Genomic DNA, 55,542 nt, shown 5'->3' with positions numbered 1-55,542 from the left:
GCCTGAGGCGCAAGTTTGCAGCCCTAGAGATTCAGAAAACCCAATTATTTCAACTACGAGATTTTGCCTGTTTGAGCGGAAGGGCCATGAGAGGGCGAAAATCGGCCCTCACCGTCGACTTTTTCAACAGCCTGCTAGAGCAGGTCCTCGGCCAGGATGGACATGTTGAAGACGTACGACCCGTCGCCGTCCTCGTCCTCGAACACCACGCCGATGAACTCCTCGCCGACATAGACCTCGGCGGAATCCTTCTGCTTGGGTCGGGGCACCAGGGCGATCCGCGCATTGGCGAACGTCCCGCGCAGATGCCCTTCGATCTTGCGGATAGCTCTCTCGTCCACACCACGCTCCTTGAGGGCAAATCGCCGGCGCGGAACCTAACGGTTCGCGCCGGGCGGGGAAACCTCAGATGACGTAGTCGTACACAGCATCGGCCAGGGTGTGGTCCATGCTCTTGGCCGGCTCCTCGCAGGTGGGGCAGTTGACCAGCCGCGCCGGCACGCCGGCGGCCGTGCACCCGGCCGGCACTTCCTTCAGCACCACCGAGCCGGAGGCGATCTTGGCGTAGTCGCCGATGCGGATATTGCCCAGCACCTTGGCGCCCGCGCCCAGCAGCACGCCCTTGCCCACCTTGGGGTGGCGGTCGCCGCGCTCGGCGCCGGTGCCGCCCAGGGTGACGCCCTGCAGCATGGAGACGTCGTCGCCGATCACCGCGGTCTCGCCGATCACGATGCCGGTGCCGTGGTCGATGAACACCCCGCGCCCGATCCGGGTCGCCGGGTTGATGTCCACCTGGAACAGTTCGCTGGAGCGGCTCTGCAGATAGAAGGCCAGGGTCTCGCGGCCTTCGCTCCACAGCCAGTGCGCCACCCGGTGGGTCTGCAACGCCAGGAAGCCCTTGAAGAACAGGAACGGCTGGACATAGCCCTTGCAGGCCGGGTCACGCTCGAACACCGCCTTCAGGTCGTACTCGGCCTTCTCGACGATCGACGGGTCGCGCTCGTAGGATTCCTCGATGGTGTCGCGCAGGCTCATGCCGCGCAGCTCCTGGTCGCCCAGCTTGCGCGCCAGCTGGTAGCTCAGCGCATCGCCCAAGCTGTCGTGGTTGAGGATCACCGCAGCCAACAGGCTGGCGAGCGCCGACTCGTCGCGGGCCGAAGCCTCGGCCTCGTTGCGCAGAGCGGCCCAAACGGGCGGCGGCAGGCTGGTGTCGACCACCTCAAGGCGCTGGCTCATCAGTTCCTCCCGGCCCATAGGGGCGTTCTCCTACCCTATCATCGCAAGCGCGAGCGCCGGCGGCAACGTTCCCTGCTGGGCCATATGGTGAGCCTTCAGCAGCATCGCCACTGTCAGCACGTCTTCCAGGTGTCCGGCCATCGCCGCGTCGAACGCCTCGCGGAATGGAACCCGCACGATTTCCAGCGCCTCGGTGTCGTCGGCGTGGTGCAGGTCGCGGGCCGGCGACAGGCCCAGCGCCAGATAGCCGATCGCCCGCTCGTCGCTCACCGAATTGGACAGCTGCGCCCGCAGCATCTCGCGCCAGTCCGCCGCCTCCAGGCCGGTCTCCTCGGCCAATTCGCGCCGCGCGCTCTCCAGCGGATCGGCCTCCAGTGGCCCGCCGCCCTCAGGAATCTCCCAGCTGTACTCAGCCAGCGGGAACCGGTGCTGGCCGACCAGCACCGTCGTCCCGTCGTCGAACAGCGGCAGGATCGCCACCGCATAGTTCTTGTGGCCGACCAGCCCATAGGTCGCCGCAGCCCCGGTCGGCGCGGTCGCGGCGAACTCCGTCACCCGGATCCACGGATTGTCGTAGACGACCTTCGCGGGGCCTCTGAACCAAGGCTTCCCTTGCGACCGCAGCCAGGCCGGCTTGCCGCTCACCGGATCACCAAGCCAGGACCTGAAGGCCTGCGATGTCCTTCACGTCGTCGCCGTTCAGCGTGACCAGGGTCGCGTCCAGATCCAGAGCATGCGCGGCAATGACGCGATCGACGACTTTCCGACGCGAATACCCCGCCGACTCAACGATCGTGCGATATCGCTCAACAACGGTTACGTCCAAGGGCAGCGTCTCGAACGCCGTTAGGATCTGGTCAAGGCGCGCGCGCCTCAGCACCCGTCGGACCGGATCGCTTCTGTCGACCCCGCCTTCGAGCGCGATACGTGTCAGAAGCGAGAGGCAGATGGGTCCGTCGAGGGCTTCCAGCCGCTTGCGAACGTCCGGGTCACCGTCCCTGAGGGCGACCGCCGCGCTCGTATCGAGCAGAAAGATCAAGAGGTCAAAGGCCTGGACGGTCGGGCCAGAAATCGTCGCGCTTCTGGATTTCATCCGGAGCCGGCAATTCATCCAGCTTCTTCAGCATCTCCTGGACCGACGGCCGCGTTGGCCGGATCGTCAGGACGTCGCCCGTTCGCACGATCGTCACTTCCATGTCGCGACCGAAGGCGACGTCCTTGGGCAGGCGGACGGCCTCGCTGTTGCCACTGCGAAAGATGCGACTGGTGACCATGGGCATAGCGGACTCGAAGGCGTGATGACGCGTATATACACCATCCGCGTTTGGTTTTCAAGCCTGCGGCCGCTACACGCCACCTCGTGACCCCCTCCCTGCCGCCCGCCCCCGCCTTCGGCGCCGCCCTGCCCGTCGCTTCTTCGCCCGAGGTGCTGAAGTTCCTCGCCTTGCGACGTTCCGCATCGGCGGTGACGCTGACCGAGCCCGCGCCCGACGCCGGCCAGCTCCACGACCTCCTGCGCCTGGCCGCCCGCGTCCCGGACCACGGCAAGCTAGCGCCCTGGCGGTTCATCGTCCTGGAGGGCGCCGGCAAGGCCGCGTTTGCCGCGCGGCTGGAGGGGCTCTCACAGGACCGCGGCGACCCCACCCTGGCCGCCAAGCTGGCCAAGCTGAAGATCCCGCCCCTGGCCGTGGTGGTGGTGTCCTCACCCAAACCGGCCAGCATCCCGGAATGGGAACAGCTGCTGTCCGCCGGCGTGGTCTGCACCAACCTGCTCTACGCCGCCCAGGCCATGGGCTTCGGCGCCAACTGGATCACCGACTGGTACAGCTACGACGCCGACGCCGTCGCCATCCTGGGCCTGCAGGCCGGCGAGCGGGTCGCCGGCTTCGTCCTCATCGGCACGCCCCGCGAGCCGCCCCTCGAACGCGAACGGCCGGCGGTGGCGGGGTTGGTTACGTACTGGCCAGGGTGAGCCGCCGCCTTACAGCGCGCCGACCACCCGCGCCTTGATGGCCTCGTATTCCGCGTCGGTGATCAGCCCCTGCTGCAGCATGGCGCGGGCGCGGGCGAGGCGCTCGACCGGATCGTCCGCAGCCGATGCGCCGGCGAGCCTTGGCGCATCCGGGCCGCTGGCGTGGCTCACCTCGCCGCCCACGGCCTGCGGATAGACGCCGGTGGCGATCTGGACGCCGCCGGCCTGGGCGCGCATCTCCTCCATGGTGCGGACGCGGCGCTTCTCGCGCCAGGCCAGCTCCTGGGCCTGGCTCTCCCGGTAGAGCGCCTGGGCCGCCTCGATGGTCAGGCCCGACGCGCGCAGCGTCTCGACCGCGCCGTCGCCGGCGGCGGTGTCGGAGAGGTTGGTGTTGAACGTCAGGGTGACGCGGGCGGAGAACATGCCGACGGTGATCTCGACATCCTTGAGATCCTGCCAGCGGACATCGACGGGCTGATATCCGCCTAGCAGCGGGCGGGTCATGAAGATGAACCGTGTCGTGGTGGCCGCCGCGACGTCGCGGCGATGCAGCAACGCATAGACCCGGTGCTGCAGCGCGTGGGCGACCAGCGCCTCGCCGGGCACAAGCAAGGTCTGCAGCTGCGCTCGGGGTCCGCTGCCGACCGGCGGCGGCGATAGCAAGGGTGGCTGGGTTTCGGTCATCGGCTGGGTCCCCAATGACGCCAAGCTAGCGATCCGCACCGCAAGAGCAACGGATTGAGCCCGCGCCCCAGGACCAGAGAAACGACGGCCGCACGACGCGTCGCGCCACCCGGCCTGAGGTGACACGCCCGAGGAGATAATGGACAAGGTCAGCTATAGGCTAGCGCCTCAGTTTTGGGAAGCCTGAGCAGGCATCCACCGGTCGCCTTGAGGTCGTTTCGTTGCTCTCGAAGTCGGGCTTGACGCAACGGGTCAGGCCGTCTGCTGGGTCGCCCGGGTGTTTGCTTGGGCGCCTTTGGTCGTCGGCCCTCGGAGACTGCGGACGGTCTCAATCGTGCGGGTCGGTCTGCTCAACCGCGACCGCGGTAGGGCGCCACTCCCTGGTCGGGCAGCCACAGGCCCTCAGGGGCCGGGCCACTCTGCCAGAAGACGTCGATCGGGATCCCGCCGCGCGGGTACCAGTACCCGCCGATCCGCAGCCACTGGGGCGCGATCTCCGCCACCAGCCGCCGGCCGATCGCCACGGTGCAGTCCTCGTGGAAGGCCCCGTGGTTGCGGAACGCGCCCAGGTAGAGCTTCAGCGACTTGGACTCCACCAGCCAGCCGGCCGGGACGTAGTCGATCACCAGATGGGCGAAGTCCGGCTGGCCGGTCACCGGGCACAGCGAGGTGAATTCCGGCGCGGTCAGGCGCACCAGATAGGCCGCGTCCGGGTGCGGATTGGGCACGCGCTCCAGCACCGCCGCCTCGGGGCTCTCGAACCCCCGCGCCTCGCGGCCGAGTTGCGTGAGTTGGGTCTCTTCCATGCGGGCGGCTTTAGACGCTACTACGGCCGCCAACAACAAGCGGGAGGCGTCCAATGGCCGGTCAGTATGAGGACTTCGTGGTGGTGGTGACCGGAGCGTCGACCGGCCTGGGCCGCGCCGTGGCGGTCGAGGTGGCCGCCCAGGGCGCCAAGGCGGTGGTGATCAACTATGCCCGCAGCCAGGGCGAGGCGGAGGAGACCGCCCGGCTCTGCCAGGCGCACGGCGCCGAGACCGTGCTGGTCCAGGGCGACGTGTCCAAGGACGCCGACTGCCGCGCCATCGCCGCCGCCGCGGCGCCGTTCGGCCGGATCGACGCCCTGTTCAACAACGCCGGCACCACCAAGTTCGCCGGCCACGCCGACCTGGAGGCGGTCTCCGCCGAGGACTTCCTGGAACTCTATGGCGTCAACGTCATCGGCGCCTTCCAGGCGACGCGGGCCTGCCGAGCACTGCTGGAGGCCGGGCCACGGCCGGGGGCGGTGGTCAACACCAGTTCGATCGCCGGGGTCGCCGGCATCGGCTCGTCGGTGCCCTACGCCGCCTCCAAGGGCGCGCTCAACACCATGACCATATCGCTGGCCCGCGCCCTGGCGCCCAGGATCCGGGTCAACGCCATCTGCCCGGGGTTCATCGACACCGGCTGGTTCGGCAAGGGCCTGGGCGAGGCGGCCGCGGACCGGATCCGCGCCGGCGCCGCAACCAGCAGCCCGCTGAAGGTCGCCTCGACGCCGCAGGACATCGCCGTGGCCGCGGTCTTCCTGGCCTCGCCGGCGTCGCGCCACGTGACCGGCGAGACCCTGATGGTCGATGCCGGATCGCACCTGGGATTCGCCCCGCTGGTCGCCCGCTAGGCGGCCTGCGACCTCCGCCCGTGGCGCCCAATCGGTTGGCGCCGCCGGGCTCCCCCGCTCAATAATTCAGCAACCGTCACGGAGGACCGGTCCCCAAGGCGCCGTGCGTTGATCGGGAAGGCTGCTCCGCAACCATACCCGCGCACGCCCTGCCCCGCGGTTCGCGACCGTGGGATCAAGGGCCGAGGAACGAGGGGATAACAAAATGCACTTTCTCAAGACGATGTGCCTCGCCGGTACAGCGGCGATCGGACTAGGCCTTGCGGCCGCGCCGGTCGCACAGGCCGATCCGCTGGCGTCGCCGTCGATGACCGCGCCGCTGTCGGCGAACGCCACACCGTTCAGCTATGACGTCGGCAGCTTCGGCAAGATCTATGTGTCGGGCCAGCTCACCGGCCTGGGCTATGAACAGCGCCACCCGGTGATCGGCGACAAGAAGAGCCGCGCCGACCTGAGCAACGCCCAGATCGAGATCCAGAAGACCGACGGGGTCTTCCAGTTCTACGTCCAGGCGGGCACCTACTCCCTGCCCTCGCTCGGCACCGCCTACATCAAGCAGTCGGACACGCCGGACCTGACCTATCACTACGTGCCGACCGCCTATGTGAAGATCGTGCCCAGCGCCAACTTCAACATCGAGGGCGGCATCATTCCCACCCTGATCGGCGCGGAATACACCTTCACCTTCCAGAACATGAACATCGCCCGGGGCCTGCTCTGGAACCAGGAGCCGGCGATCAGCCGCGGCGTGCAGGCGAACATCACCAAGGGGCCCATCGCCGCGTCGTTCGCCCTGACCGACGGCTACTATTCCAGCCACTACGCCACGGGTTCGACCCTGATCACCTATACGATCAGCAAGACCGACACCGTCGCCTTCGCCGGCTCGGTGCCGTTCAGCAAGACCACCAAGTCGCGCTTCGCGACCCCGGTCACCCTGAACAACGGCGACATCTTCAACCTGTTCTGGACCCACACCGAGGGCGCCTGGATGGTTGAGCCCTACCTGCAGTACGGCCACGTGCCGAGCTACAGCAAGGCGGGTATCCTGACCTCCGGCAGCACCTACGGCGCCGCGGTGCTGGGCAAGTACACCTTCAACGACACCTTCAGCCTGGCGGCCCGCGCCGAATACGAAGGCTCGTCCGGCGGCACGAGCCTGCTCTACGGACAAAAGAGCAAGGCCTATTCGCTGACCCTCACCCCGACCTGGCAGCTGAAGACCTTCTTCGTCCGCGGAGAGTTCTCCTACACCGGGCTGACCAAAATCGCGCCCGGATCGGGCTTCGGCTCGGCCGGGACGCAGAAGAAGCAGACCCGCGCCATGATCGAAACCGGCGTCCTGTTCTGATCCTGCGGCCAAGGGCTCCCGCGCGGGCGAGCGCGGGGGTTCAGGGCCACGCCACTGAGCCTCGGGCCGGCGCCACCGTGCGCCGGCCTGTTGCTGTCCGGGGGCCGCGAGAACGCTTGCGCGTCGGGCGGTTAACCCGGACCTATCGTCTTTTACGCCAAGGTGACGCTCTACTCCCGACTGGGAGACGTCAGAGGGGATATTCCATGAGGATGCTCAAGCTTGCGCTGGCGGCCACGATCGGCGCGCTAGGCCTCGCCGGGGCCGCGCGGGCGGAGGAAACGAAGCCGTTCGCGGTCGCGTTCAACATCGGCGCGAACACCGACTACGTGTTCCGCGGCGTCAGCCAGACGAATGAGGACCCGTCGGTGTTCGGCGGCGTCGACGCGAGCATCGGCGGGCTGGGCTATGCCGGCGTCTGGCTGTCGAACGTCGATTTCGGCAACGGCACGGACGCCGAGTTCGACCTCTATGCCGGGATCAAGCCGACGCTGGGTCCGGTCAGCTTCGATGTGGGCGTGCTCTACTACGGCTACGTCGGCTCACCGAGCGGGTCGCACCAGGGCTATTTCGAAGCCAAGCTGCTGGCCTCCATGCCGCTGGGCCCGGCGACCGTGGGCGCGGCCTTCTTCTATTCGCCGGAGTTCTTCGGCAAGACCGGCGACGCCACCTACTACGAGTTGAACGGCGCGCTGCCGCTGGGCGGCAGCAAGTTCACGCTGTCGGGCGCGGTGGGCTATCAGCAGGTCAAGGGGCCGGCCGACTTCACCAACTGGAACCTCGGCGTCGGCTACGCGCTCAGCGATCACATCGGCCTCGATGTGCGCTACTTTGACACCGACGAGCACAACTTCGGCAGCATCTACGACAGTCGCGCGGTGGCCGGTATCAAGGTCACCTGGTGAAAATCCAGCATTAGTCTGGCTTTACCAGGAGAGCCGTCGCGGTCATGGGGCGGCTTTTCCATTGCGCGGTAGAGCGCATCTTCCTAGGTTCGGCCGCGCTCGCCGAACGTCAACTGACTATGTACGGGGCGCTTTTCCGCGGAACGACTCCGCCGGTCTAAGTTTTACTGGCCGCAGGATCGCCGCGGCCTATGGTTGGGAATCAGGACTTGAGCGGAGTGCGTCGTATGGAGCGGATGGCCGTTCGGGCCCAGACCGTGGTCTTCGACGTTCTCCTGGCCGCCGTGGCGTTCGCGCTGGCCTTCTTCGTCGCCCCCACCCAGCCCGAGCTGGGTTTCGGCGAGGCCGGCGCGCTCAATTTCGTGCAACTCGCCTCGCTCTACGCCGCCATCGCCGGCGTCTTCATGCTGATCTTCCGGCGGGAACTGTCGCCCTGGCGCTATGTCTCCATCCCCGACGCCCTGGTGCTGGCGCGGTGCGCGGTGCTCACGGTCGGGGTCTTCCTGCTGGCGGTGTTCGTGCTGGACCGGGCCAAGGGCCTGCCGCGCTCCACCCTGGTGATGGCGCCGCTGTTCCAGATGGTGGCCTGCATGGGCGTGCGGATCATGCGCCGCGCCCTGCACGAGCATGCCCTGGAGAGCTTCTCGCCGCTCAAGGCGCTCGGCGACCGGGTCACCCAGGCGCCGTCCCTGCTGCTGATCGGCCCGCCGTCCCTGGCCGACACCTATCTGCGCGACGTCGCCCGCAGCCATGACCGCAGCTATACCCCGGTCGGCATCGTCGGCACCGAGCGCCGCGACGTCGGCCAGCAGGTGCGCGGCGTCTGCATCATCGACGCCATCGACCGCCTGGACGAGGCGCTAGCGGACCTGCGCCGCTGGAACCGCTATCCGCGCGCCATCCTGTTCCTGGAGGAGCCCGGCAAGCTGAAGGGCCTGACCGCGGACCTGCTGGGCCAGCTCAAGAACGACGGCATCCGCCTGCTGCGCCTGCCCTCCATCGTCGAGCTCCCGCAGCACGACGGCCTGACCCTGATGCCGATGCGCGACATCAACATCGAGGAGCTGCTGGCCCGCGAGCCGATCGAGCTGGACCGCGGCGCCGTGGGCCGGCTGATCCAGGGCCGCCGGGTGCTGATCACCGGGGCGGGCGGCTCCATCGGCGCCGAGCTCTGCCGCCAGGTCGCCGCCTTCAACTGCGGCCAGCTGATCCTCCTCGACTATTCCGAGACCGCCCTGTTCGAGATCGAGCGCGAGATGCGCGAGCGCTTCCCGCACATCGGCCTCAAGGCCGTGCTGTGCGACGTGCGCAACGTCCAGCGCATCACCGCCGCCTTTGTCCGCGAGCGGCCCGACCTGGTCTTCCACGCCGCGGCGCTGAAGCATGTGTCCATGGTCGAGCGCCACCCGACCGAGGGCGTGCTGACCAACGTCATCGGCACCTGGAACGTGGCCGAGGCCTCCAAGGCCTGCGGCGCGGTGCAGATGGTGCTGATCTCCACCGACAAGGCCGTCGATCCCACCAACGTCATGGGCGCCACCAAGCGCATGGCCGAGGCGGTGATCCAGGCCCAACAGACCACCAACGACAACGGCACCCGCTTCTCCGCCGTGCGGTTCGGCAACGTCCTGGGCTCGTCCGGATCGGTGGTGCCGATCTTCAAGTCACAGATCGAGCGCGGCGGGCCGGTGACGGTGACCCATCCGGAGATGACCCGGTTCTTCATGACCATTCCGGAGGCCGCGCAGCTGGTGCTGCACGCCACCGCCACCTGTCATGAGGACGACCGCAAGGATTCGCGCCTGTTCCTGCTGGAGATGGGCGAGCCGGTCAGCATCATGGACCTGGCCCGCCAGATGATCGCGCTGAGCGGCGGCACGCCCGGCCGCGACATCGAGATCGAGATCACCGGCCTGCGCCCCGGCGAGAAACTGACCGAGGCCCTGCTGGACGAGACCGAGAGCTCGCTGCCCTGTGCGCCGAAGGTGCTGGAGGTGATCTCCAACTCCGCGCTGCGCGTCACCCCGGGCCATCTGTCGGACCTCGCCGCCATCGTCGAGACCGGCGAGGTCGAGGATGTCCGCCGCGCCCTGTTCGACCTGGTCGCCCAGGTCCGCGGCGAGAAGCCCGGCGCGGCGCCGACCTTGCGGGTCATCGCGGGCGGGTGAGGCCGCCGCACGCCTTCCTCTCCCGTAAACGGGAAAGGAGCAGCGTCCCTTACTCCGCCGCCACGACCCGTTCGTCGTCGGCGTCCGCCTGTTCCAGCCGCGCCACCAGGGCCCGGTATTCGTCCCAGAGCGCCTCCGGCAGGTGGTCGCCGAAGCCCTCGTAGAACTCGGGGATCAGGGCGGCTTCCTGGGTCCAGATGGCCGGATCGACGGTCAACAGCAGGTTCAGCGCGGGCTCGCCCAGGTCCAGGCCGGAGGTGTCCAGGCTGGCGCGGGTGGGCACCCGGCCGATCGGGGTGTCGATGGCCTCGGCCTTGCCGTCCAGGCGCTCGAAGATCCACTTCAGGACGCGGCTGTTCTCGCCGTATCCCGGCCAGACGAACTTGCCGCGCTCGTCCTTGCGGAACCAGTTCACGAAGTAGATACGCGGCAGCTTGGCGCCGACCGTCTCGCCCATCTTCAGCCAGTGGCCGAAATAGTCGCCCATGTTGTAGCCGCAGAACGGCAGCATGGCGAAGGGGTCGCGCCGCAGGGTCCCGATGGCGTTCTCGGCCGCCGCGGTGCCTTCCGACGCCACGTTGGAGGCCATGAACACGCCGTGCGCCCAGGTGCGGGCCTCGGTCACCAGCGGCACCGCCGAGGCGCGGCGGCCGCCGAACAGGATCGCCGAGATCGGCACGCCGGCCGGGTCTTCCCATTCCGGCGCGATCACCGGGGTCTGCGCGGCCGGGACGGTAAAGCGCGCGTTCGGGTGCGCGGCGGGGCTGTCCGAGCCCCGCGTCCACGGCTGGCCGCGCCAGTCGGTGAGCCGTTCCGGGGCTTCCGGCGTCAGGCCTTCCCACCAGACGTCACCGTCCTCGGTGAGCGCCACATTGGTGAAGATCGAATTGCCCCACAGCGCCTCGATGGCGTTCTTGTTGGTCTCGATCCCGGTTCCCGGCGCCACGCCGAAGAACCCGGCCTCGGGGTTGATCGCATAGAGCCGGCCGTCCTGGCCGAAGCGCATCCAGCAGATGTCGTCGCCGATAGTCTCGGCCTTCCAGCCCTTCAGGGTCGGCTGCAGCATGGCCATGTTGGTCTTGCCGCAGGCGCTGGGGAAGGCGGCGGCCACGAACTTCGCCTCGCCGGCCGGCGAGGTCAGCTTGAGGATCAGCATGTGCTCGGCGAACCAGCCCTCGTCGCGGGCCATGACCGAGGCGATCCTCAGCGCGAAGCACTTCTTGCCCAGCAGGGCGTTGCCGCCATAGCCGGAGCCGTAGGACCAGATCTCCCGGCTCTCCGGGAAGTGGACGATGTACTTGATCTCGTTGCAGGGCCAGGCGACGTCCTTGACGCCGGCGACCAGCGGCATGCCCACCGAATGCACCGCCGGCACGAAGAAACCGTCGTCGCCCAGCAGGTCCAGGGCAGCCTGACCCATGCGGGTCATGATCTTCATGGACACGGCCACATAGGCGCTGTCGGTGATCTCGACGCCGATCTGGCTGATCTTCGAGCCCAGCGGGCCCATGCAGAACGGCACGACGTACATTGTCCGCCCGCGCATCACGCCGCGGAACAGGTCCGTCAGGTCGGCGCGCATCTCGTTGGGATCGAGCCAGTTGTTGGTCGGGCCGGCGTCCTCGGGCTTCTCCGAGCAGATGAAGGTGCGGCTCTCGACCCGGGCGACGTCGCGCGGATCGGAGGCGGCGTAGAACGAGTTCGGGCGCTTCTCAGGGTTGAGCTGCGTCAGAGTGCCGGCCGCGACCAGGTCGCCGGTCAGGCGGGTCCATTCGGCCTCCGATCCATCGCACCAGACGATGCGGTCCGGCTGGGCCAGGTCGGCGATCTCACGCACCCACTCGACGAGCTTGGCGTGTTTCGTCGGCACGGGCTCCAGTCCCGGGGCGGTCCTTAGGCTCATAAACAACGACTCCCTGGGCCCAAAACGGCACACCGGCGTCCCGGCGTACCCTCTGCACCGTGAACAATCTCATAGATGCTGCAGAGCCGTCTGCATACCGCAGGCCAGCACAGGCGGCATCGAGTGGCCGTGAACGCCGGCTTCGCCTGGAAATACAGTCCGGCTGGGCCCGTCGCGGGCGCCGCGCGCGGGCGTGCGCAGTCTTGACCAGGGCCAGCCGAATGCGAATCGCTGTGACCGGAATGGACGTGCGGGCCGCTCCCCGCGACCCGCACGCCAGGACGCCTCCCCACGAAACGGCTGCCAAACCGGGCGCCGTCAACCTTGGACGTCGAAGCCTAGACGCCGCCAGGCCGTCTCGCCCCCCGCCCCGACATCGGGGAAGTTGGCGCGGCCGCCGGAATGGGGCATTTGTGCGTCAGGTTCCACGGTCACCCCGCCCCATGCCGAGCCATCGCCCGCGCCGCCTCGTGATCGGAGCTCCCGCCAGGGAGACCACGGGCGTGGCCGCGTGAGCGCCATGGCCGACCTCGGCGCGCCGCCCGGGCCGACCGACCCGCTGCTCGAGATCTATCTTGAGCGGCGGCCGAACCTGGTCCGCTTCTTCGCCGCGCGATGCGGTTCGCTGACCCTGGCCGAGGACTTGGCGCAGGAGCTCTACGTCAAGCTCGCCACCCGCGATCCGGCCGTAACGGCCGAGAACCCCGTCGCCCTGATCTATCGCGTCGCCACCAATGTCATGCTGGACCGGGCCCGGGGCGAGGCCCGCGCCGGCGCCCGCGACGCCGCCTGGCGACGCACCGCCCACGCCTCGGTCGGCGAGGAGGACGTCGCCGAGGAGGCGCCGGCCGACGAGGCGGTGTCTTCGCGCCAGCGCCTGCGCCAGCTGGTCGAGGCCGCCGCCGACCTGCCGCCGCAGATGCAGCGCGCCTTTCGCCTTCACAAGCTGGAAGGCCGCAGCCACGCCGAGACCGCCCAGGTCATGGGAATCTCCGTGAAGTCGGTGGAAAAACACATCTCGGCCGCCCTCAAGACGCTCACCGCGAGGTTGGGCCGATGATCTACCAGAAATTGTATCGGGCGACCGGGGGGTTGGCCCGGTCCGTGACGTCTATCTGTTCGACGGGCTGCCGTTCGCGGCGGCTTGGGGTAGAGACATGAACAGCATTTGGCGATTTGGCGACGACGCGCGGCGTGAAGACGCCGCCGCGTGGGTCGTGCGGCTGGAAGCCGGGAGTCTCGGGGAGACCGAGGCCGTGGCGTTCGACGCTTGGCTGTCGGCCGCGCCGGACAATGCCAACGCTTTCGACGCCGCCCTCGCCGTGTCCCACATCTACGCCGCCGCGGGCGACGCGGTCACCAAAGCGCTGTCCGAGCGCCGCGCCGCGCCGGCCCCGGTCGGCCGACGGGCCTTCCTGGCCGTGGGCGCCATGGCGGCGGCCGCCGCGGTGGCCGTGGTCGTCGCGCCCGACCTCGTCTCCGCGCCGAAGGCCACGACCTATGTCACCGCCAAGGGCGAGCGGCGCACGGTCCGGCTGGCCGACGGCTCCACCCTCGACCTCAACGCCGGCACCCGGCTCTCCGTGACCCTGGCGCACGATGCGCGGCGGGTGACCCTGGACCAGGGCCAGGCGGTGTTCGACGTGGCCCATGATCAGCGCCGCCCGTTCCTGATCGCCGCCGGTGACCGCACGATCCGCGTGGTAGGGACCCAGTTCGACGTCCGCCGCCGCGCCGGCAAGCTCTCCGTCACGGTGGCCCGCGGCGCGGTCGAAGTGCGGCCATCGGAGGGCGCGACCGGCCAGGCCTACCGGCTGCATCCCGGCCAGCGCCTGGATCACATCGAGGGCGCCGCTCTCACCCAGGTGGTCGCCACCCGGGCCGAGGAGGTGCTGGGCTGGCGCTCCGGACGGCTGGTCTACCGCGAACAGCCCCTTGGCGACGTCGTGGCCGACCTCAACCAACAGTTTAGTCTTCCGATCCGGATCGACGACCCCACCCTGGCCGCCACGCCGATCTCCGGCGTCCTGATGGTCGACAACCAGGATGCGGTAATCCGCCGCCTGGCCTTGCTGGTTCCCATAAGCACGGTACGTTCCGATGCGGGCGTGGTACTCCGGCGCGCAGTCGCCTCAGGCCGCTAATGGGGACGTGGAGCCATATCCAGGCGGAGCTTGCCTCTGCGGACGTTGCTGAGCGGCGTCGCCCTCGCCTGCCTGGCGGGGCGCGCTGACGCCGCCGACGCGCGCCTGCGTCTCTCCATCCCGCCCCGGCCCTACGCCGACGCCCTGATCGACTTGGGCGTCCAGGCCAATGTCTCCATCCTGGGCACCTCCGCCTGTGGCGGGGGCGGCCGTGCAGAACTGGCCGGCGCTTTCACCCTCGACGAGGCCCTGACCCGGCTCCTGGCCGGCGCCCCCTGCCGATACCGCATCGTCGACGCTCGCACCGTGCGCATCGTGCCCTATCTGACGCTCGAGACGCCGGCCTCCGCCCAGCACGAGCCGCCACGCGCGCCGTCGCTGGTGGCCGAACTGGTCGTCACGGCCACCAAGCGCCCGGCCACCCTGGACAGCCTGCCCGCCGGCGTCAGCGCCATCTCCCGCGCGCAGATCGAAGCCACCGGCTCCGTCGACGTGGGCCAGACGGTCGGCCAGCTGGCCGGGGTGCTGACCACCAACCTCGGCCCTGGCCGCGACAAGCTGCTGATCCGCGGCCTGTCGGACGGCGCGTTCACCGGCCGGGCCCGCTCCACGGTCAGCACCTACCTCGACGACGCCCCGATCAACGACAACGCCCCCGATCCCGACCTGCGCCTGGTGGACGTGGACCGCATCGAGGTCGTGCGGGGGCCGCAGGGCGCGCTCTACGGCTCCGGCGCGGTCAGCGGCATCTATCGGATCGTCACCCGCAAGCCCGACCTCGAGCGGGCGGCGTTCGGCGGCTCGGCCGGGGTCGCCTTCACCGAGGGCGGCGACCGCAGCCAGGAGGTCGACGGCTACGCCAGCCTGCCGCTGCTGAACAACCACGCCGCGATCCGCGTGGTCGCCTATGAGGACGTTCAGGGCGGCTATCTGGACGATGCCAACCTGCGGATCACCAACGTCGACAAGACCCGCCGCGAGGGCGGCCGGCTCGCACTCCGGGTCCAGATCTCCGACAGCTGGCGGTTCGACGCCCTGGGCGCGACCCAGCATCTGCGCTCGGACGACACCCAGTACGTGACCGCCGGCGCGCGGGCCACCGGCCTCGCCGCGCCGGGCCTGGCGACCGAGGACGCCGGCGGGTTCGCCAGCGCGCCGACCGCGCGGGCCAACCGGGTGCGCGAAGCCCACAAGAACGACTTCTCCTACGCCGGCGGGACGCTGCAGGGCGATTTCGGGTGGGGCAGCATCAGCTCAGCGCTGAGCTATGTGCACCACATCTATTCCAGCCAGTACGACGCCTCGGCGGCGCTTGGCGTCTTCGCGGCGAGCCGCGCGGACCTGGGCCTCTACACGGAGTCCGCGACCGCCGACATGCTGGTGCAGGACCTCGTGGTGCGATCCTCCGGCGCGGATCGCTTCGACTGGCTGATCGGCGCCTATGGCGCGCGCACCATCGAGCGCTCGCCCTCCAGCCTGGGCATTCTGTCCGCCGGTCCGGTCGTTTCCACCGCCTACACCGAGCGACGGAAGGACCGGCTGAGCGAGCTGGCTGTCTATGGCGAAGGCTCCTACGAGTTCCCGCGAGGCTGGAGCGTCACCCTCGGGGGCCGCGTCTTCCAGAGCCACGTCCACACCACCGCCGACATCGACGTCATCCCGCCGTTCGAGCCGCGATCCTTCGACCGCGCGCGCTCCTTCAGCGGCTTCTCGCCCAAGATCTCGCTGCAGAAGGAGTTCGCCACCGGCGATCTCATCTATGCCCTGATCACCGAAGGCTATCGGCCCGGCGGCTTCAATTCGTCGGGGTTCTTCGCGATCCGCGACAACCGCGCCCTGTTCGCCGCCGACCGCCTGCGCAACTACGAGTTCGGCGCCAAGCTGAAGCGGTTCGACGGCCACCTGGCGGTGCGCGCCGCGGCCTACTACGACGACTGGACCAACATCCAGACCGACCAGTACCGGCAGTCGGGCCTCGCCTACACGGCCAACGTCGGCGACGCGCGCATCCTCGGGCTGGAGGCCGAGCTGTCGTACGAATGGGACTTCGGCCTGTCGTTGCAGTTGAACGGCCTGTTGTCGAACTCGAAGGTCCGCAACCCCAACCCGGATTTCTCGCCGGCCGGGGTCGTCGGCGCCCTGCCGGGGGTGCCCAAGAGTTCGGGCGGCCTGCTGGCCGTCTACCAGCGCCCGATCTTCAGCGGGCTGACCCTGCGCCTGGTGGGCGAGGCCAGCTATGTCGGCCACTCTGGCCTGAGCTTCGACGCCAGCCTGCCACCGCGTATGGGCCACTACCTGCGGGCCCGCCTGTCAGCCGAGGTGGCGGCCGACAACTGGCGCCTGACCGCCTACGTCACCAACCCGTTCAACGACGCCGGCGACACCTTCGCCTACGGTAACCCCTTCAGCTTCGGCCAGGTCCGCCAGGTCACCCCCCAGCGCCCGCGGACGTTCGGCGTGCGACTCGCCGCCGCATTCTGAACAAATTCTAAAAGCGGACCGGGGGGGCAGCTTCACCGGGTGGCGTCTTATCCCATGACGGACTCTTGTCGGGGTGGGAGCGGGTTCAGGTGGTCAGGCTGTCGGCCTTCGTTTGCGTGCAGAACCAGGACGCGTTGCTGTCCCAGTGCCTGCGCAAGCTTTCGTTCTGCGACGAGATCGTCGTGGTGGCCGACCGCTGCACCGATCGGTCCCAGGATATCGCGCGCCGCCACGGCGCCATCGTCATCGACGGCATCTTCCCGCTGGAGAGCCAGCGCAAGGCGGCCGGCGCCGAGGCCTGCTCGGGCGACTGGATCCTGGAGATCGACCCCGAGGACCTGGTCGACGCGGCCTTGGCCTGGGAGATCCGCGCCGTGCTGCAGATGCGCCCTGACGGCGACTGGTACGACCTGCCGATCGACAACTATGTGGGCGAGACCCTGGTCCGCGACGGCTGGGCGGGCAGCCTGAGCGCGCGGGCCGAGCCGCGGCTCTACAAGCGCGGGTTGAAGGCATGGCGGCCGGCCCGCCTGAACGCCCCCGCGGTGCTCGCCGGCCGGTCCGGCGGCGCGCTGAAGGGCGCGATCCGCCGGTCGCTGGGCCCCGACGTCGGCGGACTGATGGAGCGCCTGAACCGGCTGACCGCCCTGCGCGCCGAGGACATCGCCGACGCTGGGCGCCTGGCCAGCATCACGTCGGGCGTGGTCAACGGCATGCAAACCTTTGTGCAAGGCTATCTTGCGCGCGGCGGCTGGCGCGAGGGCCGCCTGGGCCTGCTGGTGGCGATGCTCTCGGCGCTGTTCCCGGTTTTGGCGCAGATGCGCGCCGGCGATGTGCTGCAAGCCCGCCGTGCCGCCCTCGACCCGGTCGTTCGCCCCAGCCGCCTGGGCGAGGTCGTGGGCCTCGCCCGCTAGATCGACTTAACCGGCGACGCCCGCTACGGAACGGACCGCGCATGTCCGCGCGGGTTCGCGAGGTTTCGGCGTGACGATCCTGGTCACCGGCTCCGCCGGCTTCATCGGCTTCCACCTCAGCCGCCGCCTGCTGGAGCGTGGCGAGGCGGTGGTGGGGCTCGACAACCTCAACGCCTACTACGACCCCAAGCTGAAGGCTGCCCGCCTGGCGATCCTCGAGGGGCACGAAGGCTACCGCCACGCCGAACTGGACCTGATCGACCGCGACGGCGTGGCCGCCCTCTTCGCCGAGACCCGGCCGGTGGCGGTGGTGAACCTCGCCGCCCAGGCCGGCGTCCGCTACAGCCTCGAACAACCGGCGACCTATGTGGATTCCAACGTCGTGGGCTTCCTCAACATCCTGGAGGGCTGCCGGGCCGTGCAGCCGAAGCACCTGGTTTACGCCTCGACCAGCTCAGTCTACGGCAACCACGCCAACCTGCCGTTCAGCGTCCACGACGCCGCCGTCCACCCGATCACCCTCTACGCCGCCACCAAGCTCGCCAACGAGGCCATGGCCCATTCCTACGCCCACCTGTTCGGCGTTCCGGCCACGGGGTTCCGCTTCTTCACCGTCTACGGTCCCTGGGGCCGGCCGGACATGGCGCTGTTCAAGTTCACCGACGCGATCCTGAAGGGCGAGCCGATCGACGTGTATGGCCACGGCAGAATGCAGCGCGACTTCACCTACGTGGGCGACATCGTCGATGGCCTGGTCGCCGGACTGGACCGCCCGCCGGCCGCCAACCCCGAGTGGGACGCCGTCGCCGTCGACCCGGCTACCAGCTCGGCCCCCTGGCGCGTCCTCAACCTCGGCGCCAGCCGCCGCGTGGAACTGATGCGCTACATCGAGGTGCTGGAGGAGAAGCTGGGCCGAAAGGCGACCCTCAACCTGATGCCCATGCAGCCCGGCGACGTGGCCCGCACCGAGGCCGACACCGCCGAGACCCGGGCCGTCCTCGGCTACGCGCCGAAGACCACCATCGAGGAGGGCGTCGGCCACTTCGTGGACTGGTATCAGGAGTATTACGGGGTCTAGGCTGGCTGCTCGATCGACTTGGACGGCTGCGAGAACCACACCGGTCCGCCCTCGGTCATGTGGAAGCAGTCCTCCAGCCGCACGCCGAACTCGCCCGGGATGTAGATACCCGGCTCGTCGGAGAAGCACATGCCGGGCGCCAGCCTGGTCGTCTCCCCGCGCACCAGGTTGACCGGCTCGTGGCCATCCAGCCCGATACCGTGGCCGGTGCGGTGCGACAGGCCCGGCAGCCTGTAGTCCGGGCCGTAGCCCAGGGAGGTGTAGTAGCCGCGCACGGCGTCATCGACGCTGCCCGCCGCCGCGCCGACCCTGGCCGCCTCGAACGCCAGCTGCTGGCCCCTCTGTACGTGGCTCCAAACCAGCCGCTGCCGGGCCGTGGGCTCGCCGAACACCAGGGTGCGGGAGACGTCGGACTGGTAGCCCCAGACATTGCAGCCGCAATCCATCAGCACCACCTCGCCCGGCGTCACCGACTGCGGCTTGCCCGATCCATGCGGATAGGCCGCCGCCTCGCCCAGCAGGATCAGCGAGAACTCCGGATCGCCGCCCAGAGCGACGGTCGCGCCGTTCATGATCGCGCCGATGTCGCCCGGCCGCATGCCCGCCGCGATCCGCGGGATGGTGTAGCGATAGGCGGCCATCGTGATGTCGGTGGCCCGCTGCATCAGCGCGAGCTCGGCGGGCGACTTGATCATCCGGCAGCCGCGCACGACCGGGGCCGCGTTCCTCAGGTTGGCGCCGGGCAGGTTGCGCTTCAGGCCGTCGGGGATGAAGTAGCGGTCGGTCTCCTCGATGCCGATCACGCCGGAGCCCATCTTTCGGTCTCTCAGCCAACCGGCGACCAGGGCCAGCGGGTCCTCGTCCTCCTGCCAGGTGCGCACCTGCGCCGGCACGCCCAGGGTCTCGCGGACCGAGGGTTCCTCGAAGAACGGCGTGACGATGCCGATCTCACCTTCGGCGGGAATGATCGCGCAGGTCAGCCGCTCGCTGCGGCTCCAGCGGATGCCGGTGAAGTAGATCAGGCTCGACCCCGGCTCGACCAGCAGGGCCGAGACGCCCAGTTGCCGCATCAGCCCCTGGGCCTTGGCGATCCCCGCCTGGCGCTCCGCCGCACCGATCGGCGGCGGCGGATCGGGCAGGCGGGCGAGATCGGGGGCTGCCGCCCACGTCAAGCCCGGCGCAGCCGCCAACCCCGCGGCGCCCAGCGCCATGAACATGCGTCGATCCATGGCCGCAGGCTTGCGCGGAACCGCGCAAACCTCAAGCCGATGGACTGGCTACTTCTTCTTCGGGGCCATGGCGGGCTTCATCGCCGCCTTCATGGGGGCCTTCATCGGCGCCTTGGCCGCCTGGACCTCGATCTCGACCAGGGCGCCGGGGCGGGCGAGGGCCACGATCTGCGAGGCGATGCGGGCCGGCTTGCCCTCGATCGGGCCCCAGAACGACAGGTAGGCCTCATTCATGCCGGCAAAGTCCATGGCCCCGCCCTTGGCCGGGTCGCCGACCAGCACCACGCGCATCATCACCACGTCGCTCAGCTTGTAGCCCTCGTCCTCGAGGATCTTCTTGATCTTGCCGAAGACGCTGAGGGCCTGGGTCTTGGTGTCGCCCAGCTGCGCCGGGGCGCCGGCCGCGGCGGGGGCGATCGGGTCGGCCAGCTGGCCGCTGACATAGATCATGTCCGAACCGGCCGGCACCTTCACCGCCGAGGAGATGAAGCTCTTGGCCGGGTTTATGTGGGTGTTCTGGGCGTGGGCGGCGCCGGCGGCGGCCAGCGCCAGCAGGACGGCGGGAAGCAGGATCTTGCGCATGGGTGTCCCCCTTAAAGGTTTCTAAGCGGCGGCGGGGGCGCGGCGGCCCTCGGTCGCGACGGACTGTGACACGCGCGTGGCGAGGAGGCCTAGTGTGCGTTGGGCCGAAAACACCGCGCCCTCCTGCCAGCCGGGCATCTGGCTGAGGTGCGCGCCCGAGAAATAGACCCGGCCGGTGGGCGGGGTGTTGAGCAGCTGATAGGCTGGATCGTCGATATGGCCCTCCTGTCCGCCACGCGCGCCGTAGGACGGCCAGGGACCCAGGTTGAATGGGATCTTGCTCCAGTTCACCACCACCGGGCTGCTGAGTTCGGCCTCGTGGCCGGGGTGCAGGCGGGCGACCACCCCTTTGGCGATGGCGATCTGCTCGGCCATCGAACTGTCGTCAAATTGGTCAGCGCCCGCGATCCCAGCGCGACTTCGGCAGCACCTTCGTGGCCAAGCTAACCGGCCGCTACGACTTTAACCCGATGATCGCCATCCGCGGCACCGCCTCGACCGGGTTCCGGGCGCCGACCCTGGCCGAGGAATACTACTCGGCCACCAACGTCTCGCCGACCTCGGCCTTCGTGCAGCTGCCGCCCAACTCGGCCGCCGCCAAGCTGGTGGGCGTGAACGGGCTGGACCCGGAGAAGTCGCGCAACTTCAGCGTCGGCTTCGTGGCCCACCCCGGCTACGGGATCACCGACACCCTCGACCTCTACCAGATCGGGATCCGCGACCGGGTGGTGGGCTCCGGCTCGCTGTTCGGCTCCGGCGGCGACCTCAATCTTCCTGCGGTGCGCGCGGCCATCCTGGCCAACGGCAACGTCCTCGATCCCACCGTCACCCAGACCGGCATCAACATCTTCACCAACGGGGTGAACACCCGCACCCGGGGCGCCGAGCTGGTCCTGACCACCATGAGCGACTTTGCCGACTGGGGGACCGTCCAGTGGTCGCTGACCGGCAACTACACCAAGACCAAGGTGACCAAGATCGCGGCCAACCCGCCGCAGCTCCTGGGCGCCTCGCTGTTCGACCTGACCGCCATCGACAACCTGGAGACCACCTCGCCCAAGTACCGGGTGGTGGCCGGCGGCCTGTGGACCTGGGGCGGCCTTTCGGTGAACCTGAAGGAGACGCTCTACGGCCCAGCCTCGCGCCACGACAGCCGCACCGGCTGCTCGCTGGCTACGGGCTCCACCTCGCCGACCTGCTTCGTCAACAAGATCAAGACCCAGCTGATCACCGACCTGGAGGTCAGCTACAAGGTCTTCGATAGCGTGAAGCTCTCGATCGGAGCCAACAACCTGTTCAACAGCTACCCCGACAAGCTGAACCCGAACTACCGCAACACCTTCCTGGTCGGGAATTCCAACGGCTACGTCACCCAGTACCCGACGTTCTCGTCGTTCGGGATCAACGGCGGCTACTACTACGGCAAGATCGGCTACACGTTCTGAGGCCGCGGCCGCCGGTACGGAGGCCGCGGGGTCCGCCCCGCGGCCTTTCGTCTGCCCACCTCGCGGCGCAACGAAAAGTGGCCGCGCCTCGCCGGCGCGGCCAGTTCAGGGAGGAAACGCCCCAAAGGGCAAAGCCATCTTGGGGGCGGATTCGGCGGGCCGGAAGCTAGTCCATCGCGAAACCGGGGCCGGCCGCCGATGCGCTGAAAGCGTGAGCATGACGATGCCATTTTGGGCGCCATGCGCCGCCGCAGGATTTAGCCGGCCGCCGCAACCTGCTATGGGCATTAACTGGGAGTTCGTTGATCTGCGCCAAGTTCGGCGCCTTCCACGCGACCTATATGGACGGCCAGTTTCCGAGGATTTGAGACCATGCCCGCGCTCGCCAAGACGGCTGCTCCCACCCCGTATCTCACCGAATTCGACCTGACGACGGGGCTGCTCTCGCCGGAGATCGACCGCCGCAAGGGCGCCGACCTCAGCGCGCAGTACGGGGCGGCCTCACCCTTCCCGCACATCGTCATCGACGACTTCATGCCGACGGGGATCCTGGACCGCTGCCTGGCCGAGTTCCCCGCGTCGCTCAACGCCGGCGGGGCCGCCTTCGACCGCGACCAGGAACGCTACAAATCGCAGTTCAACCCGGACGAGATGAGCCCGTGGCTGCGGAACCTGTTCTACGGCTTCAATTCCCGACCCTTCATCCAGCTCCTGCAGAACATCACCGGCATCAAGGGCCTGATCCCGGACCCCTATTTCCTGGGCGCCGGGTTCCATGAGATCGGCAACGGCGGCCACCTCTCGCTCCACGCGGACTTCAACCACCACAAGCCGATGAACCTGGAGCGGCGGATCAATGTGCTGATCTACCTGAACAAGGACTGGCCGCAGAGCTACGGCGGATCCCTGGAACTCTGGAATCACGACATGACGGCGTGCGTCCAGAAGCTGGCCCCGGAATTCAATCGCTGCGTGATCTTCAACACCACGTCGGAGAGCTGGCACGGCAACCCGGATCCTGTGGACCATCCGAACAACGTCACGCGCAAGTCGATCGCGCTCTACTACTACACCTCCACCTGGAGCGACGCGAAGCGCGACCACACCACCCAGTTCAAGACGCGGCCCGGCACCGGCGACAAGCGCGACTGGCGCGTGGCGATCAACGAAGCGGTGGCGGACCTGCTGCCCCCGCTGGTCTACCGGCAGCTCAAGCGGCGCAAACGCGACGGCGCCTAGACGCGGTGTCCGGGCGCGCAGCCCGGCGCGCGAACCCGATAGTCCATAGTCCAAAGGCCGCGCGGCTCGCGCACTCAGGCGCCGCCGGCCGGCGCCGGCGGTCCACCCCAGAGGCGGAATGACACGTTCGAATATCGCGATCGGCCTGCTCTGGCATTCGGCCAATTCCGGCAACCTCGGCGTCGGCGCCCTGACCATCGCCAACATGTCCATTGTCAGGGAGGTGGTCGAGAGCCTGGGCCTGAAGCCTCGCTTCACGATCATCGGGGTGCGCGACCGGCTTGAGCCCTATGTCTCGCCGGACGAGGCCGCGACGTTCGAGGTCGACTCGCGCGCCATGCTGGATCCGCGCCGGTTGTGGGCCACCACGCGGGCGCAGGACTGCATCCTGGACATCGGCGGGGGAGACAGCTTCACCGACATCTACGCCATGCGGCGTTACGCTCTGATCTGGGGCGCCAAGGCCATCGCCATCGCGGCGGGCCGCCCCCTGCTGTTCTCTCCGCAGACCATCGGCCCCTTCAGCCGGCAGCCGCACACGGCGCTGGCGGCCTGGGCCATGCGCCACGCCGAGGCCGTGGTCGCCCGCGACGACGCCTCGCTTGAGGCCGTCCGGGTCATGGCGCCCAACGCACGCCGCCTGCTCTCGGCCGACGTGGCCTTCGCCCTGCCCTTCGAGGACCGCAGCCGCGAGCGGGGCGGGGCCATCCCGCGGGTCGGGATCAATGTCTCCGGACTGCTGTTCAACGAGGCCCACGGCGGCAACCGCTTTGGCCTGGACGTGAATTATGCGGACCTGAGCCGGCAGCTGATCGAGAGCTTCCGGGCCGAGGGCGCCGAGGTCCACCTGATCACCCACGCCCTGGCCCACCTCCCCGCCGACGACGACGGCGGCGTCGCCGATCAGCTGGCGGCCGAATACCCCTGGGCCATTCGCGTACCGGACTTCCGCGGACCCAGCGAGGCCAAGTCCTACATCTCCAGCCTGGACTTCCTGGTCTCAGGCCGCATGCACGCCTGCATCGGCGCGGTCTCCAGCGGCACGCCGGTGGTGCCGATCGCCTACAGCCGCAAGTTCAAGGGCGTCTTTGGCCTGGTGGGCTATCCGTGGATGGTCGACGTCGCGGGCAAGTCGACCGCGGAGGCGCTGGCCTATGTCATGGACGGCTTCCACCGCAGGGCGGAACTGGCCGCGGACAGCCGGCAAAGCATGCAGAAGGTCGGCGGCCTGCTGGACAACTACCGGGCCGAGCTGCGGCGGCTGTTCGAACGGATCGCGCCGCGCTGATCAGAGCCGCAGGTCCGCGGCCTCCCTGGGCAGCACGGCCTTGACGTCGAACACCACCGCGCCGGGGCGTCCGAAGGCGCGAATCCCCTCGCCGCCCAGGGCGACGAACTCGCGATGGGCCACGGCCAGCACGACGCCGTCGTAGGCGCCCGCGGCCGGCGCGGCGACCAGGTCCAGGCCATACTCCTGGCGCGCCGCCTCGGGCGCGATCCAGGGGTCGCAGACGTCCACCTGGGCGCCGAAATCCGCCAGCTCCTGGACGATGTCGATCACCCGGGTGTTGCGCAGGTCGGGGGTGTTCTCCTTGAACGCCAGCCCCAGCACCAGGACCCGCGCGCCCTTGGGCTGGACGCCGCGGCGGATCATCTCCTTGACCAGCTCGCGGGCCACGTATCCGCCCATCCCGTCGTTGATTCGGCGGCCGGCCAGGATCACCTCCGGGCGATAGCCGAGCTGCTCGGCCTTGTGGGTCAGGTAGTAGGGGTCGACGCCGATGCAGTGACCGCCGACCAGCCCGGGATGGAAGTTCAGGAAGTTCCACTTGGTGGCCGCGGTCGCCAGCACCTCCTGGGTGTCCAGCTCCATGCGGCGGAAGATCAGGGCGAATTCGTTGATCAGCGCGATATTGACGTCGCGCTGGGTGTTTTCGATCACCTTGGCCGCCTCGGCCACGCGGATCGAGCTGGCCCGGTGGGTGCCGGCGCGGACCACGGAGGCATAGAGCGCATCCACGAAATCCGCGGCGGCGGGGGTCGAGCCGGCGGTCACCTTGACGATGTCGGCCAGCCGGTGGTTCGGATCGCCGGGGTTGGCCCGCTCGGGGCTGTAGCCGGCGTGGAAGTCGCGGTTGAAGACCAGGCCGGAGACGCCGGCCACCACCGGCACGCAGTCCTCCTCGGTGGCGCCCGGATAGACCGTGGACTCATAGATCACCACGCCGCCCGGCCGGATCGCCTGGCCCACCGCGCGGCTGGCCGCCATCAGGGCGGAGAGGTCCGGGCGCTTGTGGGCGTCGATCGGGGTCGGCACCGTGACGATGAAGACGTTGCAGTCCTGGAGCGACGCCGGGTCGGCGCTGAACGTCAGCTGGGTCGCAGCCCGCAGCGCCTCGGGCGCCACCTCCAGCGTGCGGTCCTGGCCGGCCGTGAGCTCGGAGACGCGCGCGGCGCCGATGTCGAACCCAACCACCCGATGCCCGGCGGCGAAGGCCACCGCCAGCGGCAGCCCCACATAGCCCAGGCCGATCACGGCGATCCTCGCCGGGGCGTTCGCGAACGGGTTCTGCACCATCGCGGCGCGCTCTAGCACGGATCGCCGACGGCCCGCGTCAGTTCGCGGATCGCCAGATACAGGTGATAGAGCGAGGTCGCCGGCGCCGGCTCGTCGAGGAAGCCGCCGTCGGGGCGCATGCGCTCGCGCCAGACGCCGCGCGCCGGGGTGTCGAGGTAGACCGCCAGGCCGTTGGCGGCCTCCAGGGCGGCGACGTCCTCGCCCAGGACCAGTGCCGCCTTCAGGTGCTCGGTCTGCGGCCACAGCCGCGCCGCCGGATCGCGGAGGCTGAGGTCATCCCACAGTGCATTGGCCACCACGCCGCGCTGGGGGTCGAACCCCCGTCGCCCCGCCGCGAACAGCCGTCGCGCCGCCGCCCGCGCCGCCGCGTCGCCGCGCGACCGGCCCCACCGCTCCAGCAGCCAGGCCCATTCGAACTGGTGGCCGGGCTCGATCAGTCCGGCCTCGCCGGTCAACGCCTGCCAATCGGCGTCGAAGACCTCCCGCAGCGCCCCGCTGGCCGGGTCGATGAACCGCGCCAGCGCCAGTCCGGCGATCTCGTCGGCCAGGCCCGACCAGGCCGCGCCGCCGTCCGCCGCCTCCCAGGCCAGGACCGCCTCGAACAGGTGCATGGGGGCGTTGGCCTGGAAGGGGTGCAGGCCGGTCTCGCGGAAGCCCCCGGCCGGGTGGCGGAACGCCATCAGCCGGGCGCGCACCGCCGTCGCCTCGGCGAGGCTGGCCTCGTCGGCCGGATCGGCGCGGCGCAGGCCGGCCAGCGCCAGCAGGATGAAGGCGTGGTCGTAGAGCGGTGCGGCGGCGTCGCCCTGGACCCCCGCCAGGTCGAGGGTGGCGGCGAACAGTCCGTCCGGCCGGCGCGCGTGGCGCAGGTAGAAGTCCATCCCGGCTCGCGCCGTGGCCAGCCAGGGCCCGGGGACCCCCTCCGCCGCGGCGCTGGCGAACACGAACGCCTGGCGCGCCTGGACCCGCGCGCGGCGCCGGGGATCGTCCGGGACCCCGGCCCAGGTCAGCGCCTCGCGGAAACCGCCGGTCGCCGGATCGACCCCGACCGTCGCCCACAGCGGCAGCGCCGATGTCCGCAGCCACACGTCGTACGCGCCGGCCGCTACCGCGAGACTGGCGTACCGCGCCGGCGGGCCCTGCTCGGCAGCGAGGTCGCGCACCGCCTGGCTCTGGTCCAGGGCGCAGACCAGCACCGCGTCCGCCTCGGCCACCACCGCGATGTTGGAGACCCCGACCACGGCCAGCCGCATCCCGGGCGCCGCGCGGGCCAGGACGTTCGCGCCGCCGGTCACGGTGGCGCCGGGCCCGACACCGTCGCCCGACGCCGCCAGCACCGCGTCCCAGGCCCCCAGGTCCGACCAGGCGAAATCGACCGGCAGCACCGCGCCATGGGCGGTCTGCTCCATCACCGCCCGGTCAAAGGCGATCTTCGGCGCCTGGACGAAGGCCGCGCCCAGCAGGGTCGCCTCGCCCGCCGGCGTCGCGCCGTCGACCGCCGCCTGCGCCCGCTCCGCGACCTGCGGCGCCCAGCGCGCCAATTCCGTCAGCAGGGTCCGCGCCGCGGCCACGAAGGTTCCGCTGTTCCAGAGCGCGCCCTCGGCCAGAAGGGCGGCGGCGACCCGCGCCAGCGGCTTCTCGACGAACGCCGCGATCGGCGTCACGGCCGTCCCGGCGGCGGCCGGCCGGATGTAGCCATATGCGCTCGAAGCGGAGGCGGGCCGGACGCCCAGGGTCACGATCGCCCCGCCGTCCGCCGCCGCCAGCGTCTGGCGCAGGGCTTCGGCGAACGCCTCGGCGTCGGGGATGTGATGGTCGGCGGGCAGGATGGCCAGAATCGCGTCGGGCGCGCGCGCCGCGACCCAGGCGGCGGCCGCCGCGATGGCCGCCGCCGTGTCGCGGCCGGCCGGCTCCAGCAGCACGCTGGCCCGGAAGCCGATTTCGGCGAGCTGGGACCCGATCAGCCCGGCGTGGACTGCGCCGCCCACCACGACCATCCCGCCGGTCGCCAGGGGTTGCGCCCGCAGCACGGCCGCCTGGAACCCCGACCTCGGCCCCACCAGCCGCAGGAACGGCTTCGGCCGCCACGGTCGCGACGCGGGCCACAGCCGCGCACCCGAGCCGCCGCACAGGATCACCGGATAGACGGGCGGCAGGATGGACGTCTCCTTCGCGGCCACGCTGGCCGCAGGCGTCCTCACCTAGCGCCTTCAGGCCCGATCGCAAACGCCAGGCTGGCCGCGGCCGGCGCGGCTCGATTGACCCAGGCGGGCCCGAACCGGTAAAATAGCTCCAAGTGCAGGGGCTATGCAGGTTTGCAGGGGGCCCGCGGTCGCTTCACGCGCCGCCGCGACCGGAGCGTCTCAGGTGAACAGCGCGCGCAGTCCGACGGCGATGCAGGTCCACAGCGCCACCGAGGTCACGGCGCCGATGCCCAGGCCAACGCCGATGGGCAGCCGCCGGACCGGCTGGGCCTCGGCGGAACGGGAGACGATTTCGACGGAGACGTCGGACGGCATGTTTCTACTCCGACACCGCCCGTTTCTTGGGCTGTGTCACATTAAATACCGCCGAGCGTGAAGAGTTCGTTGGGAGAAATGGCTAACAAAGAGCCAATGTCTCCCGCAGGTGGCGACCACATGGCGTGGTGTAGATTGGGGCGTTGCTTCGGATGACGGATGTCATCGCAAGGATGATCGACCAGGCCCCGCCCGTCGAGGCCGTGACGCCTCCGGTGGCGAGCGATACGTCGCGGCCCCAGTGTTCGCCGGTGGCCGACAGCTGGCCCAAGCGCGCGCTGGACGTCCTGGGCGCCGCCTTCGCGATCCTGCTGTTCCTGCCGCTCCTGCTGTGCATCGCCCTGATGGTGCGGCTGGAGTCCGGGGGGCCGGTGATCTTCAAGCAGCGTCGGACCGGCCACCAGGGCCGCATCTTCACGATCTACAAGTTCCGCACCATGACCGTGGCCGAGGATAGCGCGAACGTCCGCCACGCCACCCGCGACGACGTCCGGATCACCGCCTTCGGGGGTCTGCTGCGCAAACTCAGCCTGGATGAGCTGCCGCAGTTCTTCAACGTCCTGAAGGGCGACATGTCGCTGGTCGGGCCTCGCCCCCACGCCCTGGCGCACGATACCTATTACGGCGAGCAGATCCCGGCCTATGCCGAGCGTTTCCGCGCCAAGCCGGGCCTGACCGGGCTGGCTCAGGTCAACGGCCTGCGCGGGGAGATCAAGGACCTGCGCGGCATGCGCGACCGCATCGCGGCGGACAATCTCTATATCGACTGCTGGTCGCTGGGCCTCGATATCGCCATCGCGACGAAGACAGCCCTGATCGTCTTCCGCGACCCGCAGGCCTACTGAGGCTGCCGATCGCCGCCGCCAGCTAAGATTATCGACCCCGCTTGCAACCGAACCGCCGCCCCGCGCGAATATAGTCCGGTGGTGCGGCTCGGGAGGCCGCGGCCTGGCGCGGCTCTTGCTGAAAGACCTGTGTATTCCACGGGGCGGTCGGGGTCATGTCCGGATTTGAGACGCGGTTCGGGGCAGACGACGATGCGGAACGCATCAAGACGGCATTCTACGGCTTCGTCGGCGAGCACGCGGCCGGAGTCGACGGAGACGCCCACATCCGCACCGAAATCGACCCCACCGGCCAGAAACTCCTGGTTCGGCTCTGGAGCGAAGAGGCCATGGACGCCTTCCTGCGCGGACTCTCCGCGACCACGCGACCCCAGCGCCGGGCGTGCTATGAATAACCTCGCCGAATTCCGGGTCCATGCAGAGGCGCAGAACTGGGCGCCCGCCGGAGAGACGCGCTTGCCTACAGTGGCCGCTCCAACACCCGCCGCCGTCGCCGCCAGCCGGCGCAAGCGCGCGTTCGACATCCTGATGTCGTTCGGCGCGCTGATCCTGTTCCTGCCGCTGCTGCTGACCATCGCGATGCTGGTCCGGCTCGAGACCCCCGGCCCGGTGCTGTTCCGCCAGCGGCGCACGGGGCTGAACGGCAGCATCTTCACCGTCTTCAAGTTCCGCACCATGACCGTCACCGAGGACGGCGACACCGTCCGCCAGGCCACCGTTGGCGACGCCCGGGTCACGGCCCTGGGCGCGGTGCTGCGCAGATTCAGCCTCGACGAACTGCCACAGGTCCTCAACGTCCTGCGCGGCGAGATGTCCCTGATCGGTCCCCGGCCTCACGCCGTGGCCCACGACGAGACCTGGGGCAAGCAGGTCCCCGGCTATGAACTGCGCTTCCGCGCCAAGCCCGGTCTCACCGGCTACGCCGCGGTTTGCGGGTTTCGCGGCGAGGTCCGGGAGTTGCAGGCCATCATCGACCGGGTGGAATCCGACAACGAATACATCGACACCTGGTCGTTCACCCTGGACATGAAGATCGTCTGGCGCACCCTGCCGCTGATCTTCACCGACGCCCGCGCCTACTGAACACCCGCCGCGTCCTTAACCGATCGCTCAGCCGCAGGCCCTAGGCTGCCCTGGAAACAGTAGGGTAGCCAGAATGGCGGACGATACGGGCGCCCATCGCGCCGTTCCCGATCTCGACGTCACGCCGGCGCAGCACCGCCGCGGCCCGCTGCGTCCCGAACGCCTGCAAAGCGTACGCACCCGCGTCTCCGGCGCCGGCCTGGCGCGGCTGTTCCAGGCGGGCGACCTGGCCGGCCTGGCGCTGGCCTCCCTGGTCGCCAGTCGATCCATGATCCTGCCCGAGGCCATGTGGCTGGGGGCGCCGGTGCTGGCCATCGTCCTGCTGGTCGCCACCGGCGCCTATGCCATGAGCGCCCGCGAGCGCACCCGCCGGCGGTTCGGCCGCCTGCTGATCGCCGCGGCGGCGGCCGGCGGCGGCGCGGGCACGCTCAGCGGCCTGATGGACCCGACCTTCCCCGCCCTCGGTTGCGCCGCCTGGGTGGCGGCCGCCGCGGCGGCGCTGTTCCTGACCCATATCGGCTGGGGCGTGATCATCGGCGGCCTGCGGCGCAAGGGGCTGCTGACCCCCAACCTGATCATCGTCGGCGGCACGGCGGCGGCCCAGCGGCTGATCCGCCGCGCCACCCGCACCCGCGACGTCAACATCCTGGGGATCTTCGACGACCGCCGTGACCGGGTCGGGCCCGAGGTGGCCGGCGTCCCGGTGCTGGGCAAGACCTCCGACCTGATCGACCACCGGATCCTGCCGTTCGTGGACCGCATCGTGATCACCGTGCCGGCCAAGGCCAGCGCCCGCGTCGCCCAGCTGCTGGAGCGCCTGGCCCCGATCCCCAACCCCATCTCGCTGCTGCTCGAGGATACCGACGACGAGACCGAGACCCAGACCATCGGCCGCATCGCCGACTTCGACCTGATGCAGGTGTCCGGCGCTTCCGAGCGGTCCGGCTACCTGGTCGCCAAGCGGGCGCTGGACCTGACGCTGAGCATCGCGGCCCTGATCGCGCTGGCCCCGCTGCTGGCGACCGTGGCCCTGGTCATCCGCCTGGACAGCCCCGGCCCGGTGTTCTTCCGCCAGCGGCGGCACGGCTACATGAACGAGGAGATCGTGGTCTGGAAGTTCCGCTCCATGCGGGTGGAGGCCTCCGATTACGCCGCCGTGCGCCAGGTCAGCGCCGACGACGACCGGGTCACCAAGGTCGGCAAGTTCATCCGCAAGACCAGCCTCGACGAACTGCCGCAAATCTTCAACGTGATCGCCGGCGAGATGTCCCTGGTCGGCCCGCGGCCGCACGCCATCGGCATGCTGAGCGGCGGCGCCGAGGCCTCCAAGCTGGTCGAGACCTACGCCCACCGCCACCGGATCAAGCCCGGCCTGACCGGCTGGGCGGCCGTGAACGGCTCCCGTGGCCCGGTCGACACCCCCGGCGCGGTCCGCCGGCGCGTGGCCCTGGACCTGGAATATGTGGAACGCCAGTCGTTCTGGCTGGATGTCGCCATCATCCTGAAGACCGTGCCCTGCCTGCTGGGCGACAGCGAAGCCGTCCGCTGAGCCGCCTCACGCCCGGACCTCCGCGTCTCGGCTCAGCGGAACGGGAACTTCAGGCCGAACGGCTTCAGCACCAGGGCGACGTAGACCACCACCGCCAGCACGATCAGGAACGAGATCAGGCCCTGGCCATGGTTGCCGAGATAGTTGGCCACCGCACAGCCGATGGCCGGTGGCAGATAGTGCAGGATCGTGTCCTGCGGCTCCGCCGGTTGCACCGACCTGTGCAGGAACAGGACAACTAGTGCGCCGAAGATCGCCACAGTGATCCAATCGTAGACCGTCTCCACCTGTGTCCTCCGTGGCGAAACTCGTCGCCTCTAACTATCAGGAACCCGGCGGCACACAATCGTGCCCGGCGCCCGGCCTAGAGCCTTTCTGGTTCAGGTGGACTCACTTGAACCGGATAAAAAGGCTCTAACTCGTTGAATTAGAGCGCGTCGGACGGCGAAACCGGGATCCAATTTCGCCTGACGCGCTCTAGCGTCATAGCAGTGCAAGCAAGGTCCGTGCCGCCGCCATTGTGCCGCCGTGGACGGCGACGGCGCGATCGGGCGCCACAAGAATCGCCACCCGGCTTGCCGGCGGGAGAATAGGTCAACGCCGCAGCCACCGCCACGACCTCGCCGACCGGCGGCCCGCGCCATGCCGGCGCCTTGTGGATGTGCGAGGCGTGCCTCAACAGTGAGGCGCGGCCTTGCGGCCGTCTCCAGCCCTGCGAACGAAGAGGCGATAGCGTGACTTTGCGCCGGACGATCCTGATGGCCGTTGCGGTCGTCGCCGCCCTGCTCAGCGGTTGCGGCGACGGCGGGCTGGCGCGCTCGTCGGCCGCGGCGGCCGACCCGGGCCCCGCGCGGCTGGTGCGCCTGCCGGACGACCGGGTCATCAACCTGCGATGCAGCGGGCACGGCGCGCCGACGGTGCTGTTCGAGGCGGGCTGGGGCTCGGGTGGCGCAGCCTGGGGCAAGGTGGCGCCGACCGTATCGAAGACCACGCGGGCCTGCGCCTATGACCGGGCCGGCTACGAGTACAGCGATCCCGGCCCCCTGCCGCGCGACGGGGCGTCGATCGCCCGCGACCTGGACCTGGCGCTGCAGGCGGCCGGCGAAAAGGGCCCGTTCATCCTGGTCGGCCATTCCGCCGGCGGCCTCTATGCCCGGCTGTTCGCCGCCCGGCGGCCGCAGGAGGTCAAGGGCCTGGTGCTGCTCGATCCGACGGTGGAACGCCGCTCGCCCCAGTCGCTCGGCGACGGCCTGGACGGGATCCGCCGCCGGGTGACGCGCTGCCTGGAGGCCTCGCAAGCCCAGCCCAAGCGGCCGTTCGAGGACCCCCAGTGGAGCGGCTGCGTCTCGGCCAGGACCTCGCCCCACGGACTCGAGATCGCGCTGCGGCCGGACATCTGGCGCAACCAGCTCTCCGAACTGGACGAGATCTTCGGGCGCACCTCGGACCAGGCGATCCGGCTCAACGACCTGCTGAACTATATCCCCGTCTATGTGATCACCGCCTCCGACACCGCCGCCTCGGCCCCGAAGGTCGGTTACGGCAATCCCCAGTCGATCTGGGAACTGCAGCACCAGCGGCTGGCGTTCAGCTTCCTGCACGGCTGGCAGCGGACCGTGCTCTCCTCCCATCTGATGATGAACGACCGGCCGGAGGTGGTGATCGACGCGGTGCTTGCGATGGTCCAGGCGGCCCGCGCGAACACCCCGCCGGAGGCCCTGGCGCCCAGCGAGACGACCACCACCACCGACCAGCCATTCGGGGCCGCGCCCCCCGTGACGAAGTGATCTGGCCCGTCGCGGGGTGGATGGTCTAAGCTGCCCCTTCAAGTTGGGGCGTAGCATGGCTCGCAGAGGCGTGTGTTTGACGATCGGCGGGGCCATCTGCGGCCTGCTCCTCGCGCAGGCGCCTTCGGCGTTCGCCCAGGTGCTGGCGATCGGCGACGACGGCGCGGTCGTCACCTATTCCGGCCCGCAGCTGTTCTCCAGCGAGGGCGTCCGCCCTATCGCCCCATCGGCGCCGGCGGCCACCAGCCGCGCCACACCGGCCGAGGTGGCCGCCGCGATCCAGGAGTCCGCCGCCCGCCACGCCGTGCCCGTCCCGGTGGTCGAGGCCGTGGCCTGGCAGGAGTCCCGCTACAATCAGGCCGCGATCTCGCCCCGAGGCGCCCGGGGCGTGATGCAGCTGATGCCCGCCACGGCGATCACGCTGGGCGTCGACGCCGCCGACCTGAAGGCCAATATCGATGGCGGCGCGGCCTATCTGGCCCAGCAGATCCGCCGCTACGGCGACCTGCGCCTGGCCCTGGCCGCCTACAACGCCGGCCCGCAGGCGGTGGACCGCTACGGCGACGTCCCGCCCTATGCCGAGACCCAGACCTATGTGCGTGCGATCCTGGCGCGCGTGGCCGCAGCCGCCGCGCTCGGCGGGCGCGGCGAGTGAGGCCCATGAACAAGCTCGTCCCCCTGGCCGCCCTGGCCGCGATCGCCGCCAGCCCCGCCTACGCCCAGGGCGGCGGCGACCCGGCCGGTTCCTCGCCATTGCTGGCGGCGCTGAACTGGGTGCAGGGCACCCTGCTCGGCAACATCGCCACCAGCGCCGCGGTGATCGCGGTGGCGGCGGTGGGGTTCTTGATGCTGACCGGCCGGATCGAATGGCGGCGCGGCCTGGTGGTGGTGGTCGGGGCCTTCATCATCTTTGGCGCGGTGACCATCGTCGCCGGCATCCGCTCCCTGGCGGGAGGCTGACGCCATGAGCCGCCTCGCCTCCGATCCCGTCTTCGCGGCGCTGACGCGGCCCCAAATGATCGGCGGCGTGACCTATCCCTATGCGGTGCTGAACCTGATCGTCACCGGCGAGGCGTTCCTGATCACCCGCTCGTTCTGGGTGCTGGGGATCGCGGTGGTGCTGCACGCCATCGGCTATGTCGGCTCCCTGCGCGAGCCGCGGTTCTTCGACCTCTGGGTGACCCGCCTGCGCACCTGCCCGCGGGTGAAGAACCACGGCTTCTGGCGCGGGAATTCGTACCGGCCATGAGCCGGACCTACCTCACCACCGGCGCGGCCAAGGTGCTGGCGCCCCGCGAGGCCGCAGTCGGCGACCGCCTGCCCTATGCCGGCCACCTGGACGACGTGACCTTGCAGACCCGCGACGGCCTGCTGGTCCAGACGCTGCACCTGGCCGGCTTCCCGTTCGAGACCGCGCCGGACGAGGAGCTGAACTATCGCAAGGCGATCCGCGAGACCGTGCTGCGCGGCGCAGCCAGCTCGCGCCTGGCGGTCTATCACCACGTGGTCCGACGGCGGGTGACGCCGGCTTTCCCGGATGGGCCGGAGGAGCCGTTCTGCGCGGCGCTCGACGCCCGCTGGCGCGAGCAGCTCGCCAGCCGCCGGCTGTACGTCAACGACATCTTCCTCAGCCTGGTGCTGCGCCCCACCCAGGGGGCCGGCGGCGTCCTGGAGCGGCTGATGAAGGGCCCCCGCGCCCGCGACGCCGACATCGGCCGCGACCTGCGCGACCTCCACGCCACCCGCGAGGCCTTCGCCGCCGCGCTCAGCCCCTATGGCGCGCGCACGCTCGGCCTCTACACCGCCGGCGGCGGCGCCCAGCGCTCCGAGCCGGCCGAGTTCCTCAGCCTGCTGCTGAACGGCGAGCTCAAGCCGGTGCTGGCCCCGACCGGCGACCTCTCCAACGCCATCGCCACGCGGCGCCTCAGCTTCGGCCTCGACGCCATGGAGTTCGGCGGCGGCCCGGACGGCGCGGCGTTCGGGGCCATGGTCTCGATGAAGGACTATCCGGCCCGCACGGCGCCGGGCCTGCTGGACGGGGTCCTGCGCCTGCCCATGGAGATGGTGCTCACTGAGAGCTTCGCCTTCGTGGATCGCCAGGCGGCCCTGGACCGCATGGGCCTGGCGTTGCGGCGTCTCAAGGCCGCCGAGGACGACGCCTTCTCCCTGCGTGGCGAACTGGCCCAGGCCCGCGACGACGTGGGCGCCGGCCGCGCGGCCTATGGCGAGCACCACCTGACCATCCTGGCCAAGGCCGAGAGCCTGGAGGAGCTGGACCAGGGCGTCGCCGACATCCAGTCGTCGCTGGCCGAGGCCGGCGCCGTGGCCGTGCGCGAGGACGTCAATCTGGAACCGGCCTTCTGGGCACAATTCCCAGCCAATTTCAAATATATCGCGCGGAAAGCTCTGATCTCGGCCGGCAATTTCGCGGGCCTCGCCAGCTTCCACAACCACCCGACCGGCCAGGCCGACGGCAACCACTGGGGCCCGGCCATCGCGGTCCTCGAGACTACCGCCTTCGGCCCCTACCACTTCAACTTCCACCACGGCGACCTGGGCAACTTCACCGTCATCGGCCCCTCGGGCTCCGGCAAGACGGTGCTGCTGACCTTCCTGCTGGCCCAGGCCGAGCGGCTGAAGCCGCGCATCGCCTATTTCGACAAGGACCGCGGCGCCGAGCCGTTCATCCGCGCCATCGGCGGCCGCTATGACGTGATCTCGCCCGGCGAGCCCACCGGCCTCAACCCGCTGGCCCTGCCCGACACCCCCGGCAACCGCGCCTTCCTGTCCGAATGGGTCGCCCAGCTGCTGACCGCCGACGGCGACGCGCTCACCGCCGACGACCGCGCGATGATCGCCGACGCCCTGGACGCCAACTTCGCCCAGCCGCTGAACCATCGCCGCCTGCGTTATCTGCGCGAGCTGTTCCGTGGCGCGCGGCGGCCCAGCTCCGGCGACCTTGCCGCCCGCCTGGCCGCCTGGTGCGAGGGCGGCGACCACGCCTGGCTTTTCGACAACGCCACCGACCAGCTCGACATCGAGACCCGCATCCTGGGTTTCGACATGACCAAGCTGCTGGACAGCCCGACCATCCGCATACCGGCGATGATGTACCTGTTCCACCGCCTGGAGCAGCGGCTGGACGGCTCGCCCGCCATGTTCATCGTCGACGAGGGCTGGAAGGTCCTGGACGACCCGGTGTTCGTGCGCCGGATCAAGGACTGGGAAAAGACCATCCGCAAGCGCAACGGCCTGGTCGGCTTCTGCACCCAGAGCGCGTCCGACGCCCTGGAGAGCCGCATCGCCTCGGCGATCATCGAACAGGCCGCCACCCAGGTGTTCTTCCCCAACCCGCGCGCCAAGGCCTCAGACTACGTCGACGGCTTCGGCCTGACCGAGCACGAGTTCGAACTGGTCCGCACCCTGCCCGACACCTCGCGCTGCTTCCTGATCAAGCGCGGCGACCACAGCGTGGTGGCCCGCCTGGACCTCTCCGGCCTGACCGGCGAGCTGGCGGTCCTGGCCGGCACCGAGCGCACCGTGCGCCGCCTGGACGCGCTGCGATCCCAGGTGGGCGACGCGCCCGCCGCCTGGCTGTCCACCTTCATGGAAGGCCGGAGCGCCGCATGATCCTCCTTCGCCAAGGCTTCGCAGGATGACGGCAGCCTGCGCCAGCATGGTCGACGACGGCGTCATCCGCGGCGTCCTCTACACGGTCGACTGCCAGACCCGCGCCTACGCCCAGGGCGGCTACATGGCGCTGACCTCCGGCTCGTCGGTGTTCCAGAGCGCGCTCACCGCGCTGCTGACCATCTATGTGGCTCTGGTCGGCTACCGGATGCTGTTCGCCCAGGGCAATACGCGCCTGTCCGACGCCCCGATCATCGGCCTGAAGATCGGGGCGATCCTGGCCCTGGTGACCAGCTGGTCGACCTTCCAGGCGGTGGTGTTCGACCTGGCCGATCGCGCCCCGGTCGAGATCGCCGCCCTGGCCTCGACGCCGTTGCAGGCCGGCGGCGCCTCGACCCTGGCCGCCCACCCGATCGACGGGCTGCAAGCCGCCTACGACGAGTTCAGCCAGACGGGCGCCGCCTACGGCAAGATCGCCGGCGCGGCCGCCAGGTCCTATTCCAGCCCGCAGGCCGCCGCCGCCGAGGCCACCGCCGCCGCCACCGGCGTCCTGTTCCTCTCCGGGGCCGGAGTGATCTCGGCCGCTACCCTGGCCATCGGCATCCTGACCGCCGTGGGGCCGGTGTTCATCGCCCTGGCGCTGATCCCGGCCACCCGGGGCCTGTTCGTCGGCTGGGTGCGGGCCCTGGCGGCCGCGGCCCTGACGCCCCTGGTGGCCTGGCTGCTGATCGTGCTGATGCTGTCGGTGCTGCAGCCGTGGATCGAGGCCCTGGCCGCGCAGCGGGTCGGCCTGCAGCTGGATCCGCAGACCGCCATGAGCGCCGCGGCCCTGGTGTTCGTGTTCGGCTTCGGCCAGGCCGCCCTGGTGATCGGCGCCTGCGTCATGGCCATGGGCTTCCGCCTGCCCAGCTTTGCCGCCAGCGCCGCGAACCGCGCCAGCGAACCGGCCGCGCCCCGGCCCGAAGCCGTGGCCTTCCCGCAATCGCCGCTCCCCTCCCGCGCCGAACGGCTGGCCCTGGACCTGCAGCGCGATCAGGCCCAGGGCGCCGCCCGCACGCGCGCCGCCGCGACAGCCGCGGCCGCTGGCGCGACCCGCCGAGAGATTTCGGTCACCGTCGACGAAGGTCGCCGCCTGGGCGACGCCTACCGCCGCCCCGCCTTTGCCGCCCGACGCGCCGGAGTCATGCGATGATCCGCGCGCCAGCCTTGGCGCTCGTGCTGGCCCTGGCGGCCGCGCCGGCCCTGGCGGTCGTGCCGCGCCCCGGGCCGGGCGACCCGCGCATCCATGTGGTCGACTACGATCCCGCCGGGGTGGTCGAGCTGCATGCCGCCCTGGGCTACCAGCTCTCGGTCGAGTTCGACCCGGCCGAGCACATCGAGAACGTCGCCATCGGCGATTCGCTGGGCTGGCAGGTGACCCCCAATCGCCGCGCCAACCTGCTGTTCATCAAGCCCATGGCGCGCCGACCGGACACCAACATGACGGTGGTGACCAACCTGCGCCGCTACAATTTCCAGCTCAGCGTGCGCGCCAAGGCCCAGGGACGGTCGACCCCGTTCAGCGTCCGCTTCCTCTATGCCGAACCGGCGGTGGCGATGATCGCGCGCCCACAGCCACCCCCGCCGCCGGTCGAGCGCAACGCCGCCTATTCCTACGACGGCTCGACCCACGCCCTGCCGGTGAAGGTGTTCGACGACGGCCAGGACACCTATTTCGCCTTCCGCGCCGAAGAGGACATGCCGGCGATCTTCGCGGTCGATCCCGATGGCGGCGAGGCGGTGGTCAACACCCGCCAGCGGGACGGCTATGTGGTGGTCGACCGCATCGCCCGCGGCTTCGTGCTGCGGCGTGGCAGCGAGGTCACCAGGATCTACAACGACGGCTTCAAGATCGAGGAAGCCAGTGCGCTGCGCCAGCGCAAGAAGGATCCGTGGTGGCGGCGATGACGCGCAAGGACGAGACCCCGCAGGACCTCAGCCCGGTCTTCGCCCACGGCGAGGCCGCCCGCCCGCGCGTCCAGGCGCCGGATTCGCCGGTCACCCTGTGGGCCGGCCTGATCGGCGCCGGCGTCCTGGGCTTCGTGGTGTTCAACGGCCTCTCCGGCAGCCGCCAAGCCCATGCCCAGACCGCCCAGCCTGCCGTCGCCGCACCGGTCAGGTCGGCCGGCGTCGCCCCGTCCATGCCCGCCCCCCCGCCCGTCGCCCCGGCCCCGGCCCCGGTGCTCCAGGCCTCCGTCGCCCCGTCGGCCGATCCGGCCGAGGCGCACTGGCGAGCCCCGGCCATGGTGGTGGATTTCAGCGCCTCGCCCGACGCCACGCCGGTGCAGCTGGCCCAGGCGACGACCGCGTCCGCGCCGCCCGCTAACGAGACCCGCCAGTCGGCCGACGAGCGCTTCGCCGCCCGCGTGACCGGCGGCAGCGGCTCCGACGTCGCCCACGCCAGCCAGATGTACGGCCTTGGCCGCACCGTGCCCCAGGGGGCGGTGATCGCCGCGGTGCTGGAGACGGCGATCAACTCCGACCTGCCTGGCTCGGTCCGCGCGGTGGTCAGCCGCGACGTGCGCAGTTTCGACGGTAGCCAGGTGCTGATCCCGCGCGGCTCCAAGCTGGTGGGCCAGTACAAGTCCGCCGCCGCGGTCGGCCAGACCCGGGCCTTCGTGGTCTGGACCCGGATCATCAGCCCCACCGGCGTGACCATCGACGTGGGCTCGCCGGCCACCGACCGCCTGGGTCGCGGTGGCCTGGACGGCGAGGTCGACCAGCACTTCTTCCAGCGTTTCGGCGCCTCGATCCTGCTGTCGGTGATCACCGCCGGCGCCCAGGCCCTGGCCAACAGCGCCAGCGGCAGCGGCAGCAACAACACCCTGGTCATCGGCTCGCCGACCCAGGCCAACCAGGTCGCCTCGATCGCCCTGCAGAAGCAGATCGACATCCCCGACACCATCAAGGTGGCCCAGGGCGCGCCGGTGCAGGTGTTCGTGGCCCGCGACCTGGACTTCTCCGCCGTCGCCCGATGAGCGCGCCGCGATGAGCGCCTCCCGATGAGTGCAAACGTCTACCTCAGCGCCTACTTGGCCCCGCTGGCGCCGTGGCTGTCGCGGCCGGACGTCACCGACGTGCTGATCAATCGGCCTGGCGAGGTCTGGGTCGAGACCACGGGCGGGGCCATGTGCCGCGAGCCGGCCGACGAGTTGACCGAGGTCGCCCTTCAGCGCCTGGCCCGCCAGATCGCCGCCGCCAGCCACCAGGGCGTCAACCGCGAACAGCCCCTGCTCTCGGCCACCCTGCCCGACGGCTCGCGGGTGCAGGTGGTCTCGCCGCCCGCCACCCGCGGCGGCCTAGCCCTGGCGGTGCGCAAGCACCTGATCTCCGACCTCAGCGTCGGCGACCTGGCCCGCGACGGCCTGTTCGACGCCGCCGCGCGCACCGATCCGGCCCGCGACGCCCTGGCAGACGCCGAGTTGGAGGCCCTGCTGAACACCGGCGACCACGCCGCCTTCCTCAAGGCCGCCGTGCGCCGCCGCAAGACCATCGTCATCTCGGGCGGCACCGGCAGCGGCAAGACCACCCTGCTGAACGCCCTGGTCAAGGAGATCGACCGCAACGAGCGGCTGGTGGTGATCGAGGACGCCCCCGAGGTCCGTCTCGACCATCCCAACAGCGTGGGCCTGGTGGCGGTGCGTGGTGAGCTGGGCGAGGCCCGGGTCGACGCCGACACCCTGCTGGCCGCCGCCCTTCGCCTGCGCCCTGATCGCATCCTGCTGGGCGAGTTGCGCGGCCGCGAGGCCTTCGCCTTCCTGCGCGCCGTCAACAGCGGCCACCCCGGCTCGCTCACCACCGTCCACGCCGACAGCCCGGCCGGCGCGCTGGACCAGATCGCCCTGCTGGCCCTGACCTCCGGCATCGACCTGGGCTGGGACAAGGTGCAGACCTATGTCAGCCGGGTGATCGACGTGGTCGTGCAACTGGACCGCATCGCAGGCGCCCGCCGGGTGAGCGAGGTCCGCTTCCGGCCACGCTGAGGACGCGCCACTGGGCCGCCGCGGTCAGCGGCGAGGAAAACGAAGCGTAAGCACATGGGGTGTACGGTGGCGCCATGAGCAGGTTTCACCAGGCCCATCTTGAGCGACGCGGCGAACCCCGCGTCGCGCTCGACGCACGTGCGCGGGTGTTCCAGGGCCAGGGTCTGGCGCTGTGGGCGGACTGCGTGATCAAGGACCTCAGCGCCAGCGGCGCCAAGATCGAGCTGTCGCACGTCCACAAGCTGTCGCCGCGTTTCGTCCTGCTGCACCTCGAGGCGGGCAATGCCTTCGAGGTCATCCTGAAGTGGCGGCGCGGGGACTTGGCGGGAATGTCGCTGGAACGGACCCACGCGCTGGTGGCCCCGACGGTTGAGCCGCACCTGGTGACGGTGCGCGAGGCCTGGATGGCGCTGCAGCCGAACCGGCCGCCGGCCCCCTGAGGGCCGGTCGCCTAGACGAACCGGCGCGCGAGTTTCGTCCCGAGCAGCGCCGGGAGCCTGTTCTGCGGAATGGCCCTCAGCATCGCGGGCACGAAGCGGTCCAGGACCTTGAAGCCTGCATCGGAGTCCCCCAGGATAGAACAGCGCACGAGGATCCCGTCGGGGACAAAGCCCTGCACCGCGTTGTCCAGGCGGGCGATCCGCTGCTGGCCCCCGGTCTGCGGCAGGGCCTCGCCCATGCGCGTCCAGTAGACGATATTCTCGGTCCGCTCCTCGGTCGTGGCGATCACCTGGCGGGCGGGCAGCGTACCGCCGCCAGGCAGGCGCATGTCGAACGAGCGGGTCATGCGCAGCGTGAACCCCACTGCCGGATAGCAGCTCTCGGGGCGGTGCAACTGTAGCAGGTCGCTCTGTGTGTCGCCATAGGCGGCCAGCAGCATCACGCCGGCGCCGGTCGCCTCTTCGTAGTACAGGCGCGCGATGGTCTCGCTGTAGAGGCTGCGGGCCAGCTTGCCGGCCTGCTCCGGTCCGACGAGGTTTCCGGCCGTCTCGGCCTCCCAGCCCGGGAAGCTCCGCGGGATCGTCGTCTCCATGGTCGTGCCGTGCCGCAGCAGCAGCAGCCGGCGACGCGGCCGCAAGGCCTCGGCGGCCGCAAAGGCGCCCACGCCGAGCCCGGCCAGAATGAGGTCGCGGCGCCGCATCATGCTCGTCTCGCCTTCGCCATAGCCCAGAACCGTGACGCCACGTTGTCGATCACGAACATCAGCAGCAAGGACAGCGCGAACAGGAACAGGCCTGCTGTCACATGCAGGAAGCCCTGCCCCACCGCATCCCCGAAGTAGAAGGTGAGCAGGATGAGGGTGAAGATCCGGACGACGTTGGCCGCGATCGCGATCGGGATGATCAGGCAGACCAGGAACAGCGAGTACCGCCAGCCGGCGTTCCGGAGCAGGTAGATGTAGAACAGGGTGATGGCGATCAGGCCGATCAGGGAATTCAGCCCCGAGCAGGCGTCTTCCACCAGCAACTGGTAGGGCCCGACGGTCATCGTCACCCCCTCCCGGAACAGCGGAATCCCAAGCGGTTCGACCAGATGCGCCGCAAGCGTCGAGACCAGGAGCTTCAGCGGCGCGGTGAACTCGTCGAGCATCCAGCCCGGCACCGGCAGGAGCAGGCCCAGGTAGAAGATCGGGAACCAGTTCACCAGCAGCTGTCGCAGCCCAAAGCGGTCGTAGAGGATCGCCACCCCGAACCCGTAGACACCGGCCGCTTCCAGGCTGATCAGGTCGTAGGCGCGGCCCACCACATAGACCAGCAGCGCGGCGATGGTCAGCGAGACGGTCACCACGGGGTTGCCGCGCTGGGCGGCCTCGGCCATGCCGGGGATCCGGCGCCAGAGCAGCCAGGCCCCGGTCGCGAGCACGATCGGCCCGTGGGCGCCGAACTCATGCGACCATACCTGCTGCCCAAGCCGCAGGAAGGTGGGCCCCGCCAGAAAAAGCGCGGCCACGATCAGCGGGGTTTCCGCGACCAGCCTACCAACCCAACTCGCGGGTTCTTCCTGTCGCCCGGCCAGCTCAGCCATATCCGCCGTCAGACCTCATTTAGGACAGTGCCGACCACTTCGGCCCCATCCTCCTGCAATTGCTTTGCCAACAGCGAGACGTCGTTGAAACGGGTCGAGTGGGCCTTCGCGACGATCAGGGTATAGCCGATCATCGAGGAGATTCGCAGCGCATCGGCGACCTTGCTTGCCGCCGGCGTGTCGATGATCGTGAACTCGAAGTCCCGCAGGTAGCGATCGACGAGGCTCTTGAATCGATCGCTGCCCAGCAGTTCCTGGGCGTTGTCCGCCACGCCGCCCGCGTACATGACCGACAGGTTCGGCAGCACGCCGTCGTGAATGAAGTCGCCGGGGCGGGCGTCGGGCGTCTCGAGGTACTGCTTGAGGCCCGCGGTCGGGCCGCCCGGATCGATGAAGCTCTCGATCTGCGGCGCCCGCAGGTCGGCGTCGATCAGCAGGGTGGCGATACCGACCTGGGACAGGGCGACCGCCAGGTTGGCGGCCGTGAACGAGCATCCGACCCCCGGCGTAGCCGCACAGATCGCGATCCCGCGACGACCGTCCGCCAGGTGTTGCGCCATGATGTGGGTGCGCACCGTGCGAATGGCTTCCGCCTCCGCCGGCCTGGCGTCGGTGAGCGTCACCAGGTCCGGCGAAAACTCGTACTTCAGCTCCACGTCGGGACCGGTCGCGCCCGGCAGGATCGCGGCGGCGGAACCGGCCACCTCCACGGTGGGCGTCGAAGGCGTCTCAGTCGAACTCATGCGCGGGCAGCCCCGCGCGCCGCGCGCGTGCGGCGGGGGCTGGAGCCCACACCCCGCGGCGCGTCACGGCGGGCTCGCGTCCGCCGGTTCGGATTGCGGATCACCGCCAGCACCGGCGCCGAGGCGGCCGCGCTCAGGTCCTCGACGCTGCGGACCCGCCGCCCAAGCAGCTCCAGCAGGATCGCGATGAAGATGCCCAGGCCAATGCCCGCGGGCACCGAGACGCCCATGATCAGCAGCTTCTTGGGGAACACCGGGTCCTGCGGCGTCACGGCGTTGGCAAGCGGGACCACGCCGGCGTCGGCGACCTGGGATTCCTGACGCAGCTGCGCGGCGCGCGCCACGGACTTGTTGTACTGGTCACGCCGCAGGTCGATCTCGTCCTGCATGAGCCGCAGTTGCTCCACCTTCTCCCGCTGCCCCATCACCTTGGCCTTCTGCTGCTCCAGCAGCCCGGAGGAGGCGCGCGCGGCGTTAAGCGCCGCGCCGCCGTTGGTGGCGGCGTTGTTGCGTTCATTGGCCACCTGCTGGGCGAGCAGGCTGCGCCGCAGCTTCAGCTGGAGAAGCTGGGGATGGTTCGGACCGAGCGACTTGGAGAGCTCGGCGAGCTCGGCGTCGAAGGTGGCCAGCTGGGTGGCGGCCGGCGACGTCCCGGCGCTCGGCGGCGCGATCATCGGGCCCGAGCCCTGAGCCGCCAGGGCCGACAGCCTGGCGCTGTCGAGGTCGATCTTGTCGTCCTGCAGGACGATCCCATTCGCCCGCTCGAAGGCGGCCTTCGAGCCTTCGGCGGTGAACAGCATCGCCTTGGCCTTTTCGGCCTGCGCCTCGTACCACTCCGCATTGCGCCGCGCGGTCTCGCGACGGCTCTGCAGGGTCATGTCCATATAGGCCTTCAGCAAGGCGTCGGAGACCCGCTTGGCCTCTTCCGGCGAACTGGAGGCGTAGGTAATTTCCAGGATGTTGCTGCCCATGATCACATTAGCGTCGGCGCCGTCCTGCACCCGCTGGGTCGCCCAGGCCATGAAGTCCAGGTCGCGACCGGTGCTGCGATTGCGATAGGCCTTCTGGATCGCCGGATCCTTGTCCCACTTGAGGTCCTGCGCGGCCATGCGCGCGACCTGCTGGTCCTTGATCATCTCGGTCTGGGTCTTGGTGTAGGCGCGCATGAACGCCGACGAGATTACCTCGCCGGTGATCGGGTCGGGCTTGATGACGTCCAGCATCACGCGCGACTGGGCCTCATATCGAGGCTTCACCAGTTCCACAACCGCGGTGCCGGTCACGAAACAGATCACCGCCGAGGCCAGGATCAGGAGCCGGTAGGCCCAGATGATTCTAAGGAAGTGGAAGATGTTCATCGAGCTTGCCTTCCAGGTCCCTAGAACAGCTTTTCGCCGAAGTTGATGACGTCGCCAGCCTCGACCTTGTCGTCCAGATTGACCTTCGTCTTCTTGCCGGCGCGCATCACCGTGAACTTCTTTTCTGAACCGGTCTCGGTGACGCCACCGGCCTTGGCGAGCGCCATGCGGAAGGTCAGGTCGGTCTTCATCGAGAACGCGCCAGGCGATTTGACCGCCCCGTTGAGGTAGTAGGTTTCGGCCACCGGGGAGAAGATCTTGTCGCCGGGCCTGACATAGGGATCCTGCTTGTCGTCCCCGGTCGCCAGGTCACGAATGTACAGCCGCTTTTCAGGGCCATTGTCGGGGCGCACGATCAGGAAATCGGCGGCGCCCTCGCGGACCCCTCCGACGCGGGCCAGGATCTCCGACAGGCGATACGGCCGGTTGATCGGCACCAGGCCCGGCGAGCCGACAGCGCCCAGCACGGTCACGTAGCGGCTGGCGTAGCCCACCACCTCGATGGTCACCACGGGGTCGGCGTAGAAGCCGCCGTCCTTCAGCGCCTTGCGGATGGTGTCCGAGAGTTCGGCGGTGGTGTGGTCGACGGCAACCACCTTGCCGATCATCGTCAGCTGGATGGTGCCGTCGGCCTGCACGCGGGCGCGACCGCCGAAGCCGCCGACGCCGCCCAGCAGGCCTACCTCGACCACGTCGTCGCGGCCGAGCACATAGGCCGACGACGTAAGGTCGGCCCCCGCGATGATGCCTTGCGCCGGGGGCGCGGTGACCGGCGGGGCGACCGATCCGGCCTGCGACGGCATCGCGGCCGGCTGGGCCGAAGCCAGGCCCGGGCCGATCAGGGCCATCGCGGCCGCGGCGAGGGAGACGAGGAAGGTCCGGGCGCTCATAGGCTGTTTTCCAGGCTTAGAATTCAAACGTGGCCATTAGGCCGACGCGCGTAGCTGTGTAGTTGAACTCTGGCAGATTGGTGTTGCGATCATCATAAACGACATCGACTCCTAAGGAGACGTGTCGGCTCTGCCGGTAAGTTACGGAGCCCGACGTCGTGTAGCTGCGCGAGTTCGTAATCACCCTGAAGGTCGTGGTCGTGTCGACGTTGGATTTCACGTCCGCGATCCGATAGCCGGCGTTGACGCCGATGCGCGTGCCCAGCCTGTAGTGGGCGTTGATCTGCCCCGAGGTGGTGATGTCGTACAGCTTTCCCGCCCGCGACGTGGGCAGCACGGCCCTGGCGGCGCCGACATCGATCTCGAGGTTGTTGCCGAACCGGTATGACGCCTGGCCGGAATAGGTGGTGCTGCTGAACTTCGGCTTCACCCCGGGCGGCGCGAACCCGCGCTTGACCAGGGTCCGCCCGATATTGCCGCCGACCTGCAGCCGCGAGCCGAAGCTGTGCTGGAGGTTCACCCCGTAGGTCGTGCTGAAGAACCCGTTCCCGACCGGCTGGCCGGGGATGATCTGGTTCGGGAGCTGGTTTTCGGAATAGTTGTAGATCAGCGAGACCTTGCCCAGGGTTGCATTACCGTAGCCCAGTTCCGCCCCCAGGCTCCTGACGGTATTGTCGGCCGTCCTCTGCACCTGTGCGGAGTTGAAGGTTTCCTGGCGCTGGGCGTGGACGCCGCCCTGGATCCCCTGCGCCAGGCCGCACTGCACCCCGACCGCGGTGCCGTAGGTTTCGCGCAGGTTCTTCAGGCCCTGGGTCGAATCGATCTGCGCCAGGTCGCTCTGCGAGGCCGAATAGGTCTCGATGGCGGAGCCCTGGCAGATCCCCAGGGAGGTGACGTAGCCACCCTCCAGGCTGGCCCGGCCGCGATTCAGCTGGGTGTTCTCCCGATGGAAATCGTAGCCGGTCACGGCGTTCAGGAACACCTCCTGCCGGCCGATCGGCTGGACCAGGTCGACCGAGACCGTGGGCTCGAGCGTGTAGTCCTGGCGCACGATGCCCCGCGTCGCGGCCAGGGCCGTGCTCGTGCGCGACACGTTGCTGTCATAGACCGCGCGAAGGCTGGTTGAGGCGTGAAACTCCCGCGTTCCAGTCAAGGGCGGCGGCGACGCGGGTGCGGTCTGGGCATGAGCCACGCCGCCTCCGCACGCGCACGCCAACGCCCCAAGAGCCCATGGCCTCAGCCGCATCCCAACTTGCTCCAGCACCGCGGAAACCATTTCCCCAAGAGTTGCTAACTATCAGCTAAGAGACCGAAAACCTATATCGCAGGACCCTGGGTCAGAGGCGGCTACGTGTGCCTTTGAGGGTGCGCCGAATGGTGCCGAGCAAGTTCCGCGCCGCGTCCGCCAGCGAGGCTTCACGCGCCGCCTGGGCCACCCTCAGGCCGCGCATCCGCGGCCGCGGCTGCAAGGTCAGCGGCAGCGCCGCCGTCCGCGCCAGGATCAGGCGTTTTCGCCGCGCCTGGGACGGCTGCATCTTGCCGACCTCCTCGATGGGCAGGGGTTCGGCCTCGATCCGGCCGGCCGCCAGCGCCGAATCGATCAGCCGGTCGCCGGCCTCGGTCCGGGTGACGATCAGGCTACGGCCTTCCTGCTCTTCGAAGCTGGGATAGCCCTCCTCGTCGCCATACCAGGCGTCGGCGCAGGCGATGTCGGCGACCCCGCCGACCGCGTCGGGACAGATCTTGCAACGGAACTGCACCTCTTTCGAGAGGTGCGAGCCCCAGCTGTCGGCATAGCTCATCTCCGCGGTGCGACGCTCGGAGCGGGCCACGCATGCCCCGGGCCAGCCGCGCCCCCGATAGCGGAACTCGACCACCTCCTCGGCCGGGACCCCCAGGGCGTTCAGGATCCGGCCGACGCCGCCATGGCTGGGCATCCCGCCGCAGAAGAACGACAGGACGATCGGCACATGGCGCGCGACACGCGCATCCTGCCGCGCGAGCCGGCGCAGCGCCGAGACGTCGCAGGGCTTGCCGACGAACGCCATGGCCCCGCCGTCGGCGAGCGCCTGCTCGATCGCCGCCAATGGTGAGGAGGCGGTGTACCGCGAGCCGGCGCGGGCCAGAATCTCCTCTCCGGATCGTGAGATGGCGTTCACATTCCGCGTCGGGTCGGCAGGGTCGGGCGCAATGTGCAGCACCCGATCCACCAGGCCGCTTTCCAGGGCGTGGATCAGCAACCCCGAGATGGCGCCTCCGGACGAGGCTTCGAAGCGGACCTTCGGGTCGGTCGAGGCGCCGGTCATGACCCGCCGCCACGGGCCCCAGGTGGGATGGGTGTTCGGCGCGCCCTGCCAGGGCTCCACGACCGCCCCCGGGCAGCTGTCGGCGATCCTGCGCTCGGTCTCCGGGGTGACGCCGCCTATCTGCAGCGGACGCGCGTAGCCAGGCGGCGCGGACTCCATGCGGATGGCCTGCGGGGCCAGCGCGGCGCACAGTCCGCACCCGGTGCAGAGCTCGCCGTTCAGGACGCGGGTGACGGTGGGCGACTTGGCCGAGGCTGGCTGCATGAGTCCTGACTTCCGAGGCTTGCGGGTGTAGGGCGCCCGCAGCGGCCTGTCAGCCGCATCGCGCGCACGCCAACCTGGCGCCGCGGCGATTTAGTGCCCGTTCGGTTCAGCACTCCTTTACGCGGGTCGGGTCGATAGATAGCGCGAGTCATCTGAAGGGCGTTTGAATGTCAGCCGTGGCCACAGGCGAGCCCTCCGCTTCGCCCAAGCGTCTGCGCATCTGCCTGGCGGCGTCCGGCGGCGGCCATGTGCGCCAGCTGCTCGATCTGCAGCCGGTCTGGTCGCGCCATGACTATTTCTTCGTCACCGAGGACACGGCGCTCGGACAGACCCTGGCCCGGGAACACCGCACCCACTTCGTCCCCCACTTCGCCTGGGGCCAGGCCAAGCTGGGCGCGCCGTTCCGGATGATCGGCCGCGCGGTCGCGAGCCTGTTCCGCTCGCTGAACTTCATGCTGCGCGAACGGCCGGACCTGGTGATCTCCACCGGGGCCGGGGCGGTGATCTTTCCTGTCCTCTGGGGCCGGCTCACCGGCGCCCATGTGGTGGTCATCGAATCGTTCGCGCGGTTCGAGGGGCCGTCCCTGTTCGGCCGGATCGCCGGCCCCCTGGCGCACGACATGGTGGTCCAGTCCGCCAAGCTCGCCGCCCACTACCCGCGCGCCAGGGTGTTCGATCCCTTCCGCATGCTGGAGGGCGACCCGCCGCCCAAGCAGGATCTGCTGTTCGCGACGGTGGGCGCCACCCTGCCCTTCGACCGGCTGGTGGACAGCGTGGCGGCCCTGAAGTCGGAGGGCGCGATTCCCGAGCGGGTGATCGTCCAGACCGGCGTCGGGGGTCACGCGCCGGACGGCCTCGAGGTGTCGGAGACCCTGCCCTTCGACGAGGTGCAGTCGATCCTGCGCGACGCCAGCATCGTGGTCTGCCACGGCGGCACCGGCTCGCTGATCACCGCGCTTCGCCAGGGCTGCCAGGTCATCGCCATGCCCCGCCTCTCTAGCCTTGGCGAACATTACGACGATCATCAGGCGGAGATAACCGAGGCCTTCGCGGCGCGCGGCCTGGCGCTGGTCGCCAACACGCCGGACGAGCTGCGCCAGGCGCTGATCGACGCCCGGGCCCGGACGCCGGTCCTGGCGACCACCGACCCGCAGGCCCTGATGGCCCATCTCGAGACGCTGATCGAGGGGCTGACGCCGCGCCGCCGATGAACGACGCTTCCGGACCCCGGCACGGCATGCTTGTACGCCCAGGACATCCCCGGTATCGCCAGGGCGACAAGCCATGATCCGAACCCTGGTAGCAACCCTACGCCGCTGGACCGGCCGTTCGCAGGCCGACACCATGGCGCAACCGCTGCTGGCGGGTTACCGGGGCTCGTCGCCACGGCTGCGCCGGTTCCTGCTGTATATCTTCCTGGCCGTCGCCTGCGCGGCGTACGGCTTCGCGTTCGGCATCTATGCCCCCGCGAGAATGATGCCGTTCGTCGTACCGGCCGTCGCGGTGACCAGCCTCATCCTCTGGTGCCTTCCACTGGGCGACTATGCGCCGATCTCAGCGCTCGAACCGCTGTTCATCGCCTACTTTGCGGCCTTGCTGCTCTGGCCCAACTACCTGGCGCTGGCGCTCGGCAACCTGCCCTGGATCACGGTGGCCCGGCTTACGGGCGTGCCCCTGGTGCTCACCCTGTTGGCCTGCCTGTCCATATCGAGGCCCTTCCGGACGGAATTGCGGACGATCCTGGGGGCCGACGCGCTGACCTATCGCTTCATGCTGATCCTCATCGCGCTGTGGACGGGATCGATCCTGCTCTCGTCCGATCCCGGCACGTCGCTGAACCGATATTCGCTCGCCATGCTGAACTACGCCGGGATCTTCTTCGTCAGCTGCTACCTGTTCAGCCGCCCGGGTTTTGCGGATCTTTGGGTCCGCATGCTGCTCGTCATGCTGACCATCATGTGTGCGATGGCCATCTGGGAAGACCGCCTGCAGATCCTGCCCTGGGTGGGCCACATCCCGTCGTTCCTGTCGGTCGACGATCCGGTCGTGCAGAAGATCCTCAGGCCGACCTTCAACACTCTGGACGGCAACTATCGGGTCAAGGCGACGGCAACGACCCCGCTTGGCCTCTCCGAACTGCTGGGCCTGTCCATGCCGTTCACCATGCATTTCCTGATCGGCAAGCACGCCTGGCAGCTCCGCCTTGCCGCCGCAGTCCTGCTGCCGCTGTTCGTCTATGTGATCCTGCTGACGGACTCTCGCCTCGGCGTCGTCGCCGGTTGCGCGTCGGTGATGTTCTATCTGCTGATCTGGGCGGCGTTGCGGTGGCGTCAGCAGAAGACTAGCCTGCTCGCGCCGGTGATCGTGATGAGCTACCCGGCGCTGTTCGCCGCCTTCATCGCGGCGACCTTTCTGGTCGACAAGCTCAAATACAAGTTCTGGGGGCGCGGCTCCCAGCAGGCCAGCACCCAGGGCCGCCTGGACCAGTGGTCGATGGGTATTCCGAAGATCATTCTGAATCCGATCGGACACGGCATTGGCCAGGGTGCGGAGACGCTGGGGTTCAGGAATCTCGCTGGAGAACTGACGATCGATTCCTATTGGCTGACAGTACTGCTTGAGATCGGCGTCGCCGGATTTATCGTCTACTACGGCCTGATGCTGCGGGGCGCCTTTTCAGCCGCGCGCACGGTCGTAAACATGGGACAGGACCGCGAATTCGGATTGTTGCTGCCGATGTCCGTGGCGCTGCTGAATTTCGTGATCGTGAAGATCGCCTTCAGTCAGGATGCCAATCATCCGCTCATCTTCATGATGCTGGGCGCCACCGTCGCGCTGACCTATCGCGCGAGCAAACTCCGCCCGCTGCCCGGCGCCGATCTGCGCGCCGTCGCGAAACGCGCCAACCGGCTGGCGAGGGTGCGCGTGCGCTAGAGCCTTTCTGGTTCAAGTGGATTCACGTGGACCAGAAAGGCTCTAACTCTTTGAATTAGAGTGCGTCGGGCGGCGAAACCGGAATTCACTTTCGCCTGACGCGCTCTAGGCGCCGTTGAGGATCGAGCCGACCACCGAGACGCCGTCCTGCGCCAACTGCCGCGCCAACAGCTCGGTATCGTCCACAAAGCTGAAACTGCGGCGTCCCACGATGATCGCGTATCCGACGGCGACGGCGATCGAACGGGCGTCGGCGGATCGGTTGGCCGGCGGCGTGTCGACGATCGTGCAGGCGTAGTCCCGCAGGCTTGCGCCGATGAAGGCGCGAAACCGCTCTCCGGCGACCAGCTGGTCGGCATCGCGCGACGCGCCGCCCGCGAACATCAGCGACAGGTTGGGCAGCACGTCCTCCTGGACGAGGTCGCGCGGGTCCAGCTCCGATCGCAGCACCTGCTGCAAACCGGCGGAGGCGGACCGCGGGCGAATGATCTGGTCCAAGGTAGGATTGCGCATGTTGGCTTCCACCAGAAGGGTCGCGACCCCGGCTTGCGCCAGGGCGACGGCCAGGTTGGCGGCGGTGAAGGTGACGCCCGTTCCGGATGACGGGCCGCAGAGCGCCAATCCGCGGCGGCCATCGCCAAGGTGACGCTCCTTCACCTCGTGGGCGATCCGATGGAAAGCGTCCGCCGCCGCACTCGATGGCAGGGCGACCGTCGCGAGGGCCGGCGAGATCTCATAGACCCCCGGCTCGGACGCGGGCCGAGCGGCAATGACCGGTTCCGCCGCGACCGGCGCGGTCGTCGCGGCGCGCCGCTTCGCCCATCCGATCATGCGGCGGCCGCGCGCCGTGCGAACAGCTTCATGGCGCCCCGCGCCTTGCGGCCGGCGAGGTTCGGGACGACGCCGAGGATCGAGGCGCCCACCGAGGCCTCGAGGTCCCGCGCATTCCGCACCCGGCGATTCAGCAACTCGGTCAGGATCGCAAGCAGAACGCCCAGGGACAGGCCAAGGAAGCCCGTGCCCCCGAGGATCAGCCAGGGGTTCGGAAAGACCGCCTGCATCTTGGGCTCCGGCGGGCCCAGCGGGGCGAGGCTGGCCTGCTGCAGCGCCGTCAGCTGCCGCAGCGCAAGGATCTTGGTATTCAAGCCCTTGAGCGTCTCCGTCATGCTGTCGATCTCGTCCTGCAGGAGGCGGATCTGGAGCATCAGTGGCCGCTGCGACAGGACCTTGTCGCGCTGCATCTCGATCGCGCCCTGCCGGGCCCGTTCGGCGACCCCGGCGCCTGAGCCGAGGGCCCCGAGGATCGCGGTCTCCCGCGCGACCTCAGCCTTCGTCGCATCGCGCGCCGCGATCATGGCCTTCAGGCGGGGATTGTTGGGGCCCAGGACCTTGGTCGCCTCGGCGAGCGCCGCCTCGATGGTCAGCAGGCGCGAGGCCGATGGAATCCCCGGGTTCTTTTCGATCACCGGCGGCCGAATGGCGATCACCATGTCCGCCAGGCGGCGCGCCTCCATGGACGGCATCGCGCCATTCTGCTTCTCGAGGCCGGCCTTGGCGGCCTGCAGCTGGGTCAGCCGCGTCAGAATCGTGTCGGCGCGGGCCGACAGCGCCTTGGCCCCCTCGCTCGCGCCGGAGCGGCTCTCGTCGAGCGACGACTGGATATAGGCCGCGCGGATGGCGTCGACGATCTGCGCGGCCAGCACCGGCGATGACGACGTGTGGGTGATCACCAGGATATTGCTGTCCTCAAGCCGGTTGACGCTGGTGCTGGCGATGATCCGCCGGGCGACCCAGCGCGGGAACTCGTCCGGATCCACGCCCGCAGTGCCGCTGAACGCGGTCTGCAGATCGACGTTGTCCAGCAACCCGAGGGACTCCGCGGCGGGAACCGCGACCTGATAGTCCTGGATCGCTCGCATCTGCGACGCCACATAGGCGTCCGACTCCTTGCTGGACACGAACTCGCCGGTGATCGGGTTCGGCTTGATGAATTCCAGCACGACCTTGGCGGAGGCCTGATATCTCGGCGACGATGTCAGGACGACGAAGGCCCCGCCCAGCAGGCAGGCCGCCGTCACGACCAGGACGATCACCCGTCGTATCCACACGATTTGGACGATCGGCCAGAGGTTCATGGCGGAGGCGGGTCACCGGGCTGCGAGTCACGCGATACATAGCTGACGACCGCGCCGGTTGCACAGGGTGCGGATCGTCACCGGCCGACACGCACGCCATCGCTTTGGCGCAACGCCTCGGCAAGCCGCACGTCCGACCCTGGGGAACGCTAGCAGGCCTTTCGGCGCCGGAATGTTAAGATCGCCGGCGGAAATCCGGGCCCGCCGCGGCGATCGCTGGCGCCTCAGAATCGACGTGGGCCAGTGATTAAGCAAACAGAAGGCACGGCGGCGGCATAAGAGACATCTGTGAGCGGATCGCGCCCGTAGGCGTTCTATAGTCCCGACGCGCATCGACGATGGAGAAGAGTTTGGCCGGCTGGAACCCCTTCAAGCGCAAGGCGCCGACGCCCAAGGCGGCTCTTGCGGAGGCCTCCGACTCCGCCGTGGTCAAGCCGCTGGTCCGCGGCAACGCCCGCAGGGGCGCCGAGCCGGTCGGCCTGCCGCGGTTCAACACCACCGCCAGCGACCAGATGAGCGGCCGGGGCGGCGACCGCTTCAGCGCGGTGCGCGCCAAGCTGCGCCACGCCTTCACGCCCTCGCAGCCCATCGCCGACCGCCGCCTGTTTGCCGGCCGCGACGATGTGCTGAAGACCATCATCCGCTCGATCGAGGACCAGCGCCTCCACGTCGTGCTCTATGGCGAGCGCGGCATCGGCAAGACCTCGCTGGTGCACATCCTGAGCCAGGCGGCCGTCGAGGCGCGCTACATCGTCGTCTATACCTCGTGCGGCGCCAACTCGAACTTCGACGAGACCTTCCGCGCCGCCGCCGCCGATATTCCGCTGCTGTTCCACTCCGGCTTCTCGCCGACCGCCGCCGAGACCGAAAAAGGCTCGTCGCTCGCCGATCTGCTGCCGCCGGAGCCGTTGTCGCCGCGCAAGTTCGGCGACCTCTGCGCCAAGCTGACCGGGACCCGCGTCCTCATCATCCTCGACGAATTCGATCGCGCCGAGTCCGGCTCCTTCCGACGCGACGTCGCCGAGCTGATCAAGAACCTGTCGGACCGGCTCGGCCGGGTGCAGCTGGTTCTGGCGGGGGTCGCCGCCGACCTGACCGAACTGGTCGAGCACATCCCCTCGATCCGCCGCAACATCTTCTCCCTCCGGGTCCCGAAGATGACGGAGGCCGAGGTCCTGCAGATCGTCGCCAACGGCGAACGCGAGGCGGACATCAAGTTCGACGCCGATGCCAGCGCCTCCGTGGTCACAGTGGCGCGGGGGTCGCCCTATCTGGCGAACCTGCTCTGCCACCATGCGGGGCATGTGGCCCTGGACGAGGGCCGCGCCACGGTGATCCCGGCCGATGTCGCCGAGGCGGTCGGTCAGGCGGTGCGCGAGTTCGAGGCCCGGGTGCCGACCCCGATCCAGGCCCAGGTCCGGCGGCTGTTCGAGAAGGGCCAGGCGGAATCCATGGCCCTGGCGGCGCGCGCCGCGCTCAGCATCGATGGCCCGATCTCGGCCGCCGACATGGTGGCCGCGGGCGAGGTGACCGCCCGCAAGGCCGAGGAGATCGTCGAGACCCTGACGGCCGAAGGCATCCTGAAGCGGTCGCAGGACGGCGACGGCGAACGACGCTTCACCTTCGTCGAGGAGGGGCTGCCGACGCTCATCTGGATGACCTGGGCGCAGCGCAACTTCCAGCCGGATCCCAGACAGGCGCGGGCGGCGACCGGGTCCTAGGCTACCGAGCAAGGCCGGCGGGAGCGAGGTCGGCCACACGGCGAAGCGTGGACGCGTCGGGTCAGGGCTTCTTGTTCGGATCGTCGCGCTTGTCGCGATGGTGGCGGCCGGCGTCGATCCGGCTCCAGACGACGATCCCGATCATCGCGGCGACCAGAAGCGCGAGCG

54 protein-coding genes are annotated in these 55,542 nt (G+C 69.5%); 30 read left to right on the top strand and 24 right to left on the bottom strand.

Annotation, left to right across the window (positions count from 1 at the left end; all coding sequences use genetic code 11):
• Positions 1 to 134: 134 nt before the first annotated feature.
• The 5 genes from Q0R13_RS22310 to Q0R13_RS22290 all read right to left on the bottom strand — a co-directional run bounded on the left by Q0R13_RS22310 (position 135) and on the right by Q0R13_RS22290 (position 2,516).
• Complete coding sequence (locus tag Q0R13_RS22310; RefSeq protein WP_293908176.1) at positions 135 to 341, bottom strand: DUF3126 family protein; 207 nt, start codon at positions 339 to 341, stop codon at positions 135 to 137.
• A 64-nt stretch (positions 342 to 405) separates the two neighbouring features.
• Complete coding sequence (cysE, locus tag Q0R13_RS22305; RefSeq protein ID WP_293908174.1) at positions 406 to 1,236, bottom strand: serine O-acetyltransferase; 831 nt, start codon at positions 1,234 to 1,236, stop codon at positions 406 to 408.
• A 30-nt stretch (positions 1,237 to 1,266) separates the two neighbouring features.
• Positions 1,267 to 1,881 carry an NUDIX hydrolase gene (locus Q0R13_RS22300; protein ID WP_293908171.1) on the bottom strand — a complete coding sequence of 205 codons (615 nt, stop codon included), beginning with the start codon at positions 1,879 to 1,881 and terminating at the stop codon, positions 1,267 to 1,269.
• Positions 1,882 to 1,885: 4 nt separating this feature from the next.
• Positions 1,886 to 2,275, bottom strand: coding sequence for a PIN domain-containing protein (locus Q0R13_RS22295; protein ID WP_293908169.1), 390 nt, complete (start codon positions 2,273 to 2,275; stop codon positions 1,886 to 1,888).
• A gap of 4 nt (positions 2,276 to 2,279) precedes the next feature.
• Positions 2,280 to 2,516, bottom strand: a complete 237-nt coding sequence (locus Q0R13_RS22290; RefSeq protein WP_293908167.1) for an AbrB/MazE/SpoVT family DNA-binding domain-containing protein — start codon at positions 2,514 to 2,516, stop codon at positions 2,280 to 2,282.
• Between the two features lie 80 nt (positions 2,517 to 2,596).
• On the opposite strand from Q0R13_RS22290, the gene Q0R13_RS22285 reads away from it, so the two are divergent.
• A complete protein-coding gene (locus tag Q0R13_RS22285; protein WP_293908165.1) occupies positions 2,597 to 3,208 on the top strand; it encodes a nitroreductase in 612 nt (203 codons plus the stop codon).
• Between the two features lie 9 nt (positions 3,209 to 3,217).
• Here the strand turns inward: Q0R13_RS22285 and Q0R13_RS22280 are convergent, their stop codons facing one another.
• Both Q0R13_RS22280 and queF read right to left on the bottom strand, forming a co-directional pair.
• Positions 3,218 to 3,892: an SHOCT domain-containing protein gene (locus tag Q0R13_RS22280; RefSeq protein ID WP_293908162.1), complete on the bottom strand. Its 675-nt coding sequence runs from the start codon at positions 3,890 to 3,892 to the stop codon at positions 3,218 to 3,220.
• Positions 3,893 to 4,242: 350 nt separating this feature from the next.
• Positions 4,243 to 4,698: a preQ(1) synthase gene (gene queF, locus Q0R13_RS22275; protein ID WP_293908159.1), complete on the bottom strand. Its 456-nt coding sequence runs from the start codon at positions 4,696 to 4,698 to the stop codon at positions 4,243 to 4,245.
• A gap of 53 nt (positions 4,699 to 4,751) precedes the next feature.
• On the opposite strand from queF, the gene Q0R13_RS22270 reads away from it, so the two are divergent.
• The 4 genes from Q0R13_RS22270 to Q0R13_RS22255 all read left to right on the top strand — a co-directional run bounded on the left by Q0R13_RS22270 (position 4,752) and on the right by Q0R13_RS22255 (position 9,973).
• Positions 4,752 to 5,549, top strand: coding sequence for an SDR family NAD(P)-dependent oxidoreductase (locus tag Q0R13_RS22270; protein ID WP_293908157.1), 798 nt, complete (start codon positions 4,752 to 4,754; stop codon positions 5,547 to 5,549).
• A 205-nt stretch (positions 5,550 to 5,754) separates the two neighbouring features.
• Positions 5,755 to 6,900, top strand: a complete 1,146-nt coding sequence (locus tag Q0R13_RS22265; protein WP_293908155.1) for an outer membrane beta-barrel protein — start codon at positions 5,755 to 5,757, stop codon at positions 6,898 to 6,900.
• 206 nt (positions 6,901 to 7,106) lie between these two features.
• Entirely contained in the window at positions 7,107 to 7,805 is a 699-nt protein-coding gene (locus Q0R13_RS22260; RefSeq protein WP_293908153.1) for a TorF family putative porin, read from the top strand.
• Positions 7,806 to 8,041: 236 nt separating this feature from the next.
• Complete coding sequence (locus Q0R13_RS22255) at positions 8,042 to 9,973, top strand: nucleoside-diphosphate sugar epimerase/dehydratase (RefSeq protein ID WP_293908151.1); 1,932 nt, start codon at positions 8,042 to 8,044, stop codon at positions 9,971 to 9,973.
• Between the two features lie 49 nt (positions 9,974 to 10,022).
• On the opposite strand, the gene Q0R13_RS22250 is transcribed toward Q0R13_RS22255, so the two are convergent.
• Positions 10,023 to 11,876: a phosphoenolpyruvate carboxykinase (GTP) gene (locus Q0R13_RS22250; protein ID WP_366853459.1), complete on the bottom strand. Its 1,854-nt coding sequence runs from the start codon at positions 11,874 to 11,876 to the stop codon at positions 10,023 to 10,025.
• Positions 11,877 to 12,396: 520 nt separating this feature from the next.
• On the opposite strand from Q0R13_RS22250, the gene Q0R13_RS22245 reads away from it, so the two are divergent.
• The 5 genes from Q0R13_RS22245 to Q0R13_RS22225 all read left to right on the top strand — a co-directional run bounded on the left by Q0R13_RS22245 (position 12,397) and on the right by Q0R13_RS22225 (position 18,493).
• On the top strand, positions 12,397 to 12,936 hold the full coding sequence (locus Q0R13_RS22245; protein ID WP_293908147.1) for an RNA polymerase sigma factor: 540 nt from the start codon (positions 12,397 to 12,399) through the stop codon (positions 12,934 to 12,936).
• Positions 12,937 to 13,033: 97 nt separating this feature from the next.
• Complete coding sequence (locus Q0R13_RS22240) at positions 13,034 to 14,020, top strand: FecR domain-containing protein (protein ID WP_293908145.1); 987 nt, start codon at positions 13,034 to 13,036, stop codon at positions 14,018 to 14,020.
• Positions 14,021 to 14,050: 30 nt separating this feature from the next.
• Positions 14,051 to 16,501: a TonB-dependent receptor gene (locus Q0R13_RS22235; protein ID WP_293908143.1), complete on the top strand. Its 2,451-nt coding sequence runs from the start codon at positions 14,051 to 14,053 to the stop codon at positions 16,499 to 16,501.
• Between the two features lie 89 nt (positions 16,502 to 16,590).
• On the top strand, positions 16,591 to 17,415 hold the full coding sequence (locus Q0R13_RS22230) for a glycosyltransferase family 2 protein (RefSeq protein ID WP_293908140.1): 825 nt from the start codon (positions 16,591 to 16,593) through the stop codon (positions 17,413 to 17,415).
• 70 nt (positions 17,416 to 17,485) lie between these two features.
• On the top strand, positions 17,486 to 18,493 hold the full coding sequence (locus Q0R13_RS22225; RefSeq protein WP_293908137.1) for an NAD-dependent epimerase: 1,008 nt from the start codon (positions 17,486 to 17,488) through the stop codon (positions 18,491 to 18,493).
• Here the strand turns inward: Q0R13_RS22225 and Q0R13_RS22220 are convergent.
• The 3 genes from Q0R13_RS22220 to Q0R13_RS22210 are packed head-to-tail and all read right to left on the bottom strand — an operon-like array spanning position 18,490 to position 20,679.
• The gene (locus Q0R13_RS22220) at positions 18,490 to 19,710 is read right to left on the bottom strand and encodes a Xaa-Pro peptidase family protein (RefSeq protein WP_293908135.1); all 1,221 of its coding nucleotides are present in this window, start codon (positions 19,708 to 19,710) and stop codon (positions 18,490 to 18,492) included. The genes Q0R13_RS22225 and Q0R13_RS22220 overlap by 4 nt on opposite strands.
• A 60-nt stretch (positions 19,711 to 19,770) precedes the next feature.
• On the bottom strand, positions 19,771 to 20,304 hold the full coding sequence (locus tag Q0R13_RS22215) for a Rid family hydrolase (protein ID WP_293908133.1): 534 nt from the start codon (positions 20,302 to 20,304) through the stop codon (positions 19,771 to 19,773).
• Positions 20,305 to 20,325: 21 nt separating this feature from the next.
• Entirely contained in the window at positions 20,326 to 20,679 is a 354-nt protein-coding gene (locus tag Q0R13_RS22210) for a hypothetical protein (RefSeq protein ID WP_293908131.1), read from the bottom strand.
• Between the two features lie 59 nt (positions 20,680 to 20,738).
• Here Q0R13_RS22210 and Q0R13_RS22205 point away from each other — a divergent pair, with 59 nt between their 5' ends.
• The 3 genes from Q0R13_RS22205 (at position 20,739) to Q0R13_RS22195 (ending at position 24,276) form a co-directional block, all read left to right on the top strand.
• On the top strand, positions 20,739 to 21,749 hold the full coding sequence (locus Q0R13_RS22205) for a TonB-dependent receptor (RefSeq protein WP_293908129.1): 1,011 nt from the start codon (positions 20,739 to 20,741) through the stop codon (positions 21,747 to 21,749).
• Positions 21,750 to 22,121: 372 nt separating this feature from the next.
• On the top strand, positions 22,122 to 22,988 hold the full coding sequence (locus Q0R13_RS22200) for a 2OG-Fe(II) oxygenase (protein WP_293908127.1): 867 nt from the start codon (positions 22,122 to 22,124) through the stop codon (positions 22,986 to 22,988).
• 118 nt (positions 22,989 to 23,106) lie between these two features.
• Positions 23,107 to 24,276 (top strand): polysaccharide pyruvyl transferase family protein, encoded by a 1,170-nt coding sequence (locus Q0R13_RS22195; RefSeq protein ID WP_293908125.1) that lies wholly within the window; start codon positions 23,107 to 23,109, stop codon positions 24,274 to 24,276.
• Here Q0R13_RS22195 and Q0R13_RS22190 read toward each other — a convergent pair whose 3' ends face one another.
• From Q0R13_RS22190 to Q0R13_RS22180, 3 genes are all read right to left on the bottom strand, one after another.
• Complete coding sequence (locus tag Q0R13_RS22190) at positions 24,277 to 25,566, bottom strand: nucleotide sugar dehydrogenase (protein ID WP_293908123.1); 1,290 nt, start codon at positions 25,564 to 25,566, stop codon at positions 24,277 to 24,279.
• A gap of 11 nt (positions 25,567 to 25,577) precedes the next feature.
• Positions 25,578 to 27,764: an AGE family epimerase/isomerase gene (locus tag Q0R13_RS22185; protein ID WP_293908121.1), complete on the bottom strand. Its 2,187-nt coding sequence runs from the start codon at positions 27,762 to 27,764 to the stop codon at positions 25,578 to 25,580.
• A gap of 162 nt (positions 27,765 to 27,926) precedes the next feature.
• On the bottom strand, positions 27,927 to 28,082 hold the full coding sequence (locus tag Q0R13_RS22180) for a hypothetical protein (RefSeq protein WP_293908119.1): 156 nt from the start codon (positions 28,080 to 28,082) through the stop codon (positions 27,927 to 27,929).
• Positions 28,083 to 28,255: 173 nt separating this feature from the next.
• Here Q0R13_RS22180 and Q0R13_RS22175 point away from each other — a divergent pair, with 173 nt between their 5' ends.
• The 4 genes from Q0R13_RS22175 (at position 28,256) to Q0R13_RS22160 (ending at position 31,559) form a co-directional block, all read left to right on the top strand.
• Positions 28,256 to 28,927 (top strand): sugar transferase, encoded by a 672-nt coding sequence (locus Q0R13_RS22175; RefSeq protein WP_293908117.1) that lies wholly within the window; start codon positions 28,256 to 28,258, stop codon positions 28,925 to 28,927.
• A 155-nt stretch (positions 28,928 to 29,082) separates the two neighbouring features.
• Positions 29,083 to 29,322 (top strand): hypothetical protein, encoded by a 240-nt coding sequence (locus Q0R13_RS22170; protein ID WP_293908115.1) that lies wholly within the window; start codon positions 29,083 to 29,085, stop codon positions 29,320 to 29,322.
• A gap of 70 nt (positions 29,323 to 29,392) precedes the next feature.
• Complete coding sequence (locus Q0R13_RS22165; protein ID WP_293908180.1) at positions 29,393 to 30,010, top strand: sugar transferase; 618 nt, start codon at positions 29,393 to 29,395, stop codon at positions 30,008 to 30,010.
• 73 nt (positions 30,011 to 30,083) lie between these two features.
• Positions 30,084 to 31,559: an exopolysaccharide biosynthesis polyprenyl glycosylphosphotransferase gene (locus tag Q0R13_RS22160; RefSeq protein ID WP_293908113.1), complete on the top strand. Its 1,476-nt coding sequence runs from the start codon at positions 30,084 to 30,086 to the stop codon at positions 31,557 to 31,559.
• 32 nt (positions 31,560 to 31,591) lie between these two features.
• Here the strand turns inward: Q0R13_RS22160 and Q0R13_RS22155 are convergent, their stop codons facing one another.
• Positions 31,592 to 31,846 (bottom strand): XrtV sorting system accessory protein, encoded by a 255-nt coding sequence (locus Q0R13_RS22155; protein ID WP_293908111.1) that lies wholly within the window; start codon positions 31,844 to 31,846, stop codon positions 31,592 to 31,594.
• 471 nt (positions 31,847 to 32,317) lie between these two features.
• On the opposite strand from Q0R13_RS22155, the gene Q0R13_RS22150 reads away from it, so the two are divergent.
• From Q0R13_RS22150 to Q0R13_RS22105, 10 genes are all read left to right on the top strand, one after another.
• Positions 32,318 to 33,346 (top strand): alpha/beta hydrolase, encoded by a 1,029-nt coding sequence (locus Q0R13_RS22150; RefSeq protein ID WP_293908109.1) that lies wholly within the window; start codon positions 32,318 to 32,320, stop codon positions 33,344 to 33,346.
• Positions 33,347 to 33,422: 76 nt separating this feature from the next.
• On the top strand, positions 33,423 to 34,001 hold the full coding sequence (locus Q0R13_RS22145) for a lytic transglycosylase domain-containing protein (protein ID WP_293908107.1): 579 nt from the start codon (positions 33,423 to 33,425) through the stop codon (positions 33,999 to 34,001).
• A gap of 5 nt (positions 34,002 to 34,006) precedes the next feature.
• Positions 34,007 to 34,306 carry a TrbC/VirB2 family protein gene (locus tag Q0R13_RS22140; RefSeq protein ID WP_366853452.1) on the top strand — a complete coding sequence of 100 codons (300 nt, stop codon included), beginning with the start codon at positions 34,007 to 34,009 and terminating at the stop codon, positions 34,304 to 34,306.
• A gap of 4 nt (positions 34,307 to 34,310) precedes the next feature.
• Positions 34,311 to 34,595: a type IV secretion system protein VirB3 gene (locus Q0R13_RS22135; protein ID WP_293908104.1), complete on the top strand. Its 285-nt coding sequence runs from the start codon at positions 34,311 to 34,313 to the stop codon at positions 34,593 to 34,595.
• Complete coding sequence (locus tag Q0R13_RS22130) at positions 34,592 to 36,976, top strand: VirB4 family type IV secretion/conjugal transfer ATPase (protein ID WP_293908103.1); 2,385 nt, start codon at positions 34,592 to 34,594, stop codon at positions 36,974 to 36,976. The genes Q0R13_RS22135 and Q0R13_RS22130 overlap by 4 nt, the downstream gene beginning before the upstream one ends.
• Before the next feature lie 25 nt (positions 36,977 to 37,001).
• Entirely contained in the window at positions 37,002 to 38,168 is a 1,167-nt protein-coding gene (locus Q0R13_RS22125) for a type IV secretion system protein (protein ID WP_293908101.1), read from the top strand.
• Entirely contained in the window at positions 38,165 to 38,923 is a 759-nt protein-coding gene (locus Q0R13_RS22120) for a TrbG/VirB9 family P-type conjugative transfer protein (protein ID WP_293908099.1), read from the top strand. Before Q0R13_RS22125 ends, Q0R13_RS22120 begins: the two co-directional genes overlap by 4 nt.
• On the top strand, positions 38,920 to 39,993 hold the full coding sequence (gene virB10, locus Q0R13_RS22115) for a type IV secretion system protein VirB10 (protein ID WP_293908178.1): 1,074 nt from the start codon (positions 38,920 to 38,922) through the stop codon (positions 39,991 to 39,993). The genes Q0R13_RS22120 and virB10 overlap by 4 nt, the downstream gene beginning before the upstream one ends.
• A gap of 24 nt (positions 39,994 to 40,017) precedes the next feature.
• Positions 40,018 to 40,998: a P-type DNA transfer ATPase VirB11 gene (virB11, locus tag Q0R13_RS22110; RefSeq protein ID WP_293908097.1), complete on the top strand. Its 981-nt coding sequence runs from the start codon at positions 40,018 to 40,020 to the stop codon at positions 40,996 to 40,998.
• 74 nt (positions 40,999 to 41,072) lie between these two features.
• Complete coding sequence (locus tag Q0R13_RS22105; RefSeq protein ID WP_293908095.1) at positions 41,073 to 41,438, top strand: PilZ domain-containing protein; 366 nt, start codon at positions 41,073 to 41,075, stop codon at positions 41,436 to 41,438.
• Positions 41,439 to 41,449: 11 nt separating this feature from the next.
• Here Q0R13_RS22105 and Q0R13_RS22100 read toward each other — a convergent pair whose 3' ends face one another.
• The 7 genes from Q0R13_RS22100 to Q0R13_RS22070 form a co-directional block, all read right to left on the bottom strand.
• Positions 41,450 to 42,142, bottom strand: coding sequence for an exosortase C-terminal domain/associated protein EpsI (locus Q0R13_RS22100; RefSeq protein WP_293908093.1), 693 nt, complete (start codon positions 42,140 to 42,142; stop codon positions 41,450 to 41,452).
• Complete coding sequence (xrtV, locus tag Q0R13_RS22095; protein ID WP_366853448.1) at positions 42,139 to 43,023, bottom strand: exosortase V; 885 nt, start codon at positions 43,021 to 43,023, stop codon at positions 42,139 to 42,141. Before xrtV ends, Q0R13_RS22100 begins: the two co-directional genes overlap by 4 nt.
• Before the next feature lie 8 nt (positions 43,024 to 43,031).
• Positions 43,032 to 43,766 carry a CpsD/CapB family tyrosine-protein kinase gene (locus Q0R13_RS22090; RefSeq protein WP_293908089.1) on the bottom strand — a complete coding sequence of 245 codons (735 nt, stop codon included), beginning with the start codon at positions 43,764 to 43,766 and terminating at the stop codon, positions 43,032 to 43,034.
• On the bottom strand, positions 43,763 to 45,124 hold the full coding sequence (locus tag Q0R13_RS22085) for a hypothetical protein (RefSeq protein ID WP_293908087.1): 1,362 nt from the start codon (positions 45,122 to 45,124) through the stop codon (positions 43,763 to 43,765). Before Q0R13_RS22085 ends, Q0R13_RS22090 begins: the two co-directional genes overlap by 4 nt.
• A gap of 20 nt (positions 45,125 to 45,144) precedes the next feature.
• Entirely contained in the window at positions 45,145 to 46,014 is an 870-nt protein-coding gene (locus Q0R13_RS22080) for an SLBB domain-containing protein (protein ID WP_293908085.1), read from the bottom strand.
• A gap of 16 nt (positions 46,015 to 46,030) precedes the next feature.
• Complete coding sequence (locus Q0R13_RS22075; protein WP_293908083.1) at positions 46,031 to 47,107, bottom strand: hypothetical protein; 1,077 nt, start codon at positions 47,105 to 47,107, stop codon at positions 46,031 to 46,033.
• A gap of 244 nt (positions 47,108 to 47,351) precedes the next feature.
• Positions 47,352 to 48,584 (bottom strand): Coenzyme F420 hydrogenase/dehydrogenase, beta subunit C-terminal domain, encoded by a 1,233-nt coding sequence (locus Q0R13_RS22070; protein ID WP_293908081.1) that lies wholly within the window; start codon positions 48,582 to 48,584, stop codon positions 47,352 to 47,354.
• A 167-nt stretch (positions 48,585 to 48,751) separates the two neighbouring features.
• Here Q0R13_RS22070 and welK point away from each other — a divergent pair, with 167 nt between their 5' ends.
• Both welK and Q0R13_RS22060 read left to right on the top strand, forming a co-directional pair.
• Positions 48,752 to 49,795: a beta-1,4-glucuronosyltransferase WelK gene (gene welK / locus Q0R13_RS22065; RefSeq protein ID WP_293908079.1), complete on the top strand. Its 1,044-nt coding sequence runs from the start codon at positions 48,752 to 48,754 to the stop codon at positions 49,793 to 49,795.
• A 73-nt stretch (positions 49,796 to 49,868) separates the two neighbouring features.
• Positions 49,869 to 51,518, top strand: coding sequence for an O-antigen ligase family protein (locus tag Q0R13_RS22060; RefSeq protein ID WP_293908077.1), 1,650 nt, complete (start codon positions 49,869 to 49,871; stop codon positions 51,516 to 51,518).
• A 105-nt stretch (positions 51,519 to 51,623) separates the two neighbouring features.
• Here the strand turns inward: Q0R13_RS22060 and Q0R13_RS22055 are convergent, their stop codons facing one another.
• Complete coding sequence (locus Q0R13_RS22055; RefSeq protein ID WP_293908075.1) at positions 51,624 to 52,349, bottom strand: CpsD/CapB family tyrosine-protein kinase; 726 nt, start codon at positions 52,347 to 52,349, stop codon at positions 51,624 to 51,626.
• Positions 52,346 to 53,653, bottom strand: a complete 1,308-nt coding sequence (locus tag Q0R13_RS22050) for a Wzz/FepE/Etk N-terminal domain-containing protein (RefSeq protein ID WP_293908073.1) — start codon at positions 53,651 to 53,653, stop codon at positions 52,346 to 52,348. The genes Q0R13_RS22055 and Q0R13_RS22050 overlap by 4 nt, the downstream gene beginning before the upstream one ends.
• Before the next feature lie 350 nt (positions 53,654 to 54,003).
• On the opposite strand from Q0R13_RS22050, the gene Q0R13_RS22045 reads away from it, so the two are divergent.
• Positions 54,004 to 55,374, top strand: a complete 1,371-nt coding sequence (locus Q0R13_RS22045) for an AAA family ATPase (RefSeq protein ID WP_293908071.1) — start codon at positions 54,004 to 54,006, stop codon at positions 55,372 to 55,374.
• Positions 55,375 to 55,542: the final 168 nt, after the last annotated feature.

It is taken from the genome of Phenylobacterium sp. (assembly GCF_025351295.1).
GTDB lineage: Bacteria > Pseudomonadota > Alphaproteobacteria > Caulobacterales > Caulobacteraceae > Phenylobacterium.
This window is presented reverse-complemented; position numbering and strand designations above follow the sequence as displayed.

What these genes read in the sequence shown, in the direction of transcription:
- Q0R13_RS22085 (WP_293908087.1), bottom strand. Translation starts at nt 45,124, where the DNA reads ATGAACATCTTCCACTTCCTTAGAATCATCTGGGCCTACCGGCTCCTG.
- Q0R13_RS22265 (WP_293908155.1), top strand. Translation starts at nt 5,755, where the DNA reads ATGCACTTTCTCAAGACGATGTGCCTCGCCGGTACAGCGGCGATCGGA.
- cysE (WP_293908174.1), bottom strand. Translation starts at nt 1,236, where the DNA reads ATGAGCCAGCGCCTTGAGGTGGTCGACACCAGCCTGCCGCCGCCCGTT.
- virB10 (WP_293908178.1), top strand. Translation starts at nt 38,920, where the DNA reads ATGACGCGCAAGGACGAGACCCCGCAGGACCTCAGCCCGGTCTTCGCC.
- Q0R13_RS22220 (WP_293908135.1), bottom strand. Translation starts at nt 19,710, where the DNA reads ATGTTCATGGCGCTGGGCGCCGCGGGGTTGGCGGCTGCGCCGGGCTTG.
- Q0R13_RS22135 (WP_293908104.1), top strand. Translation starts at nt 34,311, where the DNA reads ATGAGCCGCCTCGCCTCCGATCCCGTCTTCGCGGCGCTGACGCGGCCC.
- Q0R13_RS22190 (WP_293908123.1), bottom strand. Translation starts at nt 25,566, where the DNA reads ATGGTGCAGAACCCGTTCGCGAACGCCCCGGCGAGGATCGCCGTGATC.
- Q0R13_RS22070 (WP_293908081.1), bottom strand. Translation starts at nt 48,584, where the DNA reads ATGCAGCCAGCCTCGGCCAAGTCGCCCACCGTCACCCGCGTCCTGAAC.
- welK (WP_293908079.1), top strand. Translation starts at nt 48,752, where the DNA reads ATGTCAGCCGTGGCCACAGGCGAGCCCTCCGCTTCGCCCAAGCGTCTG.
- Q0R13_RS22215 (WP_293908133.1), bottom strand. Translation starts at nt 20,304, where the DNA reads ATGCGCAAGATCCTGCTTCCCGCCGTCCTGCTGGCGCTGGCCGCCGCC.
- Q0R13_RS22120 (WP_293908099.1), top strand. Translation starts at nt 38,165, where the DNA reads ATGATCCGCGCGCCAGCCTTGGCGCTCGTGCTGGCCCTGGCGGCCGCG.
- Q0R13_RS22200 (WP_293908127.1), top strand. Translation starts at nt 22,122, where the DNA reads ATGCCCGCGCTCGCCAAGACGGCTGCTCCCACCCCGTATCTCACCGAA.
- Q0R13_RS22255 (WP_293908151.1), top strand. Translation starts at nt 8,042, where the DNA reads ATGGCCGTTCGGGCCCAGACCGTGGTCTTCGACGTTCTCCTGGCCGCC.
- Q0R13_RS22140 (WP_366853452.1), top strand. Translation starts at nt 34,007, where the DNA reads ATGAACAAGCTCGTCCCCCTGGCCGCCCTGGCCGCGATCGCCGCCAGC.
- Q0R13_RS22170 (WP_293908115.1), top strand. Translation starts at nt 29,083, where the DNA reads ATGTCCGGATTTGAGACGCGGTTCGGGGCAGACGACGATGCGGAACGC.
- Q0R13_RS22105 (WP_293908095.1), top strand. Translation starts at nt 41,073, where the DNA reads ATGAGCAGGTTTCACCAGGCCCATCTTGAGCGACGCGGCGAACCCCGC.
- Q0R13_RS22245 (WP_293908147.1), top strand. Translation starts at nt 12,397, where the DNA reads ATGGCCGACCTCGGCGCGCCGCCCGGGCCGACCGACCCGCTGCTCGAG.
- Q0R13_RS22125 (WP_293908101.1), top strand. Translation starts at nt 37,002, where the DNA reads ATGACGGCAGCCTGCGCCAGCATGGTCGACGACGGCGTCATCCGCGGC.
- Q0R13_RS22080 (WP_293908085.1), bottom strand. Translation starts at nt 46,014, where the DNA reads ATGAGCGCCCGGACCTTCCTCGTCTCCCTCGCCGCGGCCGCGATGGCC.
- Q0R13_RS22195 (WP_293908125.1), top strand. Translation starts at nt 23,107, where the DNA reads ATGACACGTTCGAATATCGCGATCGGCCTGCTCTGGCATTCGGCCAAT.
- Q0R13_RS22130 (WP_293908103.1), top strand. Translation starts at nt 34,592, where the DNA reads ATGAGCCGGACCTACCTCACCACCGGCGCGGCCAAGGTGCTGGCGCCC.
- Q0R13_RS22175 (WP_293908117.1), top strand. Translation starts at nt 28,256, where the DNA reads ATGATCGACCAGGCCCCGCCCGTCGAGGCCGTGACGCCTCCGGTGGCG.
- Q0R13_RS22280 (WP_293908162.1), bottom strand. Translation starts at nt 3,892, where the DNA reads ATGACCGAAACCCAGCCACCCTTGCTATCGCCGCCGCCGGTCGGCAGC.
- Q0R13_RS22270 (WP_293908157.1), top strand. Translation starts at nt 4,752, where the DNA reads ATGGCCGGTCAGTATGAGGACTTCGTGGTGGTGGTGACCGGAGCGTCG.
- Q0R13_RS22100 (WP_293908093.1), bottom strand. Translation starts at nt 42,142, where the DNA reads ATGATGCGGCGCCGCGACCTCATTCTGGCCGGGCTCGGCGTGGGCGCC.
- Q0R13_RS22210 (WP_293908131.1), bottom strand. Translation starts at nt 20,679, where the DNA reads ATGGCCGAGCAGATCGCCATCGCCAAAGGGGTGGTCGCCCGCCTGCAC.
- Q0R13_RS22090 (WP_293908089.1), bottom strand. Translation starts at nt 43,766, where the DNA reads ATGAGTTCGACTGAGACGCCTTCGACGCCCACCGTGGAGGTGGCCGGT.
- Q0R13_RS22260 (WP_293908153.1), top strand. Translation starts at nt 7,107, where the DNA reads ATGAGGATGCTCAAGCTTGCGCTGGCGGCCACGATCGGCGCGCTAGGC.
- queF (WP_293908159.1), bottom strand. Translation starts at nt 4,698, where the DNA reads ATGGAAGAGACCCAACTCACGCAACTCGGCCGCGAGGCGCGGGGGTTC.
- virB11 (WP_293908097.1), top strand. Translation starts at nt 40,018, where the DNA reads ATGAGTGCAAACGTCTACCTCAGCGCCTACTTGGCCCCGCTGGCGCCG.
- Q0R13_RS22060 (WP_293908077.1), top strand. Translation starts at nt 49,869, where the DNA reads ATGATCCGAACCCTGGTAGCAACCCTACGCCGCTGGACCGGCCGTTCG.
- Q0R13_RS22250 (WP_366853459.1), bottom strand. Translation starts at nt 11,876, where the DNA reads ATGAGCCTAAGGACCGCCCCGGGACTGGAGCCCGTGCCGACGAAACAC.
- Q0R13_RS22055 (WP_293908075.1), bottom strand. Translation starts at nt 52,349, where the DNA reads ATGATCGGATGGGCGAAGCGGCGCGCCGCGACGACCGCGCCGGTCGCG.
- Q0R13_RS22150 (WP_293908109.1), top strand. Translation starts at nt 32,318, where the DNA reads ATGGCCGTTGCGGTCGTCGCCGCCCTGCTCAGCGGTTGCGGCGACGGC.
- xrtV (WP_366853448.1), bottom strand. Translation starts at nt 43,023, where the DNA reads ATGGCTGAGCTGGCCGGGCGACAGGAAGAACCCGCGAGTTGGGTTGGT.
- Q0R13_RS22160 (WP_293908113.1), top strand. Translation starts at nt 30,084, where the DNA reads ATGGCGGACGATACGGGCGCCCATCGCGCCGTTCCCGATCTCGACGTC.
- Q0R13_RS22050 (WP_293908073.1), bottom strand. Translation starts at nt 53,653, where the DNA reads ATGAACCTCTGGCCGATCGTCCAAATCGTGTGGATACGACGGGTGATC.
- Q0R13_RS22290 (WP_293908167.1), bottom strand. Translation starts at nt 2,516, where the DNA reads ATGCCCATGGTCACCAGTCGCATCTTTCGCAGTGGCAACAGCGAGGCC.
- Q0R13_RS22240 (WP_293908145.1), top strand. Translation starts at nt 13,034, where the DNA reads ATGAACAGCATTTGGCGATTTGGCGACGACGCGCGGCGTGAAGACGCC.
- Q0R13_RS22180 (WP_293908119.1), bottom strand. Translation starts at nt 28,082, where the DNA reads ATGCCGTCCGACGTCTCCGTCGAAATCGTCTCCCGTTCCGCCGAGGCC.